At 71.0% G+C, this 57,671-nt stretch carries 42 protein-coding genes and 2 pseudogenes (1 of these 44 running past the window's edge); 24 read left to right on the plus strand and 20 right to left on the minus strand.

Annotation, left to right across the window (positions count from 1 at the left end):
* The coding region (locus Vse01_RS29955; protein ID WP_507762955.1) for a non-reducing end alpha-L-arabinofuranosidase family hydrolase at positions 1 to 82 on the plus strand (82 nt) is incomplete at its 5' end.
* Between the two features lie 234 nt (positions 83 to 316).
* Positions 317 to 1,462 (plus strand): carboxylate-amine ligase, encoded by a 1,146-nt coding sequence (locus tag Vse01_RS23920; RefSeq protein ID WP_093411224.1) that lies wholly within the window; start codon positions 317 to 319, stop codon positions 1,460 to 1,462.
* A gap of 17 nt (positions 1,463 to 1,479) precedes the next feature.
* Here Vse01_RS23920 and Vse01_RS23925 read toward each other — a convergent pair whose 3' ends face one another.
* The 4 genes from Vse01_RS23925 to Vse01_RS23940 form a co-directional block, all read right to left on the minus strand.
* Positions 1,480 to 3,264, minus strand: a complete 1,785-nt coding sequence (locus Vse01_RS23925) for an N-acetylglutaminylglutamine amidotransferase (RefSeq protein ID WP_093411201.1) — start codon at positions 3,262 to 3,264, stop codon at positions 1,480 to 1,482.
* A gap of 70 nt (positions 3,265 to 3,334) precedes the next feature.
* Positions 3,335 to 5,002, minus strand: coding sequence for a right-handed parallel beta-helix repeat-containing protein (locus Vse01_RS23930; protein ID WP_093411199.1), 1,668 nt, complete (start codon positions 5,000 to 5,002; stop codon positions 3,335 to 3,337).
* A gap of 303 nt (positions 5,003 to 5,305) precedes the next feature.
* Positions 5,306 to 6,373, minus strand: coding sequence for a lytic polysaccharide monooxygenase auxiliary activity family 9 protein (locus tag Vse01_RS23935; RefSeq protein ID WP_093411197.1), 1,068 nt, complete (start codon positions 6,371 to 6,373; stop codon positions 5,306 to 5,308).
* Positions 6,374 to 6,570: 197 nt separating this feature from the next.
* Positions 6,571 to 7,356: a hypothetical protein gene (locus Vse01_RS23940; RefSeq protein WP_093411196.1), complete on the minus strand. Its 786-nt coding sequence runs from the start codon at positions 7,354 to 7,356 to the stop codon at positions 6,571 to 6,573.
* A 110-nt stretch (positions 7,357 to 7,466) separates the two neighbouring features.
* On the opposite strand from Vse01_RS23940, the gene Vse01_RS23945 reads away from it, so the two are divergent.
* A complete protein-coding gene (locus tag Vse01_RS23945; protein ID WP_232511481.1) occupies positions 7,467 to 9,287 on the plus strand; it encodes a carbon starvation CstA family protein in 1,821 nt (606 codons plus the stop codon).
* Positions 9,287 to 9,739: a hypothetical protein gene (locus tag Vse01_RS23950; RefSeq protein ID WP_093411194.1), complete on the plus strand. Its 453-nt coding sequence runs from the start codon at positions 9,287 to 9,289 to the stop codon at positions 9,737 to 9,739. The genes Vse01_RS23945 and Vse01_RS23950 overlap by 1 nt, the downstream gene beginning before the upstream one ends.
* On the opposite strand, the gene Vse01_RS23955 is transcribed toward Vse01_RS23950, so the two are convergent.
* Complete coding sequence (locus Vse01_RS23955; RefSeq protein ID WP_093411192.1) at positions 9,705 to 11,114, minus strand: NAD(P)-binding domain-containing protein; 1,410 nt, start codon at positions 11,112 to 11,114, stop codon at positions 9,705 to 9,707. The genes Vse01_RS23950 and Vse01_RS23955 overlap by 35 nt on opposite strands.
* 144 nt (positions 11,115 to 11,258) lie before the next feature.
* Here Vse01_RS23955 and Vse01_RS23960 point away from each other — a divergent pair, with 144 nt between their 5' ends.
* Both Vse01_RS23960 and Vse01_RS23965 read left to right on the plus strand, forming a co-directional pair.
* Positions 11,259 to 11,636, plus strand: coding sequence for an ArsR/SmtB family transcription factor (locus Vse01_RS23960; RefSeq protein ID WP_093411189.1), 378 nt, complete (start codon positions 11,259 to 11,261; stop codon positions 11,634 to 11,636).
* A 124-nt stretch (positions 11,637 to 11,760) separates the two neighbouring features.
* Positions 11,761 to 11,871, plus strand: coding sequence for a 50S ribosomal protein L36 (locus Vse01_RS23965; protein ID WP_093411186.1), 111 nt, complete (start codon positions 11,761 to 11,763; stop codon positions 11,869 to 11,871).
* Here Vse01_RS23965 and Vse01_RS23970 read toward each other — a convergent pair.
* Positions 11,831 to 12,835 (minus strand): DUF817 domain-containing protein, encoded by a 1,005-nt coding sequence (locus Vse01_RS23970; protein WP_093411184.1) that lies wholly within the window; start codon positions 12,833 to 12,835, stop codon positions 11,831 to 11,833. The genes Vse01_RS23965 and Vse01_RS23970 overlap by 41 nt on opposite strands.
* A 138-nt stretch (positions 12,836 to 12,973) precedes the next feature.
* Here Vse01_RS23970 and Vse01_RS23975 point away from each other — a divergent pair, with 138 nt between their 5' ends.
* The 4 genes from Vse01_RS23975 (at position 12,974) to Vse01_RS23990 (ending at position 16,603) form a co-directional block, all read left to right on the plus strand.
* Positions 12,974 to 14,140: a low temperature requirement protein A gene (locus Vse01_RS23975; protein WP_093411181.1), complete on the plus strand. Its 1,167-nt coding sequence runs from the start codon at positions 12,974 to 12,976 to the stop codon at positions 14,138 to 14,140.
* 154 nt (positions 14,141 to 14,294) lie between these two features.
* Complete coding sequence (locus Vse01_RS23980; RefSeq protein ID WP_093411178.1) at positions 14,295 to 14,630, plus strand: YciI family protein; 336 nt, start codon at positions 14,295 to 14,297, stop codon at positions 14,628 to 14,630.
* Complete coding sequence (locus Vse01_RS23985) at positions 14,630 to 15,952, plus strand: RNA polymerase sigma factor (RefSeq protein WP_093411175.1); 1,323 nt, start codon at positions 14,630 to 14,632, stop codon at positions 15,950 to 15,952. Before Vse01_RS23980 ends, Vse01_RS23985 begins: the two co-directional genes overlap by 1 nt.
* Before the next feature lie 87 nt (positions 15,953 to 16,039).
* A complete protein-coding gene (locus Vse01_RS23990) occupies positions 16,040 to 16,603 on the plus strand; it encodes a hypothetical protein (protein ID WP_093411173.1) in 564 nt (187 codons plus the stop codon).
* A 44-nt stretch (positions 16,604 to 16,647) separates the two neighbouring features.
* On the opposite strand, the gene Vse01_RS23995 is transcribed toward Vse01_RS23990, so the two are convergent.
* Complete coding sequence (locus Vse01_RS23995) at positions 16,648 to 17,574, minus strand: SDR family NAD(P)-dependent oxidoreductase (RefSeq protein ID WP_093411171.1); 927 nt, start codon at positions 17,572 to 17,574, stop codon at positions 16,648 to 16,650.
* 113 nt (positions 17,575 to 17,687) lie between these two features.
* Here Vse01_RS23995 and Vse01_RS24000 point away from each other — a divergent pair, with 113 nt between their 5' ends.
* Complete coding sequence (locus tag Vse01_RS24000) at positions 17,688 to 18,251, plus strand: TetR/AcrR family transcriptional regulator (protein WP_198413271.1); 564 nt, start codon at positions 17,688 to 17,690, stop codon at positions 18,249 to 18,251.
* Positions 18,252 to 18,353: 102 nt separating this feature from the next.
* Positions 18,354 to 18,830, plus strand: a complete 477-nt coding sequence (locus tag Vse01_RS24005) for a response regulator (RefSeq protein ID WP_232511480.1) — start codon at positions 18,354 to 18,356, stop codon at positions 18,828 to 18,830.
* Here the strand turns inward: Vse01_RS24005 and Vse01_RS24010 are convergent.
* The 5 genes from Vse01_RS24010 to Vse01_RS24030 all read right to left on the minus strand — a co-directional run bounded on the left by Vse01_RS24010 (position 18,713) and on the right by Vse01_RS24030 (position 28,725).
* Positions 18,713 to 20,113, minus strand: a complete 1,401-nt coding sequence (locus tag Vse01_RS24010) for an MBL fold metallo-hydrolase (RefSeq protein WP_093411166.1) — start codon at positions 20,111 to 20,113, stop codon at positions 18,713 to 18,715. The two genes, Vse01_RS24005 and Vse01_RS24010, sit on opposite strands and share 118 nt — an antisense overlap.
* Before the next feature lie 199 nt (positions 20,114 to 20,312).
* A complete protein-coding gene (locus Vse01_RS24015; protein ID WP_232511479.1) occupies positions 20,313 to 24,680 on the minus strand; it encodes an ExeM/NucH family extracellular endonuclease in 4,368 nt (1,455 codons plus the stop codon).
* A 160-nt stretch (positions 24,681 to 24,840) separates the two neighbouring features.
* Positions 24,841 to 25,533 carry a hypothetical protein gene (locus Vse01_RS24020; RefSeq protein WP_093411163.1) on the minus strand — a complete coding sequence of 231 codons (693 nt, stop codon included), beginning with the start codon at positions 25,531 to 25,533 and terminating at the stop codon, positions 24,841 to 24,843.
* Positions 25,530 to 27,014, minus strand: a complete 1,485-nt coding sequence (gene eccE / locus Vse01_RS24025) for a type VII secretion protein EccE (RefSeq protein ID WP_170863643.1) — start codon at positions 27,012 to 27,014, stop codon at positions 25,530 to 25,532. The genes Vse01_RS24020 and eccE overlap by 4 nt, the downstream gene beginning before the upstream one ends.
* Before the next feature lie 31 nt (positions 27,015 to 27,045).
* Positions 27,046 to 28,725, minus strand: coding sequence for a right-handed parallel beta-helix repeat-containing protein (locus tag Vse01_RS24030; RefSeq protein ID WP_093411158.1), 1,680 nt, complete (start codon positions 28,723 to 28,725; stop codon positions 27,046 to 27,048).
* Positions 28,726 to 28,912: 187 nt separating this feature from the next.
* On the opposite strand from Vse01_RS24030, the gene Vse01_RS24035 reads away from it, so the two are divergent.
* The 3 genes from Vse01_RS24035 to Vse01_RS24045 are packed head-to-tail and all read left to right on the plus strand — an operon-like array spanning position 28,913 to position 31,031.
* Entirely contained in the window at positions 28,913 to 29,296 is a 384-nt protein-coding gene (locus Vse01_RS24035) for a YwqJ-related putative deaminase (protein ID WP_093411155.1), read from the plus strand.
* Positions 29,293 to 29,778, plus strand: a complete 486-nt coding sequence (locus Vse01_RS24040) for an SUKH-3 domain-containing protein (RefSeq protein ID WP_093411153.1) — start codon at positions 29,293 to 29,295, stop codon at positions 29,776 to 29,778. Before Vse01_RS24035 ends, Vse01_RS24040 begins: the two co-directional genes overlap by 4 nt.
* Positions 29,772 to 31,031: an SseB family protein gene (locus Vse01_RS24045; protein WP_093411150.1), complete on the plus strand. Its 1,260-nt coding sequence runs from the start codon at positions 29,772 to 29,774 to the stop codon at positions 31,029 to 31,031. Before Vse01_RS24040 ends, Vse01_RS24045 begins: the two co-directional genes overlap by 7 nt.
* 3 nt (positions 31,032 to 31,034) lie before the next feature.
* Here the strand turns inward: Vse01_RS24045 and Vse01_RS24050 are convergent, their stop codons facing one another.
* The 5 genes from Vse01_RS24050 to eccCa all read right to left on the minus strand — a co-directional run bounded on the left by Vse01_RS24050 (position 31,035) and on the right by eccCa (position 39,402).
* Entirely contained in the window at positions 31,035 to 31,505 is a 471-nt protein-coding gene (locus Vse01_RS24050; RefSeq protein ID WP_093411148.1) for a hypothetical protein, read from the minus strand.
* Positions 31,506 to 31,517: 12 nt separating this feature from the next.
* Complete coding sequence (mycP, locus tag Vse01_RS24055) at positions 31,518 to 32,816, minus strand: type VII secretion-associated serine protease mycosin (RefSeq protein ID WP_093411146.1); 1,299 nt, start codon at positions 32,814 to 32,816, stop codon at positions 31,518 to 31,520.
* A gap of 105 nt (positions 32,817 to 32,921) precedes the next feature.
* Complete coding sequence (locus Vse01_RS24060; protein ID WP_093411144.1) at positions 32,922 to 34,667, minus strand: WXG100-like domain-containing protein; 1,746 nt, start codon at positions 34,665 to 34,667, stop codon at positions 32,922 to 32,924.
* Between the two features lie 31 nt (positions 34,668 to 34,698).
* Complete coding sequence (locus Vse01_RS24065) at positions 34,699 to 35,319, minus strand: hypothetical protein (RefSeq protein ID WP_093411143.1); 621 nt, start codon at positions 35,317 to 35,319, stop codon at positions 34,699 to 34,701.
* Between the two features lie 120 nt (positions 35,320 to 35,439).
* Positions 35,440 to 39,402 carry a type VII secretion protein EccCa gene (eccCa, locus tag Vse01_RS24070; protein WP_093411140.1) on the minus strand — a complete coding sequence of 1,321 codons (3,963 nt, stop codon included), beginning with the start codon at positions 39,400 to 39,402 and terminating at the stop codon, positions 35,440 to 35,442.
* A 141-nt stretch (positions 39,403 to 39,543) separates the two neighbouring features.
* On the opposite strand from eccCa, the gene eccD reads away from it, so the two are divergent.
* A complete protein-coding gene (gene eccD / locus Vse01_RS24075) occupies positions 39,544 to 40,932 on the plus strand; it encodes a type VII secretion integral membrane protein EccD (protein WP_093411137.1) in 1,389 nt (462 codons plus the stop codon).
* A gap of 8 nt (positions 40,933 to 40,940) precedes the next feature.
* On the opposite strand, the gene Vse01_RS24080 is transcribed toward eccD, so the two are convergent.
* Positions 40,941 to 41,681, minus strand: a complete 741-nt coding sequence (locus tag Vse01_RS24080) for an SUKH-3 domain-containing protein (RefSeq protein WP_093411135.1) — start codon at positions 41,679 to 41,681, stop codon at positions 40,941 to 40,943.
* A gap of 141 nt (positions 41,682 to 41,822) precedes the next feature.
* On the opposite strand from Vse01_RS24080, the gene eccB reads away from it, so the two are divergent.
* From eccB to Vse01_RS24095, 3 genes are all read left to right on the plus strand, one after another.
* Positions 41,823 to 43,250: a type VII secretion protein EccB gene (eccB, locus tag Vse01_RS24085; RefSeq protein ID WP_093411133.1), complete on the plus strand. Its 1,428-nt coding sequence runs from the start codon at positions 41,823 to 41,825 to the stop codon at positions 43,248 to 43,250.
* 156 nt (positions 43,251 to 43,406) lie between these two features.
* A complete protein-coding gene (locus tag Vse01_RS24090; RefSeq protein WP_093411131.1) occupies positions 43,407 to 43,736 on the plus strand; it encodes a WXG100 family type VII secretion target in 330 nt (109 codons plus the stop codon).
* Positions 43,737 to 43,751: 15 nt separating this feature from the next.
* Positions 43,752 to 44,042, plus strand: a complete 291-nt coding sequence (locus Vse01_RS24095) for a WXG100 family type VII secretion target (RefSeq protein ID WP_093411129.1) — start codon at positions 43,752 to 43,754, stop codon at positions 44,040 to 44,042.
* A 97-nt stretch (positions 44,043 to 44,139) separates the two neighbouring features.
* Here the strand turns inward: Vse01_RS24095 and mycP (Vse01_RS24100) are convergent, their stop codons facing one another.
* The gene (mycP, locus tag Vse01_RS24100; protein WP_093411222.1) at positions 44,140 to 45,402 is read right to left on the minus strand and encodes a type VII secretion-associated serine protease mycosin; all 1,263 of its coding nucleotides are present in this window, start codon (positions 45,400 to 45,402) and stop codon (positions 44,140 to 44,142) included.
* Positions 45,403 to 45,589: 187 nt separating this feature from the next.
* Between mycP (Vse01_RS24100) and Vse01_RS24105 the strand changes: the two genes are divergently transcribed.
* The 4 genes and pseudogenes from Vse01_RS24105 (at position 45,590) to Vse01_RS29960 (ending at position 53,914) form a co-directional block, all read left to right on the plus strand.
* Positions 45,590 to 45,982: a YbaB/EbfC family nucleoid-associated protein gene (locus Vse01_RS24105; protein ID WP_093411219.1), complete on the plus strand. Its 393-nt coding sequence runs from the start codon at positions 45,590 to 45,592 to the stop codon at positions 45,980 to 45,982.
* Positions 45,979 to 46,326, plus strand: a complete 348-nt coding sequence (locus tag Vse01_RS24110; protein ID WP_093411127.1) for a hypothetical protein — start codon at positions 45,979 to 45,981, stop codon at positions 46,324 to 46,326. The genes Vse01_RS24105 and Vse01_RS24110 overlap by 4 nt, the downstream gene beginning before the upstream one ends.
* Positions 46,327 to 46,371: 45 nt before the next feature.
* A pseudogene (locus tag Vse01_RS29865) lies at positions 46,372 to 53,529 on the plus strand (toxin glutamine deamidase domain-containing protein); the annotation flags it as partial.
* Between the two features lie 94 nt (positions 53,530 to 53,623).
* On the plus strand, positions 53,624 to 53,914 hold the full coding sequence (locus Vse01_RS29960) for an SUKH-4 family immunity protein (RefSeq protein WP_093411212.1): 291 nt from the start codon (positions 53,624 to 53,626) through the stop codon (positions 53,912 to 53,914).
* A gap of 2,555 nt (positions 53,915 to 56,469) precedes the next feature.
* On the opposite strand, the gene Vse01_RS29870 is transcribed toward Vse01_RS29960, so the two are convergent.
* On the minus strand, positions 56,470 to 57,207 hold the full coding sequence (locus tag Vse01_RS29870; protein WP_093411209.1) for a hypothetical protein: 738 nt from the start codon (positions 57,205 to 57,207) through the stop codon (positions 56,470 to 56,472).
* Positions 57,208 to 57,450: 243 nt separating this feature from the next.
* Here Vse01_RS29870 and Vse01_RS29875 point away from each other — a divergent pair.
* Positions 57,451 to 57,671, plus strand: a pseudogene (locus Vse01_RS29875) (toxin glutamine deamidase domain-containing protein) (its annotated part continues 187 nt past the right edge of the window); the annotation flags it as partial.

Below are 57,671 nucleotides of genomic sequence, written 5' to 3' on the forward strand. Positions count from 1 at the left end.
GTACCAGGGCCGTGACCCCAACTCCGGCGGCGACTACGGTCGCCTGCCCTACCGTCCCGGCCTGCTCACCCTGCAACGCTGACGACACGACACAGATCCGGCACGAAAGATGCCTGATCGTCGCGGATGAGGGCGCTCGCCGAATCGGATGAGCGCCGGCACGCCCCGCGATCGATCGGGTGGGGCCGGAACGGGCGGGCTCGGTCCACACCGAGCCCGCCCGGTCAGTCGGTGGATGCCGTTTGCCGGCCCCCTGGCGGGGAAGTCCCGCGAGTGCGGCGGCGGTGACCGTCGCCGGCAGGAGGGGATGCCGACGATGACGAACCACCCGTCCATCGCACCGCCCCTGAGTGCCGTGGATGCGCCAGCGCGCCTCACCCTCGGGGTGGAGGAGGAGTTCCTGCTGCTGGACCCGGAGACGGGGGAGAGTCTGCCGGTTGCCGACCGGGTGTTGACGGCCCTGCTCGGTGCGGCCCGGAAGCAGAGCCGGCAGGAGTTCCGACACAGCATGGTGGAAATGGTCAGCCCGGTCTGTGCCGACCTGGCCGATCTTCGGGCGCACCTGATCACCTTGCGGCGGGCCGCGGCGGAGGCGGCGCGGTCGGCGGGAGCGCAGTTGGTCGCGGTGGGAGCCACTCCGGTGCACGAGTCGCACCGGACAGTTCCGGATGAACCTCGCTATCACGCCATGTCCCGCCGTTTTGGTCCGGTTGCGCACGATCCAGCCGTGTGCGGCTGTCACGTGCACGTTGGCCTGCCGGACCGGGAACTGGCGGTGCAGGTCTGCAACCACCTGCGCCCGTGGTTGCCGGTGGTGCAGGCGCTCACCGCCAACTCGCCGCTGCACGACGGCGTGGACACCGGCCATGCGAGCTGGCGTTCCATGCAACTGGAGCGCTGGCCGAGCATCGGGCCCACCCCGTACTTCGCCTCGTTCGCCGACTACGACGCGACGGTGGCGGAACTCGTCGACGCGGGCATCATGCTCGACGCGGCGATGGTCTACTGGTACGCCAGACCGTCCGCCACCTACCCCACCGTGGAAATCCGGGTCGGGGACGTCTGCCCGGGGGTGGACGACACGGTGTTGGTCGCGGCTCTGGTGCGAGCCCTGGTCGCCACCATGGTCGGCCAGGTGCGTGCCGGCGTTTCCGCACCCCGCCTACGTAGTTGTCTGCTCGCGGCGGCCCACTGGCGAGCTGCTCACGAGGGGTTGGACGGCCGGCTGATCGATCTGCGCGGCGGCGGCGCGCGTCCGGCGTGGGACCTCGTGGAGGAGCTGTTCACCACGGTGACTCCCGCGCTGATCCGGCACGGCGACTTGTCGTACGTCCAGCAGCAGCTGGCCCGGTTGCGCCGCGACGGCACCGGCGCGGCCCGGCAGCGGCGGGTCATCGCACGCACCGGTGGGGACGTGCGGGCGGTCCTCGACCACCTCGCCGCCGAGACCACCGCCGGTTGAACCGGCAGCCGGCACGCTCAGCGGATGCCGTGGGTCTGTAGCCAGAGTTCGAGCAGGCCCAACTGCCACAGCTTGTTACTGCCCGCGGCGGCCTGCGCCTGTTCGGGGTCGGCGAGCAACGCGTCCACGTACGCCGGCCGGAACAGCCCACGCTCGCGCGCTTCCGGCGCCCGCAGCGCCGCCACCACGAGGTCGCGGACCGGGCCGTCGACGTTGCGTAACGCGGGCACCGGAAAATAGCCCTTAGGTCGGTCGATCACCTCGGCGGGCAGCACCTCGCGGGCGACCTCCTTGAGCACGCCCTTGCCACCTTGGGCAACCTTGTGCTGGGGCGGGCAGGCTGCCGCGAGCGCGACCAGATCCTGGTCGAGGAACGGAGTACGCACCTCCAAACCCCACGCCATGCTCATGCTGTCGACCCGTTTGACCGGATCGTCGGGAAGCATCAGGTGGGTGTCCAACCGCAGCACCGCGTCCAGGGCGGTCTCCGCGCCCGGTGCGTTCAACTCCGCCGTCACCAGATCCCGGCTGGCGTCGACGTCGACGGCGTGTGCCGGACCAACCACCCGGATCAGCTCGCCGTGGTCGCGGTCGAAGAAAGCGGCGGTGAAGGTTCGCGTCGCCTCGGACCGCGGCACCTGGGTCAGGGGCTGGTGGTAGCCGTATCCGGCGAACACCTCGTCGGCGCCCTGCCCGGACTGCGCCACCTTGACATGCGCGGCCACCTGCTCGGAGAGCAGGTGGAAGGCGACCACGTCATGGCTGCCCATCGGCTCGGTCATCGCCTCGACCGTCCGGCGGACGGCCGGTACCAGGTCGTCGTTGGCGAGTTGGATGCGGAGATGGTCGGTGTCGTACGCGCGGGCGACCAGATCAGAGTAGTGGAACTCGTCGCCGGCCTCGCCGTGCCGGCTGTCGAAGCCGATGCTGAAGGTGCGGAGGTGCTGCTGACCGGCCTCGGCGAGCAGAGCCACGATGAGACTCGAGTCGAGCCCACCGGAGAGCAGCACGCCGACCGGCACGTCGGCGACGAGCCGTCGTCGCACTGCGGTACGCAGCGCGTCACCGATCGCGGCCCGCCAGTCCCGGTCGTCCCAACCGGCGTGGGCGGGATCCCGGACGTAGTCCGGCCGCCAGTAGACGCGATCGCGGCTACGGCCGTCGGCCTCGACGACCCGCACGGTGGCCGGTGGCAGCTTCCGTACGCCGCGCAGGATGGTGCGGGGCGCCGGCACGATCGAGTGCCAGGACAGGTAGTGGTGCAGCGCCACCGGGTCCACGCTGGTGTCGATGTCGCCCGCCTGGAGCAGCGCCGGCAACGTCGAGGCGAACCGCAGCCGGCCCGGCGTCTCGGCGAGGTAGAGGGGCTTGATGCCGAGTCGGTCCCGGGCCAGCACGAGCCGACGCCGGGTGCGGTCGATCAGGCCCACGGCGAACATGCCGACCAGATGGTCGACGAACTCCTCACCCCACTGTGCGTACGCCACCAGGATCACCTCGGTGTCACTGGTGGAGTGGAAGGTGTGCCCGGCGGCGCGTAGCTCCTCGCGCAGCTCCGGGTAGTTGTAGACGCACCCGTTGAAGACCAGGGCGAGGCCGAGATCCTCGCGCACCATGGGCTGGCCGCCCGCGTCGGACAGGTCGATGACGGTCAGCCGACGGTGCCCGAGGGTCACCCAGCCATCGCTCCACAGGCCCTCGCCGTCCGGGCCCCGGGACCGCATCGCCTCGGTCATTCGGGTCACCGCGTCGGCGTCGGGCGTGGTGCCGTCGAACCTCGCCTCACCGCTGATGCCGCACATCACGTTCCGCTGTCATGCCCTCTTCCTCACGTCTGTTCGGGTACCGGGCGGTGGCACCCGACCGAACCTCCTACGACCGGCGGTCCTGGTTGTCGGTCCAGCGACCGCCCGTGGTGGACCCGTCGGTCCGGATGACGGTCTGGTTGCCGTCGAGGTCGTTCTCCACGACCCGGCAGTTGACGCAGTCGGCCCGGTCCGTGACCCAGATCCCGTGGGTCTGGGTGGCCGAGCCGCTGTCCCGGATCAGGTTGCCGCGGATCGTGACCGAGTCGGCGGCGGCGTTGACGGTGATGCCGGCCCGGGTGAGGGGCGCGGGGGGCAACTCGTACGCTGTGCCGGGCGCCGGGGTGTCGGCGCTCCAACTGCTGGCGTCGTCGGGTCGGATCGGGGCGAGGGTGAGGGTGGTGGCGTTGTTCGCGGCCACCACGGCGTACCGGTGGCCGACCCGGACCACCTTGCCGCGGTGACCGTCGGCCGGCCAGTCCGCGCCCTGGTCGATGACGGTGTTGCGGGTGTAGCGGACAGACTCGCCGCCCCCGGAGGTGGCGGGGGCGCACTGGCGGCCGTTGTTGCGGATCCGGTTGTTGATGATGACGGCGTCGCGCAGTGGCCGGTCGAAGCGGATACCGTCGCGACTGTTGCCCCAGATGTCGTTGCTCTCGATGACGATTTCCTCGGCGGCCGCCCGGCCTCCGTCGCCGAGATCCTGGTGGTGGTAGCCGTACCGGCCGTTTCCGGTGATCCGGTTACCCCGCACCGTGTAGGGGCCGACGGTGTTGCCGATGTTCACCCCGTCGCGCAGGTTGCCGTCGATGACGCAGTCGGTGAGCAGGCCGCCCTTGCCGGGGACGCCGGTGGTGCCCTTCGCCGAAACCTGGAAGCCGGCCTCCAGGTTTCCCGTCATCGTGCATCCGGTGACGATGAGCCCGTCGGCACCCCAGTCGGAGATGCCGAACCGGTTGCTCTCCGCGTGGCAGCCGCTGATCCGGATGCCGCGCGGCTGAGGTCGGTCGGGGTACTGCATCTCCAGGAAGATTCCGTTTGTCGCGTTGCCGACCGCGACGCAGTTGGTGATGGCCAGCCGCTCCATCGGACCCCAGCCCCCGATGCCGACACCGATGCCGGCCCCGCCCATCTCCAGTCCGTTGTCCATCCGGCCGCATTCCAGCACCCGGACCGCCTCCACCAGGGTGTCCTGGAGGAAGTCGCAGCCGAAGCCGGTTGCGGCGGTGTGGTGGATGAACAGGTTCCGGAACAGACCACCACTGACGAACTGCAACCCGAGTCCCTTGGCCAACGGGTTGTACTGTGCCGACGCCACGCCCTTGCCGTCGATCTCGAAGTCGGCGAATGTGCAGTAGGCCAGGGGCCGATCCGGATCGGCCCCGTGCAACTGGGCGGTGTAGAAGGCCAGCGGCACCGCCTGGGAGCGGTTGCCCTCGTTGCTCAGGACGAAGCGGGTGGCGCCCGGCCCGGCACCCATCAGAGACACCCCGCTGCGCCAGACGGTGCCGGCGTCACGGATCGCGTACACCCCGGGTGGGCAGTAGATCACTCGCGCCCGTCCGTCGGCGGCGAACGCGTCGCCGAGCAGATCCACGAGCGCGGCCAGGGCCGGCTGGTCGTTGGTGGTGCCATCGCCGGTCAGCCCCTGTTCCCGGGCGTTGCAGAGCAACGGTGCTCCGGCCACCGCGTACGGTCGCACGCCGGACGGGGCGGCTGGCACCTGACCTGGCACAGGACATCACCTTCCCCGTGGCGGCAGGCCGACCGGTATCCGGCCGCCGTCCGACCCTCGGGGCTGTGCGACGGCGGGCCTGCCTCGACGGTACGTGGGTGACGTCCCCGGCGAGGACGGATCGCAGAAGAGGACGGAGATCGCCCCGCGGTGACCTCAGGAAGCGGTGACCTCAGGAACCTGCCTCGCCCGTGACGGATCGCCGTTACCGCTGCGACGAGCCGGAAGGTGTCGTCGGGCGACGGCTATGCACGTGCGGACGGGGGGTGGCGCCGACCGGCGCCACCCCCCGTAGAGAGGTTGTTACCGGGCGGTGCAGGAGAGGGTGGGTGTGCCGTTGGTGCCGTTCCAGGAGCCGTTGAATCCGAAGGTGGCGCTGCTGTTGGCGCTCAACGAGCCGTTGTGGCCGACGTTCGAGGCGGTGACCGAGGCGCCGCTCGAGGTGATCGACGCGTTCCAGGAGTTCGTGATGCTCTGGCCGTTGGGCCAGGTCCAGTTCACCGTCCATCCGGAGATGGCGGCGTTGCCGGCGCGGACGGTGACCTCGCCGCCGAAGCCACCGGGCCACTCGCTGGTCGTGCGGTAGGTGGCGGTGCAGGCACCGTTACCGGTCGGCGGCGGCGTGGTGGGCGGCGGGGTCGTGGGCGGGGGCGTGGTGGGCGGCGGAGTGGTCGGCGGGGGCGTGGTGGGCGGCGGGTTGCTGCCTCCCCCGAAGGTCACGTCGCTGCAGATGTAGTACGGCTGGTCGAGGTGGGACGCCTGCCAGATCGTGTAGACCACGTGCCGGCCGGTGCGGTTGCCCGCGTTGACCTGCGCCTCGTAGAGCCCGGTGGTGGGGTACGAGCCGGTGCGGAGCACCAGTTCCAGACTGTTCCAGGTGAGGGGCTGCGTGGTCGGATCGAAGCCCTGCTTGGTGATGTAGATGAGCATGTAGTCGGCACCGTGCCGGGCGCCGTCGGTAAGCGTCAGGGTGAAGTTGTTGGGCATCGGCTTGGCGGTCCAGGCACCGACCGTGTCGAGCGAGGCGTACAGCCCACCCTGGGTACGGCCGCCGCTGCACAGTTGCCCGTCGGGGATGACGGCCTGGTGGTTGCCGCCGACGTTCTCGCGGTACAGGCCGTTCCAGTTCCACATGGTGTTCGGGTTGGCCTGGAATGCCTGCCAGCACATCGGGTCGCTCTGGGCCATGGCCGGGTTGAGGTGGTCGCCACCCCAGCGCTCATAGCAGCCGTAGTTGCGGGACGGCGGGTTCGTGACCGAACCGTGCGCGGAGGCCGGGCCGGGCTGGTTGACCACGACCATGGTGAACGCGGCGACGAGGACGGACGCCGCGCCGAGTCCTAGTCGACGTGCTGTTCGTGCGAGTTTCATTGATGCTCCAGTTGATCCGCCGACGCCGGTGTCGCTCGCCGGGGTGCCCAAACCCCGGGAGGAATGCGTCGATCGATATGACGATCTCAAGAGGGCAGGCGTGTGATCACGCTGCCTGCGACGGCTTGGCGGCTCCCGACCGCGATAGTACCCATCGTATCCACCCGTGTGAATCTTTTCCGGAAGGGGTCGGTGGGTCAGCCGTTGAGGGCGTCCTGACAGGCCCGGGCGAGTCGACGCTGGCGGGTCAGCCGTCGCCACAACCCGAGCGGCGGCGCCACGGCGGTACGCGTAGGTGCCGCCGTGACGGTAAGCAGGCCGTCGGTCAGCTCGCCCCGAGTCGTCCACGGGGTCCACCGTTCGAGGTCGGGGGCGGCGAAGTCGTGCCCCAGCAGCACCGCCGGGCCGTTGGCGGGTACGCGACCCGCGAGGCTCTCCACCCGGACCGCCTTGCTCCCCTCGCGGTCGGGCCGCGTCACCGAGTCCACGTACAGCTGCTGATCGTCGCGGGCGACCGCCAGCACCTCGCCGACCCCGCCGACGCGGGCGCCGACCTCAATCGTCGTGACGACGTCCAGCACCACTATCAGTCGGGGCAGGTACCACCAGTGCTCCCGGCGCAGCAGTGGCGAGTCGATCAGCGCGCGGGCCGGCGGGTACTTGCGCAGTTCCTGGTTGAGCAACTGTTCCGCGAAGAGCGTGCCGTCGCGATCCTCGGTCAGCCGGGGCCGGCCGGTCGCCGCGACCGGCCGCCAGCCACGCCCGGTGAGCCGGTCGTCGGAGACGACAAGTGCCGCGACCGGCGCGGCGGCCAGCCGGCGGGCGAAGGAGACCTCGGCGTACGGGAAGGCGACGGCGGGCCGGTCGTCGAGCAGCAGCGGCGTGACCGGCCGGGCCTGCGGCAGGCCCTCCCGGTCGAGCCAGGCCAGCTCGCCGACGGTGGCGGCCTGGATCGCGCGCCGAACATCCGTACCCACGTCCATGTGATCGAGCCGTTCGGTTGACCTTGTAATGTGATCCCCGTTACATTACCGGCAGGTTTCGGGATCTGCACACGAGCGCCCGCCCCCACGGGCCGCAAGGAGGCAGCCGTATGCCCGCCATCGTCGTCGTCATCGCAGTCATGGCGATGTTCGCCATCGGCTACCGGTACTACTCGCGATACCTCGCCGACCGGGTGTACGGGTTGGACCCGGCATACGTCACCCCGGCGCACCGGTTCTCCGACGGAGTCGACTTCGTCCCCACCAACAAACATGTGCTCTTCGGTCACCACTTCACCTCGATCGCCGGAGCCGCTCCGATCGTCGGCCCGGCGATCGCGGTGTTCTGGGGGTGGGGACCGGCGTTGGCCTGGGTGGTGTTCGGCACCATCTTCGCGGCGGGCGTACACGACTTCGGGGCGCTCGCGGTCTCGGTGCGACACCGTGCCCGCAACATCGGCACCCTCGCGGCGGACGTGATCAGCAAGCGGGCCCGTACGCTCTTCCTGCTGATCATCTTCTTCCTGCTCACGCTTGTGAACGCGGTCTTCGCGGTGGTGATCGGCAACCTGCTCGTGGCGTACCCGGGCGCGGTCATACCGATCTTCGTGGAGATTCCCCTGGCCATCGCGATCGGCCAGTACATCTACCGCACCCGCAGCGCGGCGCTGGTGCCGTCGCTCATCGGCGTGGCCGCGCTCTACTTCCTGATCTGGGTGGGCAACCTCTACCCCATCGAGATCACCGGCTTGGCCGACGCGCTGGGCTTCGAACGGACGCGTGACCTGTGGGTGATCATCCTCTTCGTCTACGCGTTCATCGCCTCCCGGCTGCCCGTGTGGCTGCTGTTGCAGCCGCGCGACTACATCAACTCGCACCAACTGTTCATCGCTATCGCGGTGATCTTCGCCGGAGTGCTGGTCGGGATGGACCGGATCGTGGCGCCGATGTTCAACGACGTGCCGGCCGGCTCACCGAGCATCTTCCCGTTCCTGTTCATCACCGTCGCCTGCGGTGCGATATCCGGGTTCCACTCGCTGGTGGCCTCCGGCACCACCTCCAAACAGCTCGACAAGGAGACCGACGCCCGGTACGTCGGCTACGCCGGGGCGATCGGCGAGGGCAGCCTCGCCCTCGGGTCGATCATCGCGGTCACGGCCGGGGTCGCCGCCACGCGCGCCGAGTGGGAGGGGCTGTACGCCAGCTACGCCGAGGCGTCGGGCGGCGCCACCCGCAACTTCGTCAACGGCATCGCCAGCTTCGCCACAAACCTCGGCATCGAGTTCCAACTCGCGACCGTCTTCGCGGCAGTTGTGGTGATCTCGTTCGCGGCCACCACCATGGACACCGGTGTCCGGTTGCAGCGCTACATCGTGCAGGAGATCGCCGAGTTGGTCGGCTGGCGGCGGCTGTCCCGTCACCTGACCCTGGCCGGCCTGCTGGCGATCGCCGCACCACTGACGCTCGCCCTGCTGCCGGGCGGCGGGGACGCCGGCTACACCTTCGGGGTGCTGTGGCGACTCTTCGGCACCACCAACCAGCTCACCGCCGGGCTCGCCCTGGCCGTCATCGCGGTCTGGGTGCTGCGCCGCCGACGCAACCCGGTCGCGGTCATCGTGCCGCTGGTCTTCCTGCTGGTGATGACGACCTGGGCGCTGATCGTGCAACTGCGCGAGTTCGTGGCGGCCGACGAGTGGGTGCTGGCACCCCTGGACGCCATCATCTTCGTCCTCGCCCTCTGGCTGATCGTGGAGGCGGTGCTCGCCCTGCGCCGCGCCAGCGGCCAGCCCGTCGAGGCGGAAACGGATTCCGGGCCCGGCCCGGACAGCGACGGTGCTGCCGCCACCGACTCTGAGCCGGCCGACCAGTCGCAGCGGGCGGTCGGTGCCGAGTCAGCAGCCGGTGCCGGTGCCACCGACGAACGCCGCTGATGACCCGGCACCGGGTCCTGCTGATCCGACCGTGGGATGCGCCCGGTGCCGGCGCCGGCTGCTGCACCGGCGCGGCCGACATCTGCGTCGAGGGCCGGCACGAGGATCCCGCGTCGGCGCGGCAACGGGCCGACCAGCGCCCGTTGGGCGAGGTCTACCAGGTGGTCCGCGCCGGTCTGCCAGCCGAGATCGAGGTGGAGATCGTCGATCCGCGTAACACGCTGTTCCTGCTGCCGGCGATCGTGCGCGATGGTCGCCGGCACCGGCGGCCCTGGCGGGCCCTGTTGCGAGACCTGGTTCGGGGCACCGGATACGCGGCGATCATCGTGGACGGCCGGGTGGTCAGCGAGTCCGGCCTACCCCCGGCGGAGCAGGCCCTGCACATCGTCCGCCGGGCGATCGACTCGTCGGCCGACCTCAGTTGCCGCAACAGCCGCCGGCCCGGTCGGTAGCCGGCCCTTCGGTGCTCACCAGGTTCAGCGGTGCGGCGAGCAGACCTCCGCTGATACCTGTGGCGAGGCCCTTGCCGGTCCGCTCGGGTGCTGGGCCACAGCAGTCGTCACCGGCGACCGAGTCGGCCGGGTTGCTGCTGCAAACACCGGTTTCGGGCAGTTCGAGTCGTACGTCGCGGGCGGCCTGCCAATCGCCGGCGAGGGCGGCGACCACGGACCGGGTCTGCTCGTAGCCGGTGGCCATGAGGAAGGTGGGCGCGCGGCCGTAGCTCTTCATGCCGACGGCGTAGTAGCCGGGTTCCGGGTGGGCGAGTTCGTCGACGCCGTGCGGCGGGACGGTGCCGCAGGAGTGTTCGTTGGGGTCGATGAGCGGAGCCAGAGCGCGGGTGGCGCCCATGATCGGGTCGAGATCCAGACGCAGCTCGGCCGCGATCGAGTGGTCGGGCCGGAAGCCGGTCGCGGCGACGATCCGGTCCACCGTGATCTGCTCCTGGGCGTCGTCGGCGCGCCGGACGGTCACCGCGACCCGACCGTCGGTAGGGGTGATCGCGTGGACGGAGAATCCGGTCAGCAGGCGGATGCGGCCGGCGTCGACATGCGCCCGCAGCCGCGTGCCGAGCGCGCCGCGAGCGGGTAGTGCGTCGGCGTCGCCGCCGCCGTAGGTACGCGTTGGTGACAGCGATCGGATGGCCCACGTCACCTCGGTGCCGGCTGCGGCGGCGGCGAGCTCGGCGAGCGAGAGCAGGGTGTTGGCGGCGGAGTGGCCGGCACCGACGACCAGGATGTGCCGACCTGCGAAGCGGGCCCGGTCGGTGCCGAGGACGTCGGGCAGGGCATGCTCCAGGTAGGCGGCGGCGTCGGTTTCACCCTGGGCGGGCAGGCCGGAGGTGCCGAGGACGTTCGGGGTGTACCAGGTGCCGGAGGCGTCGATCACGGCCCGGGCGAGGATCTCCCGTCCGTCGGTGAGGCGGAGCAGGAAGGGAGCGGACTCCCGACCGGTGGTGCGCAGCCGGTCGTAACCGAGTCGGCTGATCGCCGCCACCCGCGCGCCGTAGCGCAGATGCGGCTTGAGCTGCGGCAGGTTCGCGAGGGGCTGAAGGTAGTTCTCGACGAGGTCCGCCCCGGTCGGCAGGGCGTCCAGGTCGGGTGCCACCCAGCCGGCCTCGTCGAGGAGCCGACGGGCGGCCGGATCGATGTTGTACCGCCACGGCGAGAAGACGCGGACGTGGGCCCACTGGCGGACGGCGGCACCGGCGCCGTCGCCCGCCTCAAGGACGGTGTAGGGCAGGGCGCGCTCGTGCAGGTGCGCGGCGGCGGCGAGGCCGACCGGCCCGGCACCGATGACAGCGACGGGCAGCTGGTCCAGGTCGCTCATCAGGACTCCTCAGGTTTGATGGTTGTCGAAACAGCTTGTCGTGCGGGTCCCTCATGTGCGGACAGGGATGGCGTCTACCGGCTGTCTCGACGTTCTTCGAATCAGAGAGTTGCACGTTGATTAGACAGGTGTCAACCTAGAGGCATGTCGAATCAGGCGGTGCCGCTTTCCCTCGATCTGACCGCCGTCCCCTGCTGCCCGCCCCTGACGCAGCAGCGGGTGTCAGGTGAGACCGCCGCGCTGCTGGCGCCCGCGTTCAAGGCCCTCGGCGATCCGGTTCGGCTGCAACTGATGTCGATGATCGCCTCGGCCGAGGGCGGAGAGGCGTGCGTCTGCGACCTGACCCCGGCCTTCGACCTGAGCGGCCCGACGATCTCGCACCACCTGCGGGCACTGCGCGAGGCGGGTCTGGTCGACTCCGAACGGCGCGGAACCTGGGTCTACTACCGCGCCCGGCCCCAGCTTCTGCGACAACTCGCCGCCCTGCTCGCGGTCGAACCGACCGCTCCAGCCGACAGTTAGGGCGGCAGGTCCCCGGGTGGAGGTCGTGGCACGGGGACCTGCGCCCGGCGCCGGGAATCCCACCCTCAGGGGTCGGCGTTTCTGCATGCGTACGACGTGAGACCCGAGCCGAGGAGAAACGGACATGAAGGTACGTAGTTCCCTCCGGAAGCCGGGTTCGACGGTGGTACGCCGCCGCGGTCGGGTGGTCGTGGTCAACCGGCTGAACCCGCAGTGGAAGGGCCGCCAGGGCTGACCTGCTGTTCGAGAGGCGACCGACGCCGCTCCTGCTGGCCGACCGGCAGCCCGCCATCTGCGGTCTCGTCGGTGCCGCGGGGTGGCTGCCGGTCGTCGTCGGGTGGTTGCGGCGGCGAGATCCAGGTGACAAGCACCACCGAAATGATCATCAAGAGGAACCACGACGTCAGCTTCGTCAGTGACACCGGATGCCAACCATCCACCTGGCTCGGGTAGAGCCACGCGTTCGACCAGGTGGCGATGTTCTCCGCGAGCCAGATGAAGAAGGCGACGAGGACGAAGGCCAACAGCAGCGGCATGCGCCATCGTGCCCGGAATATCCGGAAGTGCATGACACAGCGGCCGAAGACGAGTGCGACTGCCGTGATGAGCAGCCATCGCACGTCCGGCAGGTAGTGGTTGGCGAAGAAGTTGAGATAGATGGCGACCGCCACCACGGCCGTCAACCAGCGTGGCGGGTAGCGCGTGAAACGCAGGTCGAACAGCCGGTTCACCCGGACCAGATAGGAGCCGACCGCGGCGTACATGAAGCCGCTGAACAGGGGCACCCCGCCTAGCCGGAGCACCCCGTCGGGCTCGTACGTCCACGAGCCGACGTGGGTCTTGAACAGCTCCATGACCGTGCCGACGAGGTGGAACAGGACGATCACCCGTAGTTCGCGCAGGCTCTCCAGCCTTCCCGCGACCATGGCGACCTGGATGGCGACGGCGGCGACGGTGAGGGCGTCGTTTCGGGCGAACGCGGCGTCGTCCGGGTACCAGAGGTGTGCCGCACAGATGATCGCCAGCATGGCGGCACCGAAGACGCACGCCCAGGCCTGCTTGAGCCCGAAGACCACGAATTCGGTAAACCACCCGCCCGGCCCGTGACGCGGTAGCCGGGCCAGCCGGGCGCGGAACCGGGCGTCGATCGCGCGTTCGGCCGTGGTGAGGGTTGGCCGCCCGTCGGGGGTGTGCTGCATCGCTCCGAGGTTAGTGCGCGCCGGCCGGCGCGGACCGAGGGCTCGGTGCAGCGCGCTGACCTCGCTGTTCGGGGTCGGAGTGGGACCGTTCGGTGGTACGACTGGGGTGCGATCACCGGCGACGCGCGGAGGGCGAGGATGTCCAGTGGGTTGCCGGCGCGGCTGCTGCGGCGGCGCGAGGTCTCCCGGCGGCCGTCGTTCCTGGAACTCTTCTTCGACCTGGCCTTCATCCTCGCGCTGAACCGGTTGTCCCGCGCTCTTGAGGACGACCTCGGCGTGGGCGGGGCGTACCGCACGGCGCTGCTGCTGGCCGCCATCTGGTGGGTCTGGTTCGTAACCGCCTGGTCGACCGACTGGTTCGAACCGCGTACGCCATTGATCAGCGGGCTGCTGCTCTGGGTGATGTTCGGCGGGATGCTGATGGCCGCCGCAGCGCCGACCGCGTACGCCGGACATGCGCTGGTGTTCGCCGGTGCGTACGTGGCGATCCATCTGGGGCGGGCCGCCCTGTTGCTGCCGGCCCTGCGCGGGCATCCGCTGCAACTGCGGACCCTGCGGGTGGCGATCTGGTTCGCCGTCTCCGGGGTGCTCTGGCTCGCCGGTGCGTTCGTCGGACCGGCCCAGGTGCTCCTCTGGACGGCGGCGGTGGTGCTGGACTACTCGATGGCGCGACTGCGGTGGCCGACACCAAGACTGGGGCGCAGCAGTTGGGAGAACCTTCAGATCATCGGGGAGCATCTCTCCGAGCGGTACCAGCAGATCTTCATCATCGCCCTGGGGGAGTTGATCCTGACCGCCGGCATCACGTTCAGCCAGAGCGGGTTCGACCTGGGCCGGAGCGCGGCGTTCGCGCTGATGTTCGTCAACGCCGTCAGCCTCGGTCGGCTCTACCTGGTGCCCGGCGGGATGCGGCTCGGCACCGCGATCGAGGCCATGGGACCGCCCGGCAGCCGGCTCGGCCTGCTCGCTGGCTACCTGCACCTGGTGATGATCGCCGGCGTCCTGGCGACCGGGGTCGGATCGCGGTTGATGATCATGGAGCCGTTCTCCCATGAGCTGGCCGCCGTCGTGACGATGGCGGCCGGGCCGACGCTCTTTCTCACCGGCTGGATCCTGCTGGCACTGGCCGTGCACGGCAAGTTCTCCTGGCAACGGCTGATCGGGATGGTTGCCATTCTGATCGCCGCCGTCGCGGGCCACGAACTGTCGTTGCTTGTCAACTCCGCGATCATCACCGGACTGCTGATCCTGATCGCGCACGGCGACACGCTGGCCAACCGCGTGCGCCGACACCGGCAATCGTGACCGGCGGTGCGGACGAGGCGACGCCCGAGGCCGACCGAACGCGCCTGACGGCGAATCCGGGCAAGATGAAATCCTCCGGTTGTCCGGAAGCCGGGTTCGCCGTTCGTCATGTCGGTGGAACCACCGCTGGGACGATTCGACGAAAGGCACTTACGTGAAGTACATGATGCTGGTCTGCACCGATCCGGAGCCGGACCCCGAGCCGAGCAACCACCCGGACGTCGAGGTGTGGGTGGCGGAAAACGACGCGGCCGGCCGACGCCTCCAGGGCGCCCAGCTGGCTCCGGCGTCGGCCGCCACCACGGTACGGGTACGCAAAGGCCAACTGCTGGTCTCCGACGGGCCGTTCGCCGAGGTCAAGGAGATGATCGTCGGCTTCGACCTGCTGGAGTGCGCCGATCTGGACGAGGCGATCGAAGTGGCCCGTGCACATCCGATGGCCTGGGCCGGGCGGATCGAACTCCGCCCGTTCGCCGACTTCGAGCAGTGATGGATCCGGCCGCCGAGATCGCGGTGCCGCGGGCGTCGACCGACGACGACGGCGCGGCGGCGCAGCGGCGCGCCGGGAACGGGGGTACGGCGGCCGGTCGGGCCGCGGCGGCGCAAGCCGTCGCGGCCACCGCTGTTGAGGCGTACCCGCGGATCGTGGCTGCCCTGATCCGGATCACCGGAGACTGGACGCTGGCCGAGGACTGCACGCAGGAGGCGCTGGAGCGGGCGCTGGACCGCTGGCCGGTGGACGGGGTGCCGACCAACCCGGCGGGCTGGCTGATGGCGGTCGCCCGTAACCGGCTGCTCGACGTGCTGCGGCGGGCCTCGGTCGAACGGCGCAAGCTGCGTGACGTGGCGGTGCTGGCGCTCACGGCCGCCACCGCCGAACCAATGCCGGACGAGGAGGTGGTGGACGACCGGCTGCGGCTCATCTTCACCTGCTGCCATCCGGCCCTCGCGCCGCAGGCACGGGTCGCGCTTACCCTCCGGACGATCTGTGCGGTGCCGACCGCCGACATCGCCCGCGCCTTCCTGATCAGCGAGTCCACCATGACCCGGCGGCTCACCCGGGCCAAGACGAGGATCGCCGAGGCGGGTATCCCGTACCGGGTACCGCGTGGGCGTGCCCTGACCGAGCGGCTGCCCGGGGTGCTGGGCGTGCTCTACCTGCTGTTCACCCAGGGCTACGACGCGGACGGCGAGCCGGCCTTTGCCGAGGAGGCGATCCGGTTGGCCCGGTTGCTGGTCCGGCTCATGCCGGAGCAGGAAGAGGTGACGGCGTTGCTGGCGCTGTGCCTGCTGCAACACTCCCGCCGTACCGCCCGGCGGGACACCGACGGGGAGCTGATCCCGCTCGATCGACAGGACCGGTCCCGGTGGGACCACGCGGCGATCGCCGAGGCCGACCGCCTGCTCACCGGCCTCGCCGGGTCCGGCCCGTACGTCTGGCAGGCCCGGATCGCGGCGTGCCACGCCACCGCGCCCAGCGCCGACGCCACCGACTGGCGACGGATCGCCGAGTGCTACGACCAACTCGTCCAGGTGCAGCCCACCCCGGTGGTCGCCCTGAACCGGGCCGTCGCGCACGGTTACGCGTACGGGCCGGCGACCGGGTTGGCCCTGCTCGCCGAGGCGCGCGTCGGTGGCGGGCTCGACGGCTATCCGTTGACCCTGGCGGTGGAGGCGGATCTCGTCGCCCGACAGGGCGACCGGGAGCGGGCAGCGGAGCTGTTCCGCGCGGCGGCGGACCGGGTGTCCGGCGATGCCGAGCGTAGGGCGCTGCTGAAACGGGCGCGTCGGACGTCCGGGCCCGCCTCGTAGCAACCGCGGAACCGGAAGATCCGGGTGAAGGGGGCTGCGCGGATGACCTGACCGGTCGATACTGCGGAGATGACGCGGTGGGCGAGGGTGAGCGCCGTCGTTCTGCTCGCGTCGAGCGCGGCCTGCGACGCCGCGACGCCGGACGCGTCGCCGGTGTCTCCGGCACCGGCGACCTCGCCCAGGGGGTGGACGGCACCGCCGCTCCAGCTGCCCAACGCCGGGCCCGGCGACGCCTGTCCGGTCACCGAGCCGCAACCCTGGCCCAACCCCGACCAGGCGTCCCGGGTCCTCGGGCCCGGCCCGCTGTACCCGGTCGCCGACTACTTCGCCGACGGTGCCCTGCAACTGCGCGACGAGGACCAGGAACCGGACGGCACGTACTCGAAGAAGGTCCGGTGGATCGGTTCCGGCTACACCGGGCCGGTGCTGGTGAGGGCAGCGCGGATCGACGCGCCAGGCGGCGCGACGGCGGCGTTCTCCTACACCGGCGAGTCCCGCGACGACGGGCATCACGCCGTGTTGACCAGCCAGGAGAGCGACCTGCCGGGCGTCACCACCGTGGACGGGCCGGGCTGCTACGCGTACCAGGTGGACGGGAGCACATTCAGCGTGACAGTCGTGTTCCGCGCCGTGCTGGCGAGTCGACCCTGATCACCAGGCGCTCGTCCGGTCAACGGGCACCCGACCAACGCCACTCAGGACCGTAATTCGACGTACGGGCTCAGGTAGCGGACTCCGGTCGCGGCCTCGGAAACCTGCCAGAGCCGGCTGGCGAGGCCACTGTCGTTGCCGGGTGCGACGATCGGGCGGGCGTGGACCCGGTCATCCCACTTGCGCAGCGAGGGGCCGAGCAGGACGCCGGTCTGCGCGGTCGGACTCGTGGCGGCGTAGAGCAGCGGAACGGTGCCTCGCACCGCACTACGGGCTACCAGGAGACCCTGGAAATTGACCACGGCACGCTCGGCCCAACCGCTGGCCTGGGCCGGCATCGACGTACGGGCCATGCCGGGATGGGCCAGGAAGCTGCGTACCGGGCTGCCGGCGTGGCGCAGTCTACGGTCCAGTTCCATGCCGAACAGGACGTTCGCCTGCTTGGAGTGGATGTACCGCTCGATCCGCGAGGTTGCCGGGGCGCCGGCGAGGTCGTCCAGATCCGGCCCGCCGCGCAGCAGGCGGTAGTAGGCGGAACTGACGGTCACCACCCGTGGATCGCGATCCGTCCGGAAGAGGTCCAGGAGCAGGCCGGTGAGGGCGAAGTGACCGAGGTGATTGGTGGCGAAGACCCGCTCGTACCCCTGCGCGGAGTGCGCGTGCGGGACGGCGCCGACCCCGGCGTTGTTGAGCAGCAGGTCGATCTCGTGACCCTCGTCGCGTAACTGCGCGGCGAAGGCCCGGACCGAGTCGAGGTCGGCGAGGTCGAGTCGCCGCACCTTGAGGTTGCCGGACATTCCGGAGCGGGCCAACTCACCCTTGGCCGGGTCGCGGACCGCCATGATCACGGTTGCGCCGTGGGCAGCGAGGTGTTCGGCGGCGACCAGGCCGAGGCCGCTGCTGGCACCGGTGACGACGGCGGTGCGGCCGGTCTGGTCGGGTATCTCGTCGAGCGTCCAGGCAACGGGCATGGCACGCCTCCAGTCGGGTCAGGAGCGGATTACTTATCCGATCTCAGGTGGCGACCGTAGCATGTCAGCGGATAGTTCATCCGCTAAGTTTCCGGATGGATTATCCTCGTACCGTGACGGGTGGGCCGAGGACCAACACCGATTCCCTCCGGGCGGACTCGGCCAGGGTGCGTGCCCGGATGCTGCGGGCCGCCCGCGACCGGGTCGCCGCCGGCGACCTGGACCTGCCGATGAATGCGGTCGCCAAGGCCGCCGGGGTCGGCGTCGGCACCGTCTACCGGCACTTCCCCAGTCGGCAGGCGCTGCTGGAGTCGCTGGCCGCCGAGCGGTTCGCCCTGCTGGTGCAGGCGGCCGAGCAGGCCCTGGCCTGTCCCGACGTCGCCGCCGGCCTGGCCCGCCTGCTCCGAGCCGCGCTGGAACACCAGCGCGACGACCCGGCGCTAGCCGTCGTGCTGGCCACCCCCGACACCGCCAACCCGCAGACGACGGAGCTGGTGCAAGCGCTCGCCGAGGCTGTCGACCGGCTGCTGGAGCGGGCCCGCGAGGCCGGGGCCATCCGGCCGGAGATCACCGCCGATGACGTCCGGGCGTTGTTCTGCGGGTTGCAGCGCACGGTGCAGGTCGGGGGGGACACCGAGCTGTACATCGACATCCTGCTGCGCGGCATCCGCACCTAGTGCGACGGACCTCGTCACCGGGGGTTGCGGCGTGGCACACCGTCCGACGGCCGTGGCTGTCGCGGCAACGACGACGGAAACACCGGCGTGGTTCATGGGCCCATGGCGAACCCGGTGATCCTTTCCGTCGACGACGACCCGGCGGTCTCCCGGGCGGTCGCACGGGACATCCGGCGCCGCTACGGCGACCGGTACCGGGTGGTCCGTGCCACCTCCGGGCCGGAGGCACTGGAGGCGTTACGCGAGGTCAAGCTGCGTGGCGAGCAGGTGGCGCTGCTGCTGGCCGACTACCGGATGCCGGAGATGACCGGCATCGAGTTCCTGGAAGCCGCGATGGACCTGTTCCCCGCCGCGCGCCGGGTGCTGCTTACCGCGTACGCGGACACCGGAGCGGCGATCGACGCGATCAACCTGGTGGACCTCGACCACTACGGCGGCGTTCGGGCCAGCCCGGCCCGCGGTCAGGCGTTGCGGTCGAGTCGTACGCCGGCCGACTCGGCGTTGCCGAAGGTGTCGTTGACGAGCACCACGTCGCGGCCGACATTGGCTAGCAGGGAGGCGGCGAGGGCGGCCCGGTAGCCGGACCCGCAGTGCACCCAGACGGAACCGCCCGGGATGTCGGCCATCCGGCGGGGCAGCTCGGGCAGCGGTACGTGCACGGCACCCTCGACGTGTCCGTCCCGCCACTCGTTGCCCAGCCGCACGTCGAGGACGACCTGCGGGGCGGGCAGCCCGGCCGGCGGGTTCCCGGCCTGCGCGGCAGCCAGCGCCGGGAAGTCCGCGACGAGCAGCTCCCGCAGCTCGGCGGGCTTGTCGGCCCACTGCCCCGGAGTTCCGGTCGCCTGGGCGGCGGGCCGGTCGATGCCGATCCGGACCAGCTCGCGCTGGGCGTCGGCGACCTGCTCCGGCGTCTCGGCCAGCAGCGTGACCGGAGTGCCCCAGTCGATCAGCCAGCCGAGCCAGGTCGACATGGGGCCGTCGAGACCGAGGCTCACCGTGCCAGCCAGGTGCGAGACCGCGTACGCCTTGCGGTGTCGCAGGTCGACCACCCACTCCCCGGCGGCGATGCGTTCCCGTAGCTGCGCGGCGTCGGCCCGGGCCACCGGGGTGAGGTCCACCGGTGCCGGGCCGGCGCTGTTGGCCACCCCCATGTGCGCGTAGTACGCCGGGTAGGCGTCCAGACCGGCCAGGGTTTCGGTGACGAACTCGGTCGCGGCCAGCCGGAAGACCGGATTGACCTGCTTCTCCCGGCCGATTGTCGAGTCCGGGGCGTCGGCCTGGCTGGCCGAGCAGAAGCTGCCGAAGCCGTGGGTGGGCCACACCTGCGCACCGTCGGGCAGCAGGTCGGCGAGCCGCTTCGCCGAGGTGTGCTGACGCTGGGCCAACTCGTGTGCGTGCTCGGCACCGAGGAGGTCGGTGCGGCCGGTGGTGCCGAACAGCAGCGATCCTCCGGTGAAGACCCCCGCCGGGGTCCAGCCCGCCCCGGTGGCCTCGTCGAGTACGTACGACAGGTGGTGGAAGGTGTGGCCCGGGGTGGCCACGGCCCGCAGTCGCAGCGCCTCCGACACCTCGATGACGTCGCCGTCGTCGACCGGTACCCGGTCGAAACCGACCTCGTCGGCGGCGGCCACCAGGTAGCGCGCCCCGGTCAGCCGGGCCAGGTCCAGCCCGCCGGAGACGTAGTCGTTGTGCAGGTGCGTCTCGACCACGTGGGTGATCCGCACGCCGGCCGCGCCGGCGAGGTACAGCACCCGGTCGATGTCGCGCTGCGGGTCCACCACGACCGCGATCCGGCCGTCGGTCGCCAGGTAGCTGCGGTCGCCGAGGGACGACGTCGTGATGACCGACACCTGCACCGTCATGTCCAGCGCCTCGATTCCTCGTCTTCAGCGGGTGGTTACCCGACCGGGCGGCGGAGATGCGGCCTCGATCGGGGTAACCGTCTCCGACTATACCCCGGGGGGTATGTGTCGCCCACTCGGACGGGTTGGCCGGAGCGAACCGGGGGCCGGTCCGCGGCCGGAACAGCTCCGACCGCGGACCGGCGTTGTCACCCAGCGGTCACAGGCGTGCGCACTGACCCGCCGCCGGGCCCCGCACCGTGTTGGCCCGACCCTCGTTCACCGGGGCGGGCGTGTTGCCGGAGCAGGCCAGCGGGCCGCTGATGGTGTTGGCGGCGACGACCACCGGCTGGCTGCCGGAGTTGCCCGTCACCACCACCGGGCCGCTGACGGTGACCCCGTCGACCCGTACCCCGCCGAGGTTGGCCACCAGCGACAGCGGCCCGTTGATCCGGGCCTTGCTGATCTTCAGGTCGCCGGTGGCGCCGGCCACCGTGACCGGACCGGAGACCTTCGTGCCCGACAGATCGAACAGCACCGGCCGGGTGGCGGAGACCGGGCCGTTGATGGTGCCGCCGGTCACCCGCAGCGAGGCCCCCGCGGCGATCGACACCGGGCCGGCGATCGTGGCGTTCTCCACGCAGGTCAGGCCGGTGGTCACGAGCAGCGGCCGGGAGTGCTTGCCGGTGATCGTGGTGGTGCACTGCGGCCCGCCCTGACCGACCGACGACCGTGGTTCGGTGTCCGCCGTCACCGGTGAGTTGGCGGCGAAGTAGCTCACCAGCATGGTGAGGTCGTTGTCGCCGGTGGTCACCAGGTTGGTGCCCCCACCCAGGGTGGTGAAGTTGTCCCCGCCGGCGGCGAGGAACGAGTTCACCGTCACCCGGTAGCTGCCCGCCGGGTCGATCGGCGTGCCGCTCAGCTCCATCGAGGTGATCCGCGAGCCCGGTGCGGCCTCCGGGTCGTAGGTGTAGCTGAAGCCCTCCGACACACCGAGCCACAGCACCGGGCGGGACGCGCCCGCCGGCTGCCACTGCTGCTCCAGCACCTGCTTGATCTCGGCACCGGTGTAGGTCTTGGTGACCACGTCGTTGGCGAACGGCTGGACGGCGAAGGCCTCGGCGTAGGTCACCGTGCCGTCCTCGCCGTACAGCAGGTCGGCCCGCAGACCGCCGGGGTTCATGAACGCGATCTGCGCCCCGCCCCGACCGGCGTCACGGGTACCGGCGAGCTGCACGTCGGCGATGAAGTTGCCAAGCGTCGACTCCTTGCCCCGATCCTCGTTGCCGTCGGTGTAGGCCCGCCGGATGTCGGCGGTGATCTCACCGAGCTTCCGCTGACCCAACTCCTGCGCCCGGACCTTCGCCGCGGCCACGATCTCCGCCACCGCCGGGTCCTGCGGTGCGCCGACGACGTCCACCAGGGACGCGTCGGTGGAGGTGATCGAGCCCGTCTCCGGGTCGAAGGTCAGGGTGACCTTGCCCAGACGCTTGCCGTAGTCCTCGGCCTGCACGATCGGCCGCAGCTTGTCGGTGCCGGGCACCGGCACCTCGAAGGCGTACGGCTGGTGGGTGTGCCCGCTGAAGATGACGTCGATCGCGGCGTCGGCACGGGTGAAATCGCCGAAGACCGGGTCGTTCGCCAGCGCCTCCGGGGAGTCGATGTTCTCGGTCGCGGCGCCCTCGTGCGCGAGCAGCACCACCACCTCCGCCTCGCCGTTGTCCGGGTTGCCGTCCTTGAGTTGGCCGGCGACCAGATTGGCCTCGGCGACCGGGTCGCGGAAGGTGATGCCGGCGATGCCGTCCGGGCTGACCAGCGAGGCGGTCTGCTCGGTGACCACGCCGATGAACCCGACGCGGACGCCGCCGATGGTGTCCACCGAGTACGCCGGCAGCGCCCGGGTGTCACCGCGGTACACGTTGGCGCCCAGGTGCGGGAAGTCGGCCCGGTCGGTCACCCGGCCGGTCAGGTCCGCAATGCCCTTGTCGAACTCGTGGTTGCCCACCGCCGAGACGAGCAGGCCGGCCTGGTTCAACGCGTCGATCGTCGGGTTGTCGTCGTCGATCGCCGAGATGAAGGTGGAGGCGCCGATGTTGTCACCGGCGGAGACGAACGCGGTGTTCGGGTTCTCTGCCCGCAACTGATTCACCAGACCGGCGACCTGAGCCGCACCGCCGACCGGCTGACCTCCGACGGTGGCTGGTGACTCCAGCCGGCCGTGGAAGTCGTTGATGCTCAGCAGTTGGAGGTCCACCGGGCCGGTGCCGGAACCGGTGTCGATGCCAACCACCAGCGGGTTGTGGTCGCTGGCCCGGTACGGGTCCGGCGCGAAGAACGCGGCCAGGCCGTCGTACTGGAACGCGTACGACTCGACCGCGTTGATCTGCCAGACGTCGACCCCGGTGACCCGCGACGCCAGCGACGGCGAGGCGAGGGCGTGGTCGAGTGAGCCGGACTCACCGTTGAAGACGTAGCTGGTCTTCCCGGTGTCGTTGAGGTTCCGGTAGTCCTCGTCGTAGAGGACCTGCATCGGGTCCTCCTGGGTGTACGCGTTGAAGTCACCCAGGAGCAGCACGTTGTCGGTCTCGCTGTCCGCCTTGACCTGCTCCACGAAGGCAGCCAGCGCCCCGGCCTGCCGGACCCGGTCGCCGTTCCAACCGCCCTGACCGTCCCCGGCGTCGGCGTTGTCACCGCTACCGGCACCACTCTTGGACTTGAAGTGGTTGGCCACCACGATGAAGTCCACCGAACCGGCGGTGAACGTCTGCGCGATCGGCTCGCGTGCGTTGGACCACACCGTCTCGTCGTTCACCGACCGTGACGGGCCCTTCGGCTGCGCCTTGGCCGGCTTGAAGATGATCGCGGTGGTGATGACGTCCTGCTCGGTCGCGCCGGGCAGCTCGGTCGGAGTGCGGACGTAGTCCCAGGTGCCCGCGCCGTCCTCGCCGTTCAGGGCGGCGACCAGGCGCTTGAGGGCCTGTTGCGGATCCTCGGCGTTGAACCGAACCGAGTTCTCGATCTCCTCCAGCGCGACCACGTCGGCGTTCAGCGCGGTGATCGCCGAAACGATCTTCGCTTCCTGCTTGGCCAGCGCCGCCTCGTCGGCCGCACCCCGGGCGTCGCCGCCGAAGTGGACGAAGTAGTTCAACACGTTGAAGCTGGCCACCCGCAGGTCGCCGCCGACGTCGACGGGTCCGGCGGTACGCGGGTTGGTGGTCTTGAACGTGGTCCGGGCGGCCGGCGCGGTGTCCGCGTCGACCGGGCGGGTCGGTTGTAGACGCCACTCGTTGAAGCCGTACGACAGCACCGACGGGCCGAACGCCTCCACCTGGTCACCGACCCGCAACGGGCTGGCCGGCGAGACGTACGGCGGCAGCAGCCCGGCGGTGGCCAGGTTCGTCGTCCTGCCGTCGTCCACCAGCAGGCGCCGCAGCTTGTTCTCGGCGGCCAGGGCCTGCGCGGTGTCCGAGCCGGGACGGGCCACGTCGGTCGGCGTCCGGGCCGGCTGGTCGCCGGCGGCGAGCGCCACCTCGCCGTACCGGTTGGTGTTGTACACCTCCGAGACGGAGTACGCGCCGACCGGTGCCACCAGCATCGACTCGACCGACTCGCGAGCGGCCTCGTCCAGCGGCAGCTCAACCGGGACCGGTGCCGGCAGCGGTGCGCCCTGCTCGCAGACCTGGACATCGGTCCGGGCCGCGATGGTCAGCTGGGTGAGACCGTTGAACTCGCTCGCCGTACCGCTGACCCGGACCCGGTCGCCGATCGCGACCGTCGGGTGGTTCGCGGTGTTTGTGGTGAGGTAGACGAAGATGCCGTCCGAGGCGCTTCCGGCGGCGACCGGGCGCTCGGCGCCGCTGCCCGCCGTCTGCACGTACACCCCGTTGTAACCACCGGTGCGGTGGTCGGCGGTGACGATGCCCTCCACGGTCACCCGGCTGCCGGCCAGCGGCGTGGCCGCACCGGTGCCCTGCACCTCGGCGATGGTGTGGTCGACGGTGACTGTGCAGCCGGTCGGATCCGGATCCGGGTCCGACGCGGCGTTGCGCACCCCGAAGGTGCTCGCCGCGGGTGCCTGCCAACTGCCTTCGATCTTCTGGAGCGAGTGGCCCGTCGGGGTCGACGCGGTCTCCTGCACGCCGACGTCGACGCCGTCCCGGCCGTCCGCTGGCCCGCCGACCGCAGTGAAGGTGCCCTCGTAGGTCAGGAACTCGGCGACGTCACCGTCGGGCGCGACGAGCGCGACACCGTCGGGTGAGCCGTTCTGGATACCGTTCGACGGATACGTCTCGACGATCACACCGGCGGCCGGCACCACGCCGGTCAACGTCCTGGTGTCGTACGCCGCGCCGCTGGCGCCGTTGTACAGGACGATCTGCCAGCCGGTCAGGTCGAAGCCGACCGGCCCCTCGACCTCGATCGCCTCGCCGGTGTCCGTGCCGACGTTGTCGTAGTGGATCTCACTGATGAACGGCGTGGTGGGCGCCGGGTCCGCGAAGGCGGTGGTGCCACCGGAGAGGATGAGCGTGGTGGCGGTGACCAGTACGCCCGGGATTGTGAGTAGTCGGGTACTTCTTGCGCGCTGCATGTATGCGGCCTCCGAAGGGAGTAGACCGTCGGAGGATAAGCGGCACCGGTGTCCATGCGGGAGCCACCAGGTGTACCAATGCGGCAAAGACCGGGTAGCTCAGCCGCCCTGGGCGGCAGGACCGGGTAGCTCGACCGCCCTGGGCGGCGGACCGGGTAGCTCAGCCGCCCCGGGCGACCGGGCCGATCAGCTGCCGCTCGGTGCCGGTCATGCTGAGCATCACCCACTGCACCTTGCCCTTGGTGATCAGGCCGACCATCTCCGGGTGCAACTGGGTGAACCAGCTCTGCACGCTGGCCAGCCCGAGGGCGTTCGCGGCGGTGGCCGCTTCGGCCTCGGTGAGCCGCTGAAGCACCACGATGTCGCTGCGGACCAGAACCTCGACGTCCCAGCCGGCCAGGTCGTCGCGGACCACCAGGGTGGCCCGCCAGGGTGCGCTGAGATTGGTGTCCGGCCCGGTCACCGGACCAGTGTCGATCACCACGAGCTGTGGTTCGGTAGGTGTGGCCGGCACCGGCGGAGCGACACCGGGCGGCAGGAACGAGGCGATCTCCCGGCCGATCACGCAGCGTCGCAGGAAGGCGTCCCACTCCTGCTCCCGGGCGGTCTGCACGAACAGCCGGGCGCCGAGCGCCAGTGACCGGAAGGCGAGCAGTTCGGCGGCGCGTACCCCGCCGGTGAGCATCAGCCGGGTCGGCTCGGCCCGGAACACCCGCAGCCCCACCGGCTCCTGCTGACGGTTCCGGCCGACGACCAGCCCGCCGCCACCGGCGACCAGCCGTAGCCCAGCGACGGAGGCAGCGTCCGCGACGTGCAGCCCCATCCGACTGCCGGGAAAGGCGACACCGTTCATCGCAGGAAGCCTCCCAACGGCAGGGTGGCGGCCACGCCGTGGGCGTGCTCGCCGTCGAGTCTCTGCAGGCGACCACCGTGATCGCGGATCGCCTGGTCGAGTGCGCGATCGGCGGTGGCAAGTGCGGCCGGGTCGGTGCCGATGAGCCGGAACGCCACCTCCACCAGAGCGTCGTCGTCACCAGGGCGGTCGTTCTCCCGAGCCACCGAGATGGAGACCACGCCAGCCGCGGCGGGTATGCCACGCAGCAGCGGGTCGATCTGCCACGCCCGGCTGGGCCAGGCGAGCAGTCGATGACAGCTCTGGGGTACACCCTGAACCGTCCAGCTGCGCCAGCTTTCCCGGGCCAAGGGGCGGTCGGTGCTTTCGGTCGCGCCTCCGGTGAGATGGGTCAGCTGGGCGACCGCGGCGAGCACCTCGTCCCGGTTCAGCAGACGAGCCGTCGCCCGTTCCTGCCGCAGCTGACGCCGGGTCCGGCGGATCGCCGCAGTGAGCGCCGGCCGCAGGTCGCGGTCGGCGTGAAAATCGGGGGTACGCGGCGCATGGAGCACCACCCACGCCTGCCGGCTGGCCGGGACGCCACCGTTCGTCAGTTCGCGGTACGCGCGGTCGACCGCCGCCGCACGGGCGCGCGGCGCCGGTGTCACCTGGATCAGCACCTGCACCGTCACGACGGGCGTCTTCGGGTCGGCCGCCGGTAGCAACGCCACCGGCGAGGGCAGGGCCTGCGGGGCCCCCATGAGCAGCGCGCCCTCGGTCGGATCGACCTCCAGCACCGCGCTGAGCCCGCCCCGGTGGGTCAGCAACACGGCCGGCTGATCGTCGATCTCGACCTGATCCAGCTCGACGGTGCTCTCCAGGTGGCTCAGCAGCTGCCATGGGCCGTCGGACCCGGCACCGACAAGTCGTCGGCTCCGCCCCCGGTACGCCCACCAAACCGCCAGCCACTGGTGAAGCCATCGGCCCTGGTGGCGCACCATCGTCGGAGCGAGCACCAGCACCGTGGCGGCGGCCACGGCGACGGTCAGCGGCAGGCCGTGCGGCGTGGCCGCCAGCACCGCCGCCGCACCGGCCTGCCAGGCCACGAGTTGGGCCACGTGGATCCCACCGACGCGCGGCTGCCGTCGGTGTGGGCGTACGACCGGAATCGCCGCGGCGTCCCCGGCCGCGCCTTCGGCGACGGCCTGTCCCGTCGGGGCGGCCGTGGCCTGCGCGCCGGCCCGGCTCTGCGGTGCCCGGGCGGCGGGCGCGGCGACAGCGGCCGATGCCGCAGCGGCGGCCCGACTGGTGTACGCGGTGCCGACCGTGGCCCGCCCCTGCCCACGCTGGGTCGCCCAGGCGTGGCCGGGCCCGGTACCGCCGAGCGTCGGTGCCGGCGCTGCGCCCTGCTGGGGCGTGCGCTGCTGTGGCGGCGGTGCCGCCGCCCCCGGGTGATGCTGCCAACCCGGCTCGCCCGGCTGAGCCGCACCCGGATGCGTCACCGCACGTCCCTCCCTGACCAGCGCGGCATCGTCATCGCCCGATCGCGGTGCGTACGTCGGCCACGGTCACGGTCCGCAGCTCGTCGAGGCTCGGACGTTGCCCAGACTGGCGCAACCGCTGCGCCTGCGCCTTGCGGACACCCTCGAAGAGCTTGCGCGCCTCCCGGGCGTTGCCGAAGTTCTGGTCCCGTTCGATGGTGCCGAAGTGCTCGCGGAGCACCTCCGAGACGCCATCGGCGAGGAGGTATTCGTCGCCGCCGGCCATCCGCTCCACGATGACCACCAACTGCTCCGGGGAGTAGTTGCCAAACTCCACAGTCTTGGCGAAGCGGGAGGCCAGACCGGGGTTGGCGTCGAGGAACTGCAACATCTCGCCGGTGTAGCCGGCCGCGATCACCGCAATCTCGTCGCGGTGATCCTCCATGAGCTTGACAAGCGTGTCGATGGCCTCCTGCCCGAAGTCGCCGCCGGTGCCCGACGACCGCGAGAGGGTGTACGCCTCGTCGATGAAGAGCACGCCGCCGCGCGCCAGCTCGAACGCGGCGGCGGTCTTCTCGGCGGTGTGGCCGATGTACTGACCGACCAGGTCACGTCGGGAGACCTCGCGGAAGGCGCCGCCGGGCAGTGCGCCCAGCGCCGCCAGCAGGTCACCGTAGATGCGTGCCACAGTGGTCTTACCGGTGCCGGGGGCACCCGCGAAGATCAGGTGATGGCTGACCGCGCCGACGGGCAGCCCGGCGCTGCGTCGCCATTCGTTGACCTGGATCTCGTCGATGAGGGCGCGGACCTCCTCCTTCACCGATTCCAGGCCGACCATGGCCGCCAGCTCGCCCAGTAGCTTCTCCACTCGGGCGGCGTCCTGACCGGTGGTGGCGCGGGCGGCGTCGGCGCCGAAGGCGGCCTTACGGTTGACGGTGCCCTCGACGATTGTCGGGTCGGCTCCCTCGGCGATCTCGATCGCCGGCTGGCCGGTGTTCTCCGTGGTGCACTCCTCGACGCTGCCGCGGCAGCCCCGGGCGAAGGAGACCGCCGGCCCGCGGGTGTCGCGGATCCGGCAGCGACGCAGCACCGGAGCGCTCTGGTGGACCACCGCCACACCGGCCTGCCCGGTCTGCGAGATGTCGCAGGTCTCGATGGTGGGTCGGCCGTACTGGTAGATGTAGATGCCCCGGTTGCCGCAGCGGGTCACCGTGCTGGTGCGGATGGTCGGGGCCGCCCCGATCCGCACGATGATGCCGTCCTCGCTGAGATCGGTGAACTCGCACCCTTCGACGTTGCCGTCGGAATCCTCCACCACCAGGCCGTACCGTCCGCCGGTCACCCGGCAGCGGGTGAGCGTGAACTCCGAGCGGCCGGCCACCTGGATCGCCGCGCCGAAGCCGGCGCTCAGCTCGCACCCGGTCATGGTGAGCCTCGCTCGGTCGGCCACCACGACCGGCGCGTCACCGGCCTTCAGGACCAGGTCGCGTAGCTCCAACCGGCCGGAGTTGCAGGACACCGTCGGATACGTCCCGGAGGACGCGTCGATGGTGACCGTGCCCGGGCCCTGCGCGGCGACCACACTGATGCCGCGGTCGTTGATGAACAGGGCCTCGTGGTAGGTGCCGGGGCTGACCGAGACGACCGTGTCGTCGCTGGCCACCGCCAGCGCCTCCCCGATGGACGGGTAGGCGCCGGGCTGATCCGGGGAGACGAGAAGGGTGCGCGTCATGGCTCCGGCTCTGGACGGCGAAGAGGGGGCGGGACCGACGATATCCCAGCCGGTCGACGCGATGTGAGCCCCTCGATGCCACTGGTGCCCGGACACCACCCCCGTCGGACGGACGGTGACGGTTAGGCTCGCTTGCGGGCCGGGCGAAAACTCGCCGGGAACCCCTTGTCGACAACCGGGAGGACGGATGGCGCAGCCACGGATGCTGCCGCTGGCGGCTGGTGCGCTGCTGGCCGACGGCACCGTCCACACGCACACCTCGGTACGCGGCGATCTGACCCCTGACCTGCATCCGGTCGTCCGGCGTTTCCTGCACGGGCTGCCTGTCGAGCAGCGCGAGCGCTACGCCGGCTGGTGCGCCGAGGCAGTGCTGATCTCTGACCGGCTCTATGCCGCCGAGGCCGGCGGGCCACCACTCGACGCCGCCCGGTCCCGCGCGCTGCTCTGGGGCGCGAAGGTCCGGGTCACCCGGGTACGGGAGGAGGGCGACCCGCGCCACGGCGAGGTTCAGCCGCCCTGTCGCTCCTGCGCCGCCCTGTTGGACTGGTTCGGCGTGGAGGCGCTGACATGAGCGAACGCTTTCCGCCCCTGGTGGCGCAGACCCTCACCGCCGCCGGCTGGTCGCCCGACCACTCCGACGAGAGCCGGGGCCGCGAGTGGGGACTGCGAATCGCCGCTCACGCCACGCCCGGCGGCCGCCAGCACACCGTGACGGCACGGGCGATCGAGGCGTACGCCGAGTTCGGCGGGTTGCGGGTGCGCCCGCAGGGGGAGGGTGAACAGGTCGTACCGAGCGAGTTCCACCTCGACCCGTTCCTGGTGCGGCATTCGGTGGAGACCCTCGCCGAGCTTGCCGAGGCGATCGGCGCGCCACTGAGCCCGCTGGGCGAGGAGGGCGACGGCGCCGGGATCCTGGCGCTCGATGAGCACGGTCGGGTGTTCGTGCTGGACCACACCGGGGACTGGTTCCTCGGCGCGGATATCGACGAGGCGCTCACCGCGCTGGTGCTCGGTCGTCGCCCCCAGCGGGTACGCGCGGACGGCACCTGGTGACCGGCTGGCAGCCCACCACGGCCACCGAACGCGCGCTGCTGGCCGCCGCTGAGGCCGACGACCGGGAGGGTTTCCTCACCGAACTCGTCGCCGGTCCGCTGCTCCTACCCGTGTCGCCCGCTGCGGCGGCCGGACGGGAGCCGATGGCGTGGCCGACTGCGCAGCACGAGGGCGTCACCCACGTGCTCGCGTACACCTCACCGGCGGCGATCGCCGCCGGCATGCCCGGTCAATCGGTGAGCTACCGGGTCTCGGGACTTGTCGACATCGCCGTCGACTGGCCCGACGACGAATGGATGCTGGCGATCGACGCCGGGTTGCCGATCGGCGTACGGCTGACCGCTGACGAGCTTCGAGCTCTGAGCGCGCCGGTGATGGAGGCCGAGCGACCGCTGCGTGAGGCGATCCGGCTTCAGGACCCGAACGCCTTGATGTCCACCCTGCTCCGGGCCGAACTGGTGCTGCCGGTGGATCCGGAGGGTTCCGCGACGCGGGACCTGTCCGATCCGGACTTTCCGTGGTGGGTCGTTCCCGACGAGCAGGGCCGGCCCAGTCTGCCGGTGTTCAGCTCGGAAGGCCGTCTGCGGCAGGCGCTAGGTGAGCGGGACCTGGTGCTGGTCAGCAGCCTGCAGCTCACCGAACACTGGCCGGACCTCTCCTGGCAGTTGCTGCTCAACCCGGAGACGCCACTGGCGGCGGCACTGCCCGGGGAGGCGCTGCTGACGTTGCGCGACTGGCTCGGCGAGTTGCGACAGGTGCTCCACGAGGCGGCCGAACAGGAGCAGCAGCGACGGGACGCTGCCCGGTACGCCGACCCGTCGACTGTGGGCGTACCGGCACCCCGTCCGGCACCGGAATCCACCGCCGACGACGGGCCCGACCCCAACGCGCCGCTGCTACTGCAACTGGTCATCCCGCACCGCTATCTGACGTCCTACCTGGACGGCGGGTACGACCGGGCGGCCGGGCTGGTGCACGCCTGGCACGGACCTGGACGGGACACCCCGATCCGGCTGTACCGACGGCTGGGGCTGCTCGGTGAGGGCTCTCCGTTCGAGGAGTCGGACGAATGGGTGGCGGTGCTGCGCTGGCCTCCCGGCGAGGCGACGCCCGAGGAATGGGGTCAGGGGCAGCCCCGAATGGAGTCGCTTGTCGTACCGGACGGGACCGAGCTGCACTGCCTGCACGCCGACGGCCGGGACGAGCTGCTGGCCCGCTTCGACGCCTCCGCCCGCCGCTGGTCTCCGGCTTAGCTGCTAGCCACTGCGGCCGGCGAACCAGGCCCGCGCCGGTGGACTCTTGATCAGGATGAGCGACACGCCGGCCAGCCCGCCCACCACCAGCGGCGTGACCATCGTCGGGTGATAGCTGAGCTTGCCCTGCGCCAGCAGCGTGACGATGACCACGACGAAGAGTCCGAAGGTGAATCCGGCCGGCACGGCCAGGCCGGCCGCGTTGTCGCCCGTCCAGGCCATGAAGATCCCCATGGTCGCGAGCAGCACCACCAGCAAGGCGATCGCGAGTACGCCGGCCCCGATGCCCACCACCAGGAACTTGCCCAGCCCGTCGCCCTCGGTACGCAGCATCGCCAGGAAGAAGGCGACCCCGGCGATCAGCCAGATGACGATCGAGGGCACCATCAGCAGGGCGGCGATGGTGACGACGACAGGTCGGCGGCGTGGCGTCGGCATGGACGCGGAGCCGGACTCCGCTGACGTGTTCAGCACCTGTCCGTCCTTCTACTCATTCGACGGGCGGCGCCAGGCGGCGTCACCAGCCCGAGCGGGATCAGACCAGGTCTGATCGCCGACCGTCCCGCCCGGCGTTGCCGGCGCGGCAGGCCCACTGCCGGTGAGCGCGGGCTCTGCGGCCAGGCCGGTGTCTCGGTGGTGGCGCGAGCGGCGACGAAGCTTGACGATGGCCACCACTCCGCCGACGAGCATGGCCAGGAAGACCACCCAGACCAGCACAACGATCACGATTTCCGCGTAGTCGGGACCGTCGCTTCCGGCTGCTCGCGCGGCAGCGAGTGCTTCGTCGATCTCCGGCTCGCCGGTTGCCGCGGTGCGGCTGCCCCGCCCGTCGGGTTCGCCGGTCAACGCCTCCCGCAGGTCGAGGATGCCCCAGCCGTAGTACTCGTCGCGGCCCGGCTCACCGGCGTCTCTGGTGGTCTCAAGCAGCCGCTGGAACGTCTGGTACGCGCTCAGGTCCGGGTACTCGGCCTTGATCAGGGCCACCGCACCGGAGACGATCGCGGTGGCGCTGCTGCTGCCGGTCGCGGTGATGTACCGACCACCGGGGCGAGCCATCGTCAATTCCTGACCGGGGGCGGCGATGCTGATCGGTAGGTCCAAGGTTCCCGATACCGAACCTTTTTTGCTGATGACGCCCTTACGGTCGACAGCGTTGACGGCGATGCTGCCGGGATGCGAGGCCGGCGCGCCGACCAGGATCTGGTCGTCGTTACCGGCCGCGGCGACCACGATCACGTTGTTCTGGTAGGCGCGCTCGACCGCCCGGTTCAGCTCCTCGTTGAAGCTGCTGGAAAGAGAAACGTTGATCACGTCGGCACCGGCGTCGATCGCCCAGTTGATGCCGGCGGCGAGGGCCGTCGGTGCGATCAACGGGGCGCCGTCCTTCTTGATCGTCACTGGAAGGATCTTGGCTTTCGGTGCCACGCCGAGCACCCCGTCACGGCCGCCAGGGCCGTGCCCGCGACCGGCGATCAGTGAGGCCATGCCGGTGCCGTGCCCCTGACGGTCGAGGCGGCCCTTGGTGCTGTCGTCGTAGAGGTCGACGCCGGGCAGGACGTTGCCGCGAAGATCCGGGTGTGTCGCGTCCACCCCGGTGTCGACCACCGCCACGGTGACGCCCTCACCCGTGGTGATGTCGTGGAGTTCGGCCAATTCCAAGCTCTTGACGTGCCAAGATCTGTCGCGGACGGAGTCGGCGTGGGCGGGTGCGGCGGGCAGGGCGACGGCCGCCAGAACGCTCGCGGTGGTGAGCGCGGCGGCTGCCGATCGGGTGAGGACACGCATGCCCGTCAGCCTTCCTCTGTGCGCCGCCACGGGACGACTGCGAATGGACGGTCACCGCATGGTACGGGCCGGCCACCCAGGGTTGGGTGACCGGCCCGACTGCGGTCAGCTCTGGCCGAGCGTCCTGCCCTGCTCCCGGGGGCGGTGTTCGACAGGGGCCTCCACCACACCAGCGGCGGACGACTCGGTGACCCACAACTCGTCGTCACCGTCGCCGTACTCCCAGGTCTCCTGCTCTGCGTCGCGGGGTGCACCCTTGCGTGGAGACGGGGTCGTTGGGCCGCCGCGCCGACCGCCCAGCGACGGAGCCGGCCCCGTCGTCGGCGCAGGTCGCCCGGTGCCCGCAGCGGCACGTCCGCTCAGATCGGGTCGGGCGCCGGCAGCGCCTCCGCCGGTCACCGGCTTACCGGCGGCCGATCTGCCGCTCGGTGGAGCGCTGGCCTTGGGCGGCCCGCCCGGCGCGGCACTCCTTTGACCGCCGAGGCTCGGCGGAGGTGCGGCGGGCCGTCCGGGGGCGGCACCGCGCTGACTCGGGCGGGCGGTGGAGCCGGGCAGCCGCGGACTCGACGGCGGCGGAGTGGCCGAAGCGCCCGGCCGGTTGCCCAGACCCGGCCGACCGCGGCCACCGCCGGGAGCGCCAGCGCCGGTGTTGCCGGGCAAGGTCGGGCGGCTCGGCGCGGGACTTTTCCGGCCACCCGGTGCCCCGGAGCCGCTACCCGGGCCGCCGGCCCCAGGAAGGGTGGGCCGGTTGGGCCCCGGCCCACGGCCACCGGGCGCGCCGGGACCGCCCGCACCCGGCAGGGTGGTCCTCGGTGCGTTAGGTCGCGCTGAGTTCGGTGCGTTCAGCCCAGGGTTGCCCGGTCGCGGCCCGGGCGGGGCCACCGGCGGCACCACCGGACCGGGAGTCACGGGTGCCGTGGGTGCGGTGGTCACCGGCGGTGCGGTCGGCGGTGGGGCGACCGGCGCTGCGGCGCCACCTGCCAGACCGACGCCCTCCGGAAGATTTGGTGGCGGCGGTGGCGCGGCGTCGGTCGGCGCGTCGGCCCCACCGGGTCGGGTCGGCAGATCCGGCCGGCCGGGCATGGCCGGACGGTTCGGGGCGGCCCCGTTCACGGGTGCGCCGGGCGGGGGAGCCCCCGGAGCGCCAGGGCGGGGCACGTTTGACGGATTGGTGATAACCGCGTCCGTCGGACCCTTGAACTTCCCGCCCCGCGAGATGTTTGAGATGTAGACGTCGATGTAGAGGTCGGCCAGCGGCTTGGCGATGTTCTTGGCGCGCTGGTGGTACTCGTTCTGCACGTCCTCGTACGACTTGCCGTCGTTGCCTGTGACACCCGGGACCCATTCGACCAGGTCGACAGCCTGGACGCCCGCGTCATCGGTCCGGCGCTCCCCCTGCCGGATCTGCTCGGCGCGGTATTCCTCCCAGAGCGTCTTCATCTCCCGCTGGGCAGTGCCGATCTTGCTGGCGAGCTGGTCCAGACCGGTGGCGTTGTCGCTGGCCACGGTTTTCCACTCATCGAGTGAGTGCAGCGTGGCGCCCACGCGGGACATGAAGACCCGTGCCGCGGGCGACTGCCAGCGGGCATCCAGGGAGTCGGCGTGACGCTTGAGATTGTCCCGAGTGGTCTGCAGCAGGCTCGCCGCTCGCCGCCACATGTCGGCGAGGGCAGTCGTCCGCTCGTCACTCTCCTTGCGGACGTACTCCCACATCTGCTCGATGTTCACCGAATCCCAGGCCGTGGGCTCGTACGGCGTGGCCCCGGCGGCCCGCTCGGCCGCGTAGTCATCCGACACGCCGGCGTACATCGGGTAGCTGACCGGCTGCCAGCCGTAGTAGTCGTCGCTCATCCCCGCTCCTCAGGCCTCGCCTGTGCCACCGTCACCGGAGATCCGACTGGTCCAGCCGGAGATCTTCGCCGTGCATGCGTTCGCCGTCACCGTGAATCACGTACGCGCCGGCCCCCTCACCGACGACCTCCGACTGCGCCCACGCCGGAGTCTCCTCGCGCTGCTCACCCGTCGGGCAGGAGTCCAGGCCGTGGTAGGGATTCATCGGCGCCGGGTTCAGGGCCGACTCCGGCACCGAGTCCGCCGGGTTCTCCGTGCCCTCCTGCCACCGGCCGCTGAGCGTGTCCTGACCGTCGACGGCGGTGAACGCGTTGTAGACGTCCTCGTTGGTGGCCTGGGCCAGCGCGTCGCCGGTCAGGTACTCGGCCGAGATGGACATGGCGGCCATGCTCAGGGCGGTGAGCCCCTTCATCACGTCGCCCATCAGATGGGAAATGGCCATCCGGCTCTCGTCGTGCCGGCCCCGGAAGAACGCGGCTTCCTTCATCCCGCCGCCACCGAACGGTGCCTGCACCGTGAGCATGGGGCGCAGGCCGTTGTCGAAGCTGGGCTGGAAGTTGGTCTCCATCTCCCGCTGGATGGCCAGCGCGAAGTCCTTCAGCTGCTGGATGTCGACGTCGATCTGTTCGTCGACGAGCCACTCGTCGCCCATGTTCCCTCCCCCGTCAGCTCACACGATGCCGGCGCGGCTGCTGCCCCCTGGGGCCCGTAGCCGCGCACCGTGAGTCCACTCTGGCCGACAGTAGCCTGATCGGGCAACCCCGTACCGGGCTCAAGAGCGTGGCGGAAGGTGCACCAGTTGCACCAACCGGGTACCGCCACGCCGGGACACCAGCCAGCCCCGTCCCGGTGGCAGCGGCCCGGGCCGGACGGTGCCGAGCAGCACCCCCTCGTCCCGGTTGCCGGACATCACGATGCCCGGCGTGCTGATCTCCCGCAGCCGCATCAGTACCGGCTCGTAGAGCGCCCGACTGGCACCGCCGGTACGCCGGGCGATGACCACGTGCAGGCCGATGTCCCGAGCCTGCGGCAGGAATTCCAGCAGCGGTGTCAACGGGTTGCTGCCCGCGCCGGCCACCAGGTCGTAGTCGTCGACCAGCACGTACAGGTCGGGACCCTTCCACCAGTCGCGTGCCCGCAGCCGTTCGGCGTTGATGTCCGGCGGTGGCAGCCGGTCGCGCATCACCCCAGCCACCTCGGCGACGATGCTCTCGGTGACCTGCGCGGTCGACCCGTACCCGATCAGGTGCGGCGTGTCGATGTCGCCGAGCAGGCTGCGCCGGTAGTCGACGATGACCAGCCGAGCCTCGGTCAACTCGTTGCGGTCGACGATGGTCTGCGCCAGCGCCCGCAGGAAGGTGCTCTTTCCCGACTCGCCGTCACCGAACAGGATGAAGTGCGGGTCGGCGGCGAAGTCCACCTGCACCGGCTGGAGGTCCACCTCGGCGATGCCGATGGGAATTCCCGGGCGGCCGGTGCTCGGCAGGCTGCCGTACGGCACCACGGGCGGCAGCAACCGGATCGGCGGCGCTCCCGGCCCCTGCCAGGCGGCGGCCAGGTCGGTGACCAGCTTCCGCGCGCCCTCGGGCAGGGTCTCCGCCTCCTGCGCGCTGTCCGCTCGGGGTAGCGCCGCCAGGAACTGTTGCCCGTCTGGGGTGATGCCCCGGCCCGGTGACTTCTCCGGCACGTTCATCGCCGCCCGCCGGTCCAGGTTGGAGTCGCTGGCGTCGGCCAGCCGCAACTCCAGCCGGGTGCCGAAGACGTCCCGGACGGCCGGTCGCAGATCCATCCAACGGCTCGCGGTCACGATCAGGTGGATCCCGAAGGACAGCCCCCGGTTGGCGATGTCGTTGATCGTTGGCTCCAGGTCCTCGAACTCCGCCCGCAACGTCGCCCAACCGTCGATCACCAGGAACACGTCGCCGAACGGGTCGTCGTCGTGCTGGCCGTGCCGCCGGGCCCGCCGGTACTCGGCCATCGAGTCGACCCCGCGCTCGGCGAACCGCCGCTCCCGCTCGCCCATCAGCAGTTGCAGCTCGGCCACGGTACGCCGGACCAGGCCGGAGTCGAGGCGGGTCGCCACCGAGCCCACATGCGGCAGGTCACGCAGCGACGACAAGGCGCTGCTGCCCAGATCGAGGCAGTAGACCTGGGCCTCACGCGGAGTGTGGGTCAGCGCCAGGGCGGTGACGACCGTCCGCAGCAGGGTGCTCTTGCCGCTCTGCGGACCGCCGACGATCACCGCGTGACCGGCCGAACCGGCCAGGTCGAACCAGAGCACGTCCCGACGCTGGTCGAAGGGCTTGTCGACGATGCCGACCGCGACCTGCAACTCGCCGAGCAGGCCGGCGTGCGCGACGGTGATGCCACGGGCGGGATCCGCGGTCATCGGAGGCAGCAACTGGTCCAGCGTCGGCGGCTCGGCCAGCGGCGGAAGCCACACCTGGTGCGCGGGCTTGCCTCGCCCGGCGAGTCGACCGACCAGGATGTCGAGCACACTCTCGCCCATCCCGTCGTTCGGCTCGGGTGCGGTCTCCTCCTTGGGCGTACGGGTCACCGGCGGGGCGACGTAGGACGTGGTGTACTCGCGTACCCGGTCCTCACCGTCGCCGGCCGCGACCGCCGCCGCGGTCTTGCTGCGATAGGTGCCGGAGACGTACGCGGCCTTGAACCGCACCAGCGGCTCGGTGCCGAAACGCAGGTAACCGTGCCCCGGCGACCGGGGCAACTCGTACGCGTCGGTGGCCCCCAGCACCACCCGGGACTCCATCGCAGAGAAGGTCCGCAGACCGATCCGGTACGACAGGTGGGTGTCGAGTCCCCGCAGCCGACCCTCCTCCAGACGCTGGCTGGCCAGCAGCAGGTGCACGCCGAGCGAGCGACCGACCCGGCCGATCTGCACGAACATGTCGATGAAGTCCGGCTTGGCGGTCAGCAGCTCGGAGAACTCGTCGCAGATGATGAGCAGGCTCGGTAGCGGAGACAGCGGCGCGCCCGCCGCCCGGGCCTTCTCGTAGTCACGCTGCGAGGCGTAGTTGCCGGCCGCGCGGAGCAACTCCTGCCGACGGACCAGCTCACCGTTGATGGAGTCGGTCATCCGGTCCACCAGCGGCAGCTCGTCGGCCAAGTTGGTGATCACCGCGCTGGTGTGCGGCAGACCGTCCAGCCGGGTGAAGGTGGCACCACCCTTGAAGTCGACAAGCACGAAGTTGAGGCTCTCCGAGGAGTGCGTGGCCGCCAGCGCCAGCACCAGGGTGCGCAGCAGCTCCGACTTGCCGGAGCCGGTCGCGCCGATGAGCAGCCCGTGCGGCCCCATGCCGTCCTGCGCCGACTCCTTCAGGTCCAGTTCCACCGGCCCGCCGTCGGCACCCACCCCGATCGGCACCCGCAGCTTGTCGCGGTTGGGTCGTGGCTGCCACGCCCGATCCACGTCGAACTCGTAGGGATCGCCGATGTCGAGCAGCTCGGCCAGGCCCAGCTCCGTGGTGAGTGGCGTGTCGCCGCTGCCCCGGGAGGCGGCGGAGAGCCGTAGCGGGGCGAGTTGCATGGCCAACGCCTCAAGCTCGGCCACCCGGCATTCGTCGGCCCGGCCGATCTCGGCCGGACCATCCACCGTGATGCTGTGCAGCCGGCGCTCCGCCGACACCTCCAGCACCAGCCGCGCCCGGTCGAGCAGGCGCGGTGCCGGCGTGGACAGGTCGAGCAGGGTGACACCCTCCACCCCGCCCTCGGTCATCAGGTGATCCGACCCGGCGGTGTCGCCACCGTCGATTACCACCAGCACGTGCGGTCCGGCGACCTGCGGCGTACCGCCACTGGCGTTGAACCGGGGCCGGCTGGCCAGCACGTCGTCGAGCATCGCCTCCAGGCCGGTCACCGAGGGTGCCACCAGGCGCAGTTGGCCGAGCGCGTCGGTGCGCGACGGGTGCAGGGCGTGCGGAAGCCACTTCGTCCACTCCCAGTCGGCCCGCCGGTCCGGCGCGACACAGATCGCGACGAGCATGTCGTCGGGCGCGTGAAACGCGGTGGCCTGGGCGAGCACCGCCCGGACCATGCCCCGGGCCGCCTCGGTGTCGCCACGCAGGTGCACCCGGGCAAATCCGTTCAGCGCCATGGTCACCGGCAGGTCCGGTACCTCGCCGTAGGTGGTGAGGAACCGGCGCAGCGCGAGCGCGCACATCGGCTCCAGCTTCTCCAACGACGTGGCCGGTGGCGGCACCAGCGGCGTCGCCAGTTCCTGCGGCCCGAGGCCGATGCGTACGGTGGCGAAGTCCACGTCGCCGCGTCGCCGCTCCCACAGCCGGGGCCCCAGCGGCAGGGACCAGAGCACATCCGGGTCCGGGTGCCGGTAGAACGCCGCCTCGCGCTGCTTACGGATCGTCTTGAGTACGCGACGCCGCTGACGGGACAGATGCGTCATGTACTCGCGGCGCTTCTGCAGCATCTCCTGCTTGCCCGGGCCGCCGGAGTTGTTGGTCAACTGCGACGCGAGCATCCCGATGGCGGAGAGTCCGAACAGGCCACCGGTGACGTAGCCGAGAGTCGACCCGCCTCGACCGGCGAACATCAGGGCCATCGCGAACGAGCCGGCGAGCATCGGCAGCAGCATCAGCATCTGCCCCCACGCCTTACCGCTCGGCGCGGGCACCTCGGGCGGCGCGTCCAGCAGCACCTCGCCGGAGGGATACTCCGGCTCCGGCTGGCGGGCGGGTCGCTTGACGACCACCGTGCTCACGTGACAGACCTCCGTCGCCTCTCCTGGGTCTGGGTGCGCCGCGGTGAACCGCCCCCCGCGTCACCGGCACATGGTAGGTAGCCTTTGCCCGTCAGGACAGCCGCGGGCCGTCGGCCCGCTCCTCGTACCGAGGGGTCGTTAGTGGTCACCCAGGCCGGAACCGGACTCGCGCGCATCGCCGTCATCGCCCCCAACCGACGGTTGGACCTCGCCCTACCTGAGCATTTGCCGCTCGTCGGGCTGCTACCCGCCGTGCTGCGGCAGGCCGACGAGGAACCGTCGGACGGCACCAGCCACGGCGGCTGGATGCTGCGGCGCAGCGACGGTAGCCCGGTCGACCTGAGCCGTACGTTGGCCGCACAGAACGTCCGCGACGGCGAGACGCTGCACCTGGTGCCGCGGCGCACCGAGTGGCCGGAGCTGGCGTACGACGACCTGATGGAGGCCGTTGCCGACGGTGCCCGACGACGCGGGGTGGTCTGGAGCCCGTTCGCGACCCGGCTGACCGGTCTGATCGTGGCCGGCGTGCTGCTGCTGCTCGGCCTCGTCGTGATCGTGACATCCGAGGAGCCCGGCTGGCTCGGTGGTGCGGTCGCCCTCGGCGCGGCCGGGCTGCTGCTGGTCTGCGGGATCGTGCTGTCCCGGGCGATGGCCGACTCCCTCGCCGGCGCGGTCGTTGCCGCCGCCGGCCTGCCCTACGCCTTCGTCGGCGGCGTCCTGGTGATCGGCACCGGCGAGTCGGTCTGGGCGCTGGGCGCCCCGCACGTGCTGCTCGGCTCCGCCGTGCTGCTGCTCTCCGGGCTGCTCGGGCTGCTCGGGGTGGGCGACGCGACGCGGGTCTTCGTGGCGGCGGTCTTCGTCGGCTTCTGGGGCATGGCCGGCGGGTTGCTCGCGCTCGGCTCCATGGATGCCGCGCAGGGCAGTGCGATCGTGGTCGGTGCGGTCACGTTGCTGCTGCCGGCGATGCCGCTGCTCTCCGTGCGGCTCGGGAAGATGCCTATGCCGGCGCTGCCGCGTACCGCCGCAGACCTGCTGCGCGACGAGCCGCAGCCGAAGCGGGAAGTCATCTACCAGGCCACCGCCCGGGCCGACGAGGTCTTCACCGGCATGATCTTCGGGGCGTTCGTCGTCACCATCGCCGGCCTGATCGTGCTCACCGCCACCGGCACGCTCTCCGCGCTGCTGCTCGCCAGCATCATCTCGCTGGGTTACCTGCTGCGCGCCCGACTGGTGTCGACGGTCCGGCACCGGGTGCCGATGCTCGCCGTCGGCCTGGTGGGCCTGGGGCTGCTGCCCCTCGTCGGTGCGACCGACGCGTCGACCGGCGCCCGGGTGCTGGCCGTCCTGCCGGTGGCCCTGGTCGCGGCCGGGCTGTCAGCCGCCGCCGGGCTCGCCTACAGCCGGCGTGCCCCGTCTCCCCGACTGGCCCGGCTCGGCGACACGTTCGACATCCTGCTCCAGCTGGCCGTGGTCCCGGTCGCGTGCAGCGTGCTCGGCCTGTACGCGTTCATGCGCGCCATCAACGGCTGACGGGTCCGTCACCAGTCGCGGTCGCTGGCCTCAGCCATCGGGCCGCCCCGGATCAGCTTGACGATGGCGGAGTCGATATCCGGGCCGACGAAGAAGTAATCGGCCCAGTGCAGCATGAACACCCGCCCCTGCGCGTCGGCGACCAGTTCGGACGGTCCGTCCTCGTTGTTGCCGATCGGGTAGACCGGGTTGTCGAACTCCTCGGCGAAGTCTCGGGCCGCGTCCGTGACCACCCCACCACGAGTGGGGTGGATGAAGCTCATGAAGCCGCCGCCCGGACGGCCGCTCCGACCGAACTGAGGCAGCCGTAGGCCGCCGAATTCCACAAGCGCAGCACGTGCGACGGGTGGGCATTCCAGTCCGGCGAGTTCGTCGGCGAAGCGGACCATCCAGTGGTCGACCGCCGCGCTGGCATCACGGCCAGGAAACCAACCGGCCTGCTCCAGCACGTGCCGCACGTCGGGAGGGAAGCGCCCCTCGGCGGCGCGGCGTTGCGCGTACCGCTCGGCGATGGTCTGCCACGGCAGTGAGGGCCATTGGGAGACCTCGCCGCTCTCTCGGTCGATGACGGCTCGGGGGTAACCGGTGGCCGGGGGCGGTAGGGGCGGACCGTCGGTCGCGGCGGCGACCGGTTCGACGAGGCAGGCGACGTAACCGAGGTCGAACTCGAACAGGGTCACGTCGAATGCAACCCGGCGCTCGTCGGCCCATTCGCGGGCGATGGCCAGGGCCTCGTCGCGGCTGATCATCGAAGGACTCCTCGGGCTGCCGTCGTCGGTTACGCAGGCCGACTCCGGATGCGGGCACCGGTCGGCTCGACGCCGTGCCTATGGTAGGCACCGCGGTCCGGAGTTCGTGACCGTGCCGGCGTACGCCAGGGGAGGGGTGCCATGCCGTCGCGGCGGGACCAGGTTCAGTCGTACCAGTTCTTCGTGCAGCGGATGACCTCCGCGCTGGTGGCGCGCGAGCCCGATCCGGAGGCGGCACCTTTCCGCCGGCTCGGTGGTGCCGGCTTCGCCAGCATCATGGTGGCCGTGCTCTGCCTGGCCGCTGTGGGAGTGTACGGACTGCTGCGTCCCGGCGGCGCAACCAAGTGGAAGGAGGGCGGTGCGGTCATCCTGGAGAAGGAGACCGGTACCCGCTATCTGTACCGGGAGGGACGGCTGCACCCGGTGCTCAACTACGCGTCTGCCCTGCTGGCCATGGAGACAGCGGCACCGACCGTCTCGGTCTCGCGCAATTCGCTCGTCGGCACCCCGCGTGGCCCGCGCATAGGCATCCCGTTCGCTCCGGACGCGCTGCCTCCGGCCGGCCGCATCCTGGACGGTCCCTGGACCCTCTGTACCCAGCCGGCGCGTAACGCGGCCGGCGGTATCGTCGCCACCACCGTGCTCACCGTCGGGCGGGCACCCGGCGGCGGGCGTGATCCGGGTGACAGCGCGCTGCTGGTGCGCGACCGCAAGACTGATCGGCTGCATCTGGTCTGGCGTGACCATCGGTACGAGATCCGCAGCGAGAAAATCGTGTTGGAGGGTCTCACCATGAGCGCCGAGCCAGTGGTGGAGGTGGGTGGGGCGTGGCTGAACGCCTTGCCGGCCGGAGAGCCGATCGCGCCTCGACGGGTGGCCGACCGGGGGACTCCCTCGACGGCGTTGCCGGACGCCCGGGTCGGCCAGGTCTTCGTGGTGGAGAGCCAGGGCGGCAGCCGCCAGTACTACCTCGCCGAACGGACGAGGCTGGCGCCGATCACCCCACTTCAGGCGGATGTGGTGATGGCCGACGGGGAGACCCAGTTGGCGTACCCGGGAGAGGCGAGGCCCTACCCGATCGAACTGGCCGCCGGTACCGCCGCCTCGGCGCCCAAGGCAGCCGCGCCGGCCCAGGGGCGGCATCGCGCGCCGGAGCAGCGGCCGGAGATCGCTCGGTTGGCCGGCGACCAGCCGGCGATCTGCGCGGCCTACCAACCGGGCGCCGATGAACCGACACTGCTGCTCGACGCGCAGGTCCAACCGGTTCGGGAGCCGGTACGCACCGGTGAGCAGACGGGTGACGGGATCCCGCTCGCCGACCGGGTCGTGATCGAGCCGGGTCACGGCGTTCTGGTCGCTGCGGTCTCCTCCCCTGACCAGGAGACGGGAACTCTGAACCTGGTCACCGACCTGGGTCACCGTTACCCACTGGCGTCCGAGGGCGTACCTGCCATTCTCGGCTACTCGGAGGTACGGCCGGTACGGCTGCCTGCAAGTTTGGTGGTCCGCCTGCCTGCCGGGCCGGTACTCGACCCGACGACGGCGAAACTCGCCCTCGACCCGGAGTGACCTGACCAGCCACAATGGAAATGCGGGTCGAGCAACGGTCTAGCGCGGGCTGGACACGACCCGTTACCGTTCGTACGACGATGGTGCGCGAGCACCGACTGACAGGACGCCCCGGTGAGTCGGGGCGATCAATTGAGGACGGGGGTGACTTCCGCCATGTCGATGAACACCGACACCGGCTTGATGCTGAAGACCGAAGGTGACGTCGATGCCGTCGCCGATCGGCTCACCGGCAACCTCAACTCGCTGATGGACCAGCTCGCGCCGCTGTACGACCAGTGGAAGGGCGCTGGTGCCGGTTCCTTCCAGCAGGTGCGTGAGCGGTTCGACCAGGACATGGCCCGCCTCAACGTCGCGCTGCGGGCGATCGCCGAGGCGGTCGGGTCTGCGGGTAAGGACTACGACGTGAGCGACGAGGAGATCCGGGCCGACATGGATGGCGCGGGTGCCACCGCCGGTCAGATCACCGCGGCGCTGAAGCTCTGACGGGGGAGAAGACTCATGACGGAGATTCGGTACAACTTCGCCGGGCTGAACGCCGCCGCCGACAGTTGCAGCGGTGCGGTCCGGAACATGACCGGTGAGCTGGACGGGCTCAAGTCCGGCATCGCGCCGCTGCTGGCCACCTGGGACGGCGACGCCCGGGAGGCGTACTTCCAGCGGCAGACTGAGTGGGAGTCGGCCGCCAACGACCTTCGTGACCTGCTTGGTCGGATCGAGAAGGCGCTTCGTGAGTCGGCCGCGAAGATGCAGGCCCGCGAGGCGGCGAACCGCGCGAAGTTCGGCGGCTGAACCGAGATCGCAGCACCGATGGCCCGGCCCCGCGCCGGGCCATCGCCGTCTGCGCCGCAAGAAAGCACTCGCCGTCCGGTGACTGGCGACGCCGCGCTCAACCGCGCGGCATCGAATTGGGTACCCGGAAGAAAGCCTCCTCGGGTTCGTCGATCTCGGGCTCGCTCGGGGGCGGTGCCGACGGGCGGGTGGGCCGCCAACGGGTGCGACGGCCGCGCGGTAGCAGTGTGGCCAGCACCCCGACACCGACCGCAACCATGGCCAGCGCGAGGCCGATCCAGAGGGCCAGCCGGCCGAAGACCGCCCAGCGGTCCGCGCGGGCCTGCGCCGCTGCGTCGTACGGCACCTCGGGCAGGGGCGGTTGGGCCACCGGGTCCCCGGTGGTCAGTCGTTCGGTGACCGCCCGGTACGGGTTGACCACGCCGCTGCCGTAGCCGCGTGTGGCGTCGCCCCGGGCCGGATCGGCGGTGGCCAGGAGGCGTCTGGTGACTTCCCGGGCCGACAGGTTCGGCTCCGCCGCGCGGATCAGGGCGGCGGTCGCACTCACCATCGGGGCGGCGAAACTCGTCCCGTCGTAGGTGTTGTGTCCGGCCAGTCTGGTCGCCGCCACCACCGCACCGCCCGGAGCGCTGATGTCCACGTACGGCCCGATCTGGGACTGCCGGATCCGGGCCCCATACTGGTCGATCGCGCCCACGCCGATCACGCCGTCGTAGGCCGCAGGGTAGGGCACCGGATCGGGGCGGGCACCGTCCTGGTGCTGGTTGCCGGCGGCGGCGACCAGCACGACGTCCTTCTCCAGCGCGTACCGGACGGCCTGCTCAACGTCAGGATCCGGCTGGTACAAGGTCACCGACAGGTTGATGACATCGGCACCGTCGTCGACCGCGTGGCGGATGGCCTGCGCAAAGACGGCCCCGGTGACGGTCTCGCCGCCAGCGCCCGGGCCCTCGTTCGCGTTGCGTTCACTGACCCGGACCGGCACGATCGTGACGTCCGGCGCCAGACCGTGGAAGCCCACTCCGTCCTGGCGGCGAGCGGCGATGATGCTGGCCACGGCGGTGCCGTGGGACACGCAGTCCACGTCGCCCCCCGGCGTGCCGCGCAGGGCGTCGAAGCCGGTGGCCACCCGACCGGCCAACTGCGGGTGACTGCTGTCCGTGCCGGAGTCGACGACCGCGACCCGCACTCCCGTGCCGGTGCTGAACGGCCACACCCGCTGCGGGGCGAGCCACCGCTGGTGCCAGGGAGTCTCGGTGTTGACCTCTCCCGGATCGCTCGGATTATCGCAAATCGCCGGTGCGGCAGCCGCCGGGCTCGCGACGGGAATCGTCAGAGCCGTGGTCAACAGCGTCCCCATCAGCGCAAACGTCGCGACAGGACGGTCCCGGAACATGTCTGCACGCCTCCCGTCAACCGGTCCCGCTGCATCCTAGCGGCGGGCCGCCGCCAGACCGGGCACACCGATGTCGTGCCCATTCAGTATGGTCGAGTTGTCACGCCCGGGCGTGGGCGGCGGATGGGACCTGCGCGGGGAGGAACACGCCATGGACGTACAGGCGCTGCGCGCCCGTGCCGACGAACTGATGGCGCAGTTCGAGCGGATGCGCTCCGGCGTCGGCGACCTGCAACAGCAGATCAAGACGGTGAAGGCGACCGTCACCTCCGAAGACGGCCTGGTGACCGTCACGGTCGGTCCTCGTGGTCAGGTGACGAAGGTCGAGTTCGATCCGCGTATCTACCGCCGGCCCAACTCGAAAGAGCTTTCCGCCACGGTCACCGAGACGATCCGGCGCGCTACCGAGCAGGCCATGGCCGAGGTCGAAAAGCTGCTCCGTCCATTCGTACCGGACAGTCAGTTCCAGGCGTACATCGATCATGATCTGGACGGCATATTCCGTCAGTTGGACAGCGATCTGCCCGGGGAGGAGAGACGATGAGCGACCTTCGCGAGACCTTCGTCAAGCCCGACGCTGCCCTGGAGGGCGCCAACGAGCTCGGCGCGGCCGGTGCTCGGTTGGCTGCGGCCTGGAGCAATGTCGCCGCCACGATCAACACTCTCAACGCCGCCAGGCCGAGTCCCTGGGGTGACGACGAGCCGGGCAACGAGTTCAACAAGAACTACCTCGGTGGTGACGATCAGCCGGCGCAGCGGGTGCTCGACCTCGCCGCGGATCTGGTGCCGTTGGTCGAGGTGCTGGGGCCCACCGTCAAGGGGGCGGTCGAGGGCACGGTCGACACCGACGACATGGTCAAGACGCTGTTCGGCGGAGACGACAAGTAGCAGCTCACCCGCTACGGGTCGACATCGGACAGAGGGGCTTCAGGGGTGGCGATACCCAATCCCAGGAACTCGCTGGGCGAGTACGCGTGGGTCTGGGACGCCATCTGCTGGGTGAGCGCCGGAGAGGCCTGGCCCAGCGGCGACGAGGACCGGATGCGGGAGTTGGCCGACGCGTGGCAGGCGTTGGCCGACGCGGTGAGCGAAACACTTGGCCAAGCCGATCCGGCGGTCATGAGGATCCTGCAGAGCTGGGGCGGCGGCGCCGGCGAGGCGTTCGGCGGACTGTGGAACCAGATCGGTGTGGACCCGAACACCGGCCTGCCACTGATTCAGGAGATCTCCGCCGCGTACGCTGCCGGCTGCGACCAGGCCGCTCTGGAGATCGAGTACGCGAAGCTGACCGTGCTGATCGCGGTCATCATCACAGTCATCGCGGTCTTCGTCGCGCTCCTGATGGCCTGGTTGGGCGGGGTGTCCGCCGGCGCCATCCCGGGCATCCTGGCTGGCGGCCGGCAGGCGGTGACGATCGCCTTCCGGCGACTGATCGCTCAGATGGGTCGGCAGCTGTTGACCCGGGCGGGAATGCGAGCCGCGCTGCGGCTGGCGGGCACCCGGCTCGGCCAGATGGCCACCAGCCAGGGATTCCGGCAGGGCCTCAATCGCCTCGGCCGTGAGTTGGTGGAGGAGATCGGCGAGGAGCTGATCATCGACGTCGGTGCCCAGGCGTACCAGATGCACACCGGCACGCGGCGGCAGTGGGACGGCAACCGGACCCTCACCGCTGGCGTGGGTGGCGCCTACGGCGCGGTACTCGGCACCGGCATGAACTGGGCCGGCCGGCGAGTGGCACCCCGCATGCCGTTCTCGTTCAGCCCTTCCCAGCTCTCCTTCCGAGGCAGCGGCGTGGTCCGCTGGGGCAGCACGAGCCTCGCCTCCGGTGCCCAGAACGCCATCATCTCGCCGGCCGCCAGTGTGCTCGCCAATGGCACGATCAACGGGCAGTGGGCCATGCCGGGCGCGGACGCGTTCCTGGGCGGCTTCGCCAGCGGTGCCGGCCGCACCGGAGCGACCCTCGCCGGTGGTGCCACCGGCAACCTGATGGCGCGGGGCACGAACGCGATCCTCGGCGGGATGGGGCTCGACGTCGCGCCGAATGCCGGCCCCGTCGGCGGGACCGGTCCCGGCGTCGGCGTCGGAGACGCAAGCGGCGTCGGTGGCCTGGGTGACCTCGGTGGAGGCGCCAACGGCGCCGGTGCCGGCGCGACCGGCAGTGGCTCCACGTCGGGTGCCGGCGCGACCGGTGGCGGCACAGGCTCGGCGTCGGACGGCGGTTCGGCCGCCTCCGGGGGTAATGCCGGGACGAGTGTCGGCGGCTCCGGCTCGGACGGTGCCGGCACCTCCAACGGCGCGGGCGGTACCTCCGGTGCCGGGACGAGCGACACGGGCGGCGGCACGAGCCAGAACGGCACCGGCACGGTCCCCGACAGCGGAGCGGGCTCGATCAGCCTCACGCCTCCGTCGGCGGACGGTTCGGTGACGCCGACGAACGATGGTTCCGGTGCACCCGCAGCGGATGCCGGGGCGCCGACCGGGGACACGGCGACGGTCGCCGACCCGTCGCTGACCGACGGCTCCACCGGGACCCCGGTGGGAGTGCCCGGCGACGTGGCGGCCACGACGCCGGACGGCACCCCGGCCGTCAGCGACAGCGTCGGGGACGGCGGCACTGCCACCAACGACCAGAGAGGCGGGTCGGACGGCCGGAGTGCGCCGGTCACCGAATCACCTGGCACTGACCGGACCAGCACGAACACCGACACCAGCGTCAGCGACCGGACGACGAGCGAGGCGACGGTCCGGGCCGACGGTGGGCTGGTCACGGGCGCACCGTCGGACGTGACCGCCGCGCCGCCCGCCGACAGCTCGACCGGGACCGGTGCAACGGTGACCGACAGCCCGGTGCCTGCCGTCACCGACGCCGGGCCGGTCGACACCGCTGGCCCGTCCGTCTCCCCGGATGCGCCACCCACCGTCCTACCGGGTACGACAGCCCCGGTGACGGCGCCACCAACCGCCCCGGCGGTAGGGACTCCTCCCGGCACGGCCGCGCCCACGGGACCGACCACCGCGACGAACCCGACGCCCACCACCGGCACACCCGCCACGACCGGCCCGCAGGTGGCGAACACCCCAAGCGCCTCGACGCCGACCACGAGCAGTACACCGACCACGGGCACGAACACCCAGCAGCCCTCCGGCAACACCACGCAACCGACACCCGGCCGGGGTACGCCGGTCGGGCCGGCGGTCAATCCGACAGCGGCGAACACGGCAGGCTCGATCTCCCTCGCGCCCGCTGCGGGCCCGACCACGACGAACCCGGCCCAGCCCGCCGGACCCACCCAGCAGGCCGGGCCTACCCAACAGCCGGCTACGCCCGCCCAACCGGCGCAGTCCATGCCTCGGCCGGACGCGACACCTGCGCCAGCAGACCCGCTCACCCCGACGGTGCCGGCACAGACCGCGGGCATCGAGCCGACGACGCCCCCTGTCGACGCCACTCCCCCCGCCGGCACGGACACGGCCGCGGACCCGAACCCTGAGCGGACCGACCAGGCGCAGCAGAGCACCGACGGGCCGGTCGTGATCCCGGTGCCGACCAGCAGCGGCACCCTCCAGAGCGGGCCGACAAACCCCGGTCCCGAGACAGCGACCGGCCCGGTCGACCCGCAGACCCTCAAACGGTCCGAGGGGCCGACCGGCCGCGGCACCTACAGCTGGCAACTGGCTCCGACCTCGGTCGACGGTGATCCGAACGGCCCCGAAGCCGAGCGCGCGCTGATCGAGGCGTCACGGACGCTTGCCGAGACTGTCCGACGAGAGGTGAAGGCCGGAACGATATCCAAGGGCAAGCAGCCCGGCATGGCCGGTGCGCTGCTGATGCCCGACGGCAGCATCACCACGCACACCAGCATGACCACCGACCGAGGCACGAAACCGCCCACACAGCCCCGGGTACATCCGCTCGCCCAGGCCGCACTGGACCGCATCGCGGCGACCCTTGTCGACGGTGTGGGTGGCGGGCACGGAAAGTGTGCCGAGGTCGCCCTGGTTTCCGACCAGCTCTACCTACTGGAACAGCAATGGCGGAACGCCGGAGAGCCCGGCACCTTCGAGCAGTACGCCCAGGATGCTCTGCAAGGCGCAAAGATCGTTACTCACCAGGTCAAACAGGCTAGATCGGACGGCGTCACCTACGATCTCGGCCATTATCGACCGCCGTGCCGATCTTGCGCACATTTTCTGCCGCAGTTCAACGTCGAGCCCATAACGGACCCGGATCGGGACGTTAGTGCTTACCAACCTCCTGTACCGGGTGGGGTTGGCGTCGGCCCACCGCTCAGCGACAGCCGCCCCTACGGGCAGCCCGAGGGCCTGGTTCCGCCTGACCCGATCGACCAGCAGGCTCTGGAAGATGCCATTCCAGCCGATCAGGCGACAGGGCGGCCTTTGGTACATCCGGATCCGCGTGGCCAATGGACCGGGTTGATCAATGACGGTGGGCCAGCCGTGCCTGGCCGGGACACCAACTGCGCCGACGTCGGACTTTCGGTGCTGTCTACCTGGTTCGGTAGGCCAGAGGTGGCCGCAGCAACTGCGCCGTCGACGACGGTTGAGACCGGCAGCACCGGGCGGCAAGAGCGAGCACTCGGAGCATCATTCGCCCACCAGGGTGTCGGAACATCTGGGCTGGACGCGATCGCCGAGGCCCTCCGCGCGGCAGGTCCGGGGTCTGCGGCGTTGATCGTCACCAGCTGGGCTGACGGATCTGGCGCACACACCTGGAATGCTGTCAATCACAACGGCACCATCATCTGGCTTGACGGTCAGAATCAGATGATCTCCGACAGCGGTCCACTGCACGCCGGCCGAGTGGACGGCGTCTGGTCGATCGTGCTGGATGCCGAGGGCGATCCGATCAGTAACGCTGTGCCCGAAGCCAGCACGCCGGCGCCGGTCCCGCCGGCCTCAACCGCCGACGTGCCGACGGGAGGTCGGGACCAGAATGACTCCCCGACCGGCCGGCCGGGCACAGTCGCCGACCCGAACAACCCGGACCGTACGCCGGGCGGCGACCTGAACAGTTCCGACGGGACGATCGACCCGAACAGCCCGGAAGGACCGCCGCCCGACGCGGACATCGCCGGGACACCGGCCGACCCGCGTGACTCCGGCATGACACCGGGCGATCCGAATCCTGAGGGTGATCCCGACCCGGGCCTTGAGGGCACCACGGATCCGGACGTTGATGGGAACCCCGCTCCGGCCGTCTGGCCGGACATGCAGGGCTGGCCTATGCCGGACACGCGCCAGTTCGGGCCGGACCAGTTGGCGCCACTTGAGGATCCGCAGTACCAGGACGATGTCGAGGACAGCCTGCGGACCCCGGAGGGGTACGAGGTCTACGCCGACCCCTCGACCCACCCGTACGGTCAGTTGATCAACGATGGCGGGCCGGACCAGCCTGGCCGGGCCAACAACTGTGTCGACACGATCCTCGCGGCGCTGGCCAGCTTCTACGGGGATCCGCAGGTCTCTCATCCGCGTTGGCCGGACCGGCTCGACGACGGGACGGTCGACACCACGCTCGGTGAGTTGAACGGCTTCGGCCGGATCGAGAGTTGGATCGGCGGCCAGTGGACCGGCGACAACGACGCCCTACCGGGTACGCCCGCCGAGCGTTCGGCCGCACTCGCCGACCAGTATGAGCAGCTGTACCAGCGGGTTCTCGACGCGGGCCCGGGCGCGGCAGCGGTCATCGCCGTCGACTGGATCCAGTTCGACGAGAACACCGGGGACCCGCTGCTCGACGCCGAGGGCAACACGCAGCCCGCCGGTGAGCACGTCTTCCTGCTTGTCTTTCCGGAAGGCGCGGACGGGCCGGTGTGGTGGGATCCGCAGTTCGGCAGCACCACCACCGATCCGCTGCCCGGCGACTATGTTGGACTGACGCACAACCTGTGGTCGATGGAGGTGCAGCCCGCCCATGCCGATGAGCAGGGAGGAAGCCCGGCAACTGATGACCAGGCTGCTGGGGACGGACAACCCGGTGGCGGTGTTCCCGTTCGAGTTCGGCTGGGCAGCCCAGGAGACGCTCTCCCCGCAGCAGCGGACGCAGGGCCGGCAACTGGGTCAGGGGGTCTTCATCATCGACCAGACGGGAGTAGTGACGGTGCATCCCAGCCTGCCACCACCGTTGATCATGAAACGGTACGCGGCGGCCCGCCGGGAGGGCCGGATCACCGGCCGGCAGGTCTGGCCGGCCCCGGATCCGACGGACTGAACGACTCCGACGCCGCACCTGACAGTCCCTACCTGGACGGGCTGCCGGACACCGACCAGGCCGCTCTGCTCGACGCGCTGACCGAGGCCCAGATTGAGGCCGACCAGATCCTGGCCGACCTGCAGAGCGTCAACGCCGAGGTGAACGCGCAGCTCGGACTGACCGGCGCCGACGCGCTCAGCACCCTCGGCGAGCAGCACCGGGTCAAGGGCGCCGAGTCCTTGGCTCGCAAGTTCCGCACCGAGCTGGAGCCTCTCGGGTACGACATCGGTTCGGCGCTGGACACCGTCAACGACGTGGTGCGGTTCTCGGTGCGGGGACCGGAGTCCGAGGCGTACGGGCCGGCGGTGGATGCGCTCCTCACCTCGTTGGAGGCCCAGGGCTACCAGGTCACCGACCTGAAGAACTTCTGGCACCCCGGAAATCGCTTCTTCGGCCTGAACTGCACGCTCACCGCACCGTCCGGGCGTACCTTCGAGCTGCAGTTCCCGACCGACACCAGCTACAACGTCGGCAAACAGACCCATGACCAGTACGAGGTGATGCGTGACCCGGCGCAGTCGCCGGCCGCCCGCGTACACGCGTTCCTCGACATCCTGGCCGTCAACAAGGCCAACGGCATCGCGGCGAGCATGCCGGGGGGCATGGACAGCGCCCGGTTCGACACGCCGAAGGACACCAGCTTCGCCAAGTGGATGGCGTCGCCCCGGCAGGCGAGTATCCGGGAGTCGTACCTCGACTGGCTCGGGCAGCAGGGCCTGACGTTCGCCGACGTGCTCGCCGCGCGAGGATTGGCCGCGTCCGACCTGCCGGGTCTGGACCCTGACCTGATGGGGGGCGTGCATGGCAGCGCTGACGTTCGGCTACTTCCTCCTCCGGAGACCGGAGGATCCGGACGGCCCGCCGGTGAACCTGATCGTGGAGGCGGACAGCACCGGGCCGACCCAGGCGGTGATCTGGGATCGACCGAAGCGAGCGTGGACGTTCCGGCCGGACGTGGCAGCGGCGATCCTGTGGGCGAATCCGGAACGCCACGAGATCCAGCAGGTCGACCGGGCGACGGCCGAGCGCCAGGTGGCGCACTTCGCGACGGTGCCGTTGCCGACGGAGGACGAGCTGACGGAGATCTGCCGCTCGGGGGGCTGACCGCGGCCGTCCCAGGTGCCCAGAGCGGCCCGGCAGCGTTGGGTGACGTTGGCCCGGGTTCGCCGGATGTGCCGAGTGTTCCGTCGTCGGTGCCGCTCGACACCGATCACGGGTTGGCGCAGACCCGGCGGCTCGGGCCGGGTGAGCTGGCACCGTTGGAGGATCCGGGTTACCAGTGGGACGTCGAGCAGAGCCTTCGTACGCCCGACGGGTACGTCCTGTTCGCGGACCCGTCCACCCACCCGTACGGGCGGTTGGTCAACGACGGTGGCCCGAGCCAGCCGGGGCGCGCCAACAACTGCCTGGACTCCGCGCTCTCGGCGCTGTCCAGCTTCTTCGGAGACCCGCGGGTGTCCTTCCCCCGCTGGCCGGACGTCCGCCCGGACGGTTCGATCGAGACCGTCACCGGCGAGGCGAGCGGGCTCGACCGAGCCGAGGAATGGCTCGGCGTCGACTGGTCCGGCGGATCGGAAGGGCTGCCCACGACCCCGGCCGAGCGCGCTGCGGCAGTCGCCGAGCAGTATGCGCAGCTTCATCAGCGTGTCGCGGCGGCCGGTCCGGGCTCGGCGGCCCTCGTCGTGGCCGAATGGGTCAGGACAGATCCCCGCACCGGGGAACTCGTCCTCGACCGGGGCCAGGTCCAGCTTCAGGACTCGCACGCCTTCGTCGTGGTGTTTCCGGAGGGCGCCGACGGACCGGTCTGGTGGGATCCGCAACGAGGGACGACGTGGCCGCAGCCCCCGGCCGCGTACCTGTCGCAGACGTATGCGCTGTGGTCGATGGAGACCATGGCGGAAAGGGTTTCGGATGACGGAGGACGAGGCGCTGACGCTGATCAGACGCCTGCTGGGCACGGCGAACGAGATCGAGCTGCATCCGTTCGAGTTCGGCTGGCTGGCGAAGGAGCAGCTGTCACCACAGGAACGGGCGGAGGGCAGGCAACTGGGCCACGGGAGCTACATCATCGACCGGACGGGAGTGATCACAGTTCAGATGAGTCTGCCGGTACCGCTGCTGATCACGGAGTACACGCAGGCCCGCCAAGAGGGCCGGATGACGGGTCGACAGGTCTGGCCGACGGAGGAACCGACGGCCTGACGCCGCCGGTCGGAACGGCCGGGGACGCCGCGCCATCAGGTGTGGACGGCCCGCCGCCACCGGGCGACTCCAGGCCCGCAGCCGACCCAGACGGCCCCGACCTGCGGCAGGCGGCAGCCGGTACGACCTTCGGTGGCGCGCTGCTCGACGCCGACCCCGGGCGTACCAGAATCGCCGTCGAGGCGGCCCTGACCACAGGGCCACTGCCGGACGGGGCCAGTGCCGACCCGGCCGCCGCCACGGTCACCCTGGCCACCCTCGACGGCCCCTATCCGGTACGCGTCGAGTTGACCCCGGCCGCAGCGGACGCGTCGGTCGCGCCGGTGGCCGCCATCCGCTACACCAGCGACGGGGCCGTCGTACAGGTGTCGACGAGCGCCCACCCGGATCACGTCCGGCGGGCGGTGGCGGCGGCACTCGCCGAAGTGGACACGCTCGCCCAGCAACGGGCCGAAGGACTGCGGTTCGACGCCACCACCGCACTCGCCGAGGGCGCCCGGCCGGAGGGCGACGGCACCCGCGTGCTGACCGCGCGTGACATCGGCCGGCTGGCTGAGCTGCGGGTGGTGCTCGCCGACAGCTCCACCGCCAACGATCCGGGAACCGCCGGGCAACTCCGCGCCGAGGCGCTGAGCCTGCTCGTCGCCTCCGGCCTCCTCGAACAGGAACCGGCGCACCTCGTGCACGGGCTCGGCAGCAACACGCCGGTCGTGGGGCCGGAGGCGGCTCGCGCCCGCCTCGACCTGATCCACCATCACCTGGGCCCGCTCGCCGCCGAGGTGGAAAGCCTGATCGGGCTCGCGCACAGCGACGGGCAGCAGCTCGTGGCGGACATCCGGGCGGCCCAGTCGGCTGTCCGCGCCGAGGCGCGTGCCTGGGCGCAACAGGCCACCGAGCTGCGTGATCAGGCCGACCTCACACTTACCGCCAGGGTGGACGCCACCCTGGGTGTGGCGCCTGACCATGTCTTCGACCGGCTCGTGATCGGTGGTGGCTGGGCCGCGACCGCCGATTTCGTCACCATGGGCGCCGCTGCGGACGCTGGCCACGGCCTGCCGCCGGTGCTCTGCATCTCGCAGGGACACGACCCGTGGGCGGAACGCCAGGCGCTGCTGATGGGACAGATCCCGTCGGAGCTGGAGCTGCCTGGCCTGCCGTTCCAGCCGGGCGACCTGGCCGAGGAGGGCACCCAGTTCACCCCCTCCGACGTTTTCGCCGACGCGGTGGGCGCGGCGCGGGCGCTCTCCGGCATGCCGACCTACCAGGGCACCGCCACCTCGATCACGCCCCGACCGGCCGACGGCACGGGCTGGCCCGACGGCGCCAACTTCCGGGTGACAGTCAACGGCCGGGACATCTACACCACCTCCGTCGACATCGCCAGCGGGCCGGGACCGTCGCGGGTGCCGAGCGTGCCGGCCGACGCCACCGGCAGCTACGTCGACCCGACCACCGGCTACCGGGTCGACCGTTCCGGCAGCACACCGCTGTTCCGGGACCCGGACGGCAACCCGATCGCACCGGAGAGCGTGCCACCGCCCGTACGAGCCGTTCTCGGTGGCCCCGGCGCCAGCCGGTCGGATCTGCCGCTGCTCGCGGATCTGACCGGGCGACCCACCGATCCACTGGTGGTCGACCCGACGTCCGGCTACGCCGTGGACGTCACCACCGGTCAGGTTCTCGACCCCGACGGTACGCCGGTGGATGCCGGTACCGTGCCGGCCGAGGTCGGGGCCCGGCTGGGCTTCGCTCCGGACGGATCGTTCAGTGATCCCCGGCCGTCCGCGCCGCCTGTCGACTTCGGTGGGCAGAACCTCGCCGACGCGTACCGTCCCGGTGACCGGGTACTCGTCTTCGGCGCGGGTGCCTCCGGCGCGTGGGACATCGAGCAGGCAGTGGCGTCGCCCGCCGCGAGCGTCGACTGGTCGGCCCGCGCCATGGACCCGCCGCCCGACCAGCTCACCGGTGACCCGGATCAGGACGCCGAGGCACGCCTGCGGCACAGCTTCGGCGGTGGCTACAACCGGCGGAACACGCTGCCCGACGTCGGTGCCTACGCCGAGACGGTGCAGAGCCAGGTCGATCGATCGCTGCGGGAGATCGTCAGCCTCCGGCACACCGTCGACGGTGGCTTCCTTGTGGAGTTCACCGACGGCAGCCGGCAGACGTACGACCGGGTGGTGCTCTCGATCGGGCAGGCGGCCGATTTCCCGGGCGGCGTCGCCGGCCTGCTTCCCGACCTCGACCTCGCCCCTATCGAAGGGCCGGCGACCGATCCGGTAGGCGTCGCCGATGTGCTGGGACTTCACGACGGCAGTGGTCAGCTACGCATTCTGGGCGCGGCAAGTGTGGCTGGGCCGGTGCTCGGCAGGGTCGACGAGACGGTGGGGGAGGCGATCCGCCGTCAGGCCGGGGCGCTGCCGGCCGACTCTCGGGGAATAGCGCCCAGCATCCGGTTCCATGCTCAACGGATCGCCGAGGCCAACCGGCCGGCGCCGCCGGCCGCACCAGGTGACGGTCCGACCACCCCTGGTTTCCCGTCCGAGCCGGACGCCTCAGACCTCCTCCCACCCGACACCGAGCCAGCGCCATCCCCATTGGACGTCCAGCCAGGGCAGGGCTCCGTACCGGGCGATCAGTTCCCGCCCGAGCGGGGGCATCTCGACCGAGATGGGCTTGCCGTCGATGTCCTGCCCGTATCCCTGGGCGGTGACCTCGACGGGGTTGCGTCGCAGGTCGACGTAGCGCAGGTCGGGCAGGTTACCGGTGGCGGCGAGGGCCTCGGCCCCGGCCGGTCCGATGCCGCAGCGGGCCAGGCCCAACCAGCGAAGTCGGCGCAGGTGCGGGGAGTCGACGAGCGCGGCGAGCCCGTCGTCGCCGATCGGGTTCCCCCGCAGATCGAGGGCGATCAGGCGGTCGAGACCGGCGACCTGGGCGACGTCCGTCATGAGGCCGGCGGCTTCGACCAGGACCAGATGGCGGACGGGATGGTGGGCCCAGACCTGCTCGCTGTGGTCGATGAAGGCACGGGCGGTCATGGTGACCGATTCGATCAGGCCGTTGCGGATCCGCCAGTCGACGAGCAGGTGCGTGACGCCGGCGGCGAGCCGCTGGCGGAGTCGCCGGTGCAGGAGCATCACCTCCCGGGTGTTGCGGATTCCGTCGAGGTCGAGGCGGATCAGCTCGGCGTGCTCGGGGTCGGTGGTGCCGACGGCGTCGGCGTAGCGTCGCCGCAGGTCGAGGTCGTCGGGATGGGCGAGGATGGCGGCGTAGAGGTCGGCGGGCGTGGCCATGACGGCAGCGTATCGACGGATGGCGCGCTCACCACCACCCCCGCCCCGTCATTGCCGGAGAGCCGCCGGTTCGGGCCTGGTGAGCTGGCGCCGCTGGAGGATCCACGCTTCCAGGACGATCTCGCGGCGAGCCTTGAGACCCCGCAGGGGTACGCGATCTTCGCGGACCCGTCGACCCATCCGTACGGGCGACTGGTGAACGACGGCGGACCGGAGCAGCCTGGCCGCGCCAACAACTGCATCGACTCGTCGCTGGCGGCACTGGCCAGCTTCCACGGCGACCCGCAGGTGTCCGTACCGCGATGGGCGGACCGGTTCGACGACGGCTCGATCGACCGCGTCACCGGCGAGCGGGGCGGACCGGAGCGCGCCGAAGCGTGGATCGGCGGGGAATGGATCGGCGGTCCCGGCAGCCTGCCGATGGACCCGTCCGCCCGTACGGACGCGGTCGCCGCCCAGTACGC

The sequence above is a fragment of the Micromonospora sediminimaris genome (assembly GCF_016863575.1).
GTDB classification, from domain to species: Bacteria; Actinomycetota; Actinomycetes; order Mycobacteriales; family Micromonosporaceae; genus Micromonospora; species Micromonospora sediminimaris.

What these genes read in the sequence shown, in the direction of transcription:
- Vse01_RS24065 (WP_093411143.1), bottom strand. Translation starts at nt 35,319, where the DNA reads ATGGGCGACGAGTGGCTCGTCGACGAACAGATCGACGTCGACATCCAG.
- Vse01_RS29870 (WP_093411209.1), bottom strand. Translation starts at nt 57,207, where the DNA reads ATGGCCACGCCCGCCGACCTCTACGCCGCCATCCTCGCCCATCCCGAC.
- Vse01_RS23935 (WP_093411197.1), bottom strand. Translation starts at nt 6,373, where the DNA reads ATGAAACTCGCACGAACAGCACGTCGACTAGGACTCGGCGCGGCGTCC.
- Vse01_RS23970 (WP_093411184.1), bottom strand. Translation starts at nt 12,835, where the DNA reads ATGCAGCACACCCCCGACGGGCGGCCAACCCTCACCACGGCCGAACGC.
- Vse01_RS23950 (WP_093411194.1), top strand. Translation starts at nt 9,287, where the DNA reads ATGACCCGGCACCGGGTCCTGCTGATCCGACCGTGGGATGCGCCCGGT.
- eccB (WP_093411133.1), top strand. Translation starts at nt 41,823, where the DNA reads ATGCCGTCGCGGCGGGACCAGGTTCAGTCGTACCAGTTCTTCGTGCAG.
- Vse01_RS23920 (WP_093411224.1), top strand. Translation starts at nt 317, where the DNA reads ATGACGAACCACCCGTCCATCGCACCGCCCCTGAGTGCCGTGGATGCG.
- Vse01_RS24040 (WP_093411153.1), top strand. Translation starts at nt 29,293, where the DNA reads ATGAGCGAACGCTTTCCGCCCCTGGTGGCGCAGACCCTCACCGCCGCC.
- Vse01_RS23940 (WP_093411196.1), bottom strand. Translation starts at nt 7,356, where the DNA reads ATGGACGTGGGTACGGATGTTCGGCGCGCGATCCAGGCCGCCACCGTC.
- Vse01_RS24080 (WP_093411135.1), bottom strand. Translation starts at nt 41,681, where the DNA reads ATGATCAGCCGCGACGAGGCCCTGGCCATCGCCCGCGAATGGGCCGAC.
- Vse01_RS23995 (WP_093411171.1), bottom strand. Translation starts at nt 17,574, where the DNA reads ATGCCCGTTGCCTGGACGCTCGACGAGATACCCGACCAGACCGGCCGC.
- Vse01_RS24035 (WP_093411155.1), top strand. Translation starts at nt 28,913, where the DNA reads ATGGCGCAGCCACGGATGCTGCCGCTGGCGGCTGGTGCGCTGCTGGCC.
- mycP (WP_093411222.1), bottom strand. Translation starts at nt 45,402, where the DNA reads ATGGGGACGCTGTTGACCACGGCTCTGACGATTCCCGTCGCGAGCCCG.
- Vse01_RS24010 (WP_093411166.1), bottom strand. Translation starts at nt 20,113, where the DNA reads ATGACGGTGCAGGTGTCGGTCATCACGACGTCGTCCCTCGGCGACCGC.
- Vse01_RS24015 (WP_232511479.1), bottom strand. Translation starts at nt 24,680, where the DNA reads ATGCAGCGCGCAAGAAGTACCCGACTACTCACAATCCCGGGCGTACTG.
- Vse01_RS24060 (WP_093411144.1), bottom strand. Translation starts at nt 34,667, where the DNA reads ATGAGCGACGACTACTACGGCTGGCAGCCGGTCAGCTACCCGATGTAC.
- Vse01_RS23955 (WP_093411192.1), bottom strand. Translation starts at nt 11,114, where the DNA reads ATGAGCGACCTGGACCAGCTGCCCGTCGCTGTCATCGGTGCCGGGCCG.
- mycP (WP_093411146.1), bottom strand. Translation starts at nt 32,816, where the DNA reads ATGCGTGTCCTCACCCGATCGGCAGCCGCCGCGCTCACCACCGCGAGC.
- Vse01_RS23965 (WP_093411186.1), top strand. Translation starts at nt 11,761, where the DNA reads ATGAAGGTACGTAGTTCCCTCCGGAAGCCGGGTTCGACGGTGGTACGC.
- Vse01_RS24090 (WP_093411131.1), top strand. Translation starts at nt 43,407, where the DNA reads ATGTCGATGAACACCGACACCGGCTTGATGCTGAAGACCGAAGGTGAC.
- Vse01_RS24105 (WP_093411219.1), top strand. Translation starts at nt 45,590, where the DNA reads ATGGACGTACAGGCGCTGCGCGCCCGTGCCGACGAACTGATGGCGCAG.
- Vse01_RS24095 (WP_093411129.1), top strand. Translation starts at nt 43,752, where the DNA reads ATGACGGAGATTCGGTACAACTTCGCCGGGCTGAACGCCGCCGCCGAC.
- Vse01_RS23925 (WP_093411201.1), bottom strand. Translation starts at nt 3,264, where the DNA reads ATGTGCGGCATCAGCGGTGAGGCGAGGTTCGACGGCACCACGCCCGAC.
- Vse01_RS24110 (WP_093411127.1), top strand. Translation starts at nt 45,979, where the DNA reads ATGAGCGACCTTCGCGAGACCTTCGTCAAGCCCGACGCTGCCCTGGAG.
- Vse01_RS24030 (WP_093411158.1), bottom strand. Translation starts at nt 28,725, where the DNA reads ATGACGCGCACCCTTCTCGTCTCCCCGGATCAGCCCGGCGCCTACCCG.
- Vse01_RS23985 (WP_093411175.1), top strand. Translation starts at nt 14,630, where the DNA reads ATGGATCCGGCCGCCGAGATCGCGGTGCCGCGGGCGTCGACCGACGAC.
- Vse01_RS23960 (WP_093411189.1), top strand. Translation starts at nt 11,259, where the DNA reads ATGTCGAATCAGGCGGTGCCGCTTTCCCTCGATCTGACCGCCGTCCCC.
- Vse01_RS29960 (WP_093411212.1), top strand. Translation starts at nt 53,624, where the DNA reads ATGACGGAGGACGAGGCGCTGACGCTGATCAGACGCCTGCTGGGCACG.
- Vse01_RS23975 (WP_093411181.1), top strand. Translation starts at nt 12,974, where the DNA reads ATGTCCAGTGGGTTGCCGGCGCGGCTGCTGCGGCGGCGCGAGGTCTCC.
- Vse01_RS24020 (WP_093411163.1), bottom strand. Translation starts at nt 25,533, where the DNA reads ATGAACGGTGTCGCCTTTCCCGGCAGTCGGATGGGGCTGCACGTCGCG.
- Vse01_RS24005 (WP_232511480.1), top strand. Translation starts at nt 18,354, where the DNA reads ATGGCGAACCCGGTGATCCTTTCCGTCGACGACGACCCGGCGGTCTCC.
- Vse01_RS23945 (WP_232511481.1), top strand. Translation starts at nt 7,467, where the DNA reads ATGCCCGCCATCGTCGTCGTCATCGCAGTCATGGCGATGTTCGCCATC.